The sequence below is a fragment of the Cupriavidus pauculus genome (assembly GCF_002858765.1).
GTDB lineage: Bacteria > Pseudomonadota > Gammaproteobacteria > Burkholderiales > Burkholderiaceae > Cupriavidus > Cupriavidus pauculus_B.
Genome location: NZ_PJRP01000011.1, coordinates 1 through 57,671, shown reverse-complemented (window position 1 = coordinate 57,671; position 57,671 = coordinate 1). Strand labels below are relative to the sequence as shown.

At 62.3% G+C, this 57,671-nt stretch carries 49 protein-coding genes and 2 pseudogenes (1 of these 51 running past the window's edge); 30 read left to right on the top strand and 21 right to left on the bottom strand.

Going from position 1 to position 57,671, the window contains the following annotated elements; genetic code table 11:
• On the top strand, positions 1 to 575 hold the 3' portion of the coding sequence (locus tag CYJ10_RS21405; RefSeq protein WP_101683469.1) for a LysR family transcriptional regulator. The gene continues 364 nt to the left of window position 1, outside the view; 575 of the gene's 939 nt are visible here — the last part of the coding sequence; its start codon lies beyond the left edge, outside the window; it ends in the stop codon at positions 573 to 575.
• A gap of 6 nt (positions 576 to 581) precedes the next feature.
• Here CYJ10_RS21405 and CYJ10_RS21400 read toward each other — a convergent pair whose 3' ends face one another.
• From CYJ10_RS21400 to CYJ10_RS21340, 13 genes are all read right to left on the bottom strand, one after another.
• On the bottom strand, positions 582 to 1,358 hold the full coding sequence (locus CYJ10_RS21400; protein ID WP_101683468.1) for an enoyl-CoA hydratase: 777 nt from the start codon (positions 1,356 to 1,358) through the stop codon (positions 582 to 584).
• 10 nt (positions 1,359 to 1,368) lie between these two features.
• Positions 1,369 to 2,346 carry a Bug family tripartite tricarboxylate transporter substrate binding protein gene (locus tag CYJ10_RS21395; protein ID WP_374703290.1) on the bottom strand — a complete coding sequence of 326 codons (978 nt, stop codon included), beginning with the start codon at positions 2,344 to 2,346 and terminating at the stop codon, positions 1,369 to 1,371.
• Between the two features lie 42 nt (positions 2,347 to 2,388).
• Positions 2,389 to 3,546, bottom strand: coding sequence for a CaiB/BaiF CoA transferase family protein (locus tag CYJ10_RS21390; protein WP_101683467.1), 1,158 nt, complete (start codon positions 3,544 to 3,546; stop codon positions 2,389 to 2,391).
• Positions 3,547 to 3,650: 104 nt separating this feature from the next.
• Positions 3,651 to 5,792, bottom strand: coding sequence for a 3-hydroxyacyl-CoA dehydrogenase NAD-binding domain-containing protein (locus tag CYJ10_RS21385; RefSeq protein ID WP_101683466.1), 2,142 nt, complete (start codon positions 5,790 to 5,792; stop codon positions 3,651 to 3,653).
• Between the two features lie 89 nt (positions 5,793 to 5,881).
• Positions 5,882 to 6,535 carry a 3-oxoacid CoA-transferase subunit B gene (locus CYJ10_RS21380; protein WP_101683465.1) on the bottom strand — a complete coding sequence of 218 codons (654 nt, stop codon included), beginning with the start codon at positions 6,533 to 6,535 and terminating at the stop codon, positions 5,882 to 5,884.
• Positions 6,528 to 7,217, bottom strand: a complete 690-nt coding sequence (locus tag CYJ10_RS21375) for a 3-oxoacid CoA-transferase subunit A (protein ID WP_101683464.1) — start codon at positions 7,215 to 7,217, stop codon at positions 6,528 to 6,530. The genes CYJ10_RS21380 and CYJ10_RS21375 overlap by 8 nt, the downstream gene beginning before the upstream one ends.
• 11 nt (positions 7,218 to 7,228) lie before the next feature.
• A complete protein-coding gene (locus tag CYJ10_RS21370; RefSeq protein WP_101683463.1) occupies positions 7,229 to 8,392 on the bottom strand; it encodes a thiolase in 1,164 nt (387 codons plus the stop codon).
• Positions 8,389 to 8,769 (bottom strand): Zn-ribbon domain-containing OB-fold protein, encoded by a 381-nt coding sequence (locus CYJ10_RS21365; protein WP_101683462.1) that lies wholly within the window; start codon positions 8,767 to 8,769, stop codon positions 8,389 to 8,391. Before CYJ10_RS21365 ends, CYJ10_RS21370 begins: the two co-directional genes overlap by 4 nt.
• A gap of 7 nt (positions 8,770 to 8,776) precedes the next feature.
• A complete protein-coding gene (locus CYJ10_RS21360) occupies positions 8,777 to 9,769 on the bottom strand; it encodes a tripartite tricarboxylate transporter substrate binding protein (protein ID WP_101683461.1) in 993 nt (330 codons plus the stop codon).
• Between the two features lie 773 nt (positions 9,770 to 10,542).
• The gene (locus CYJ10_RS21355; RefSeq protein ID WP_101683460.1) at positions 10,543 to 11,511 is read right to left on the bottom strand and encodes a quinone oxidoreductase family protein; all 969 of its coding nucleotides are present in this window, start codon (positions 11,509 to 11,511) and stop codon (positions 10,543 to 10,545) included.
• A gap of 48 nt (positions 11,512 to 11,559) precedes the next feature.
• Positions 11,560 to 13,149 carry an AMP-binding protein gene (locus CYJ10_RS21350; protein ID WP_180863010.1) on the bottom strand — a complete coding sequence of 530 codons (1,590 nt, stop codon included), beginning with the start codon at positions 13,147 to 13,149 and terminating at the stop codon, positions 11,560 to 11,562.
• A gap of 17 nt (positions 13,150 to 13,166) precedes the next feature.
• Positions 13,167 to 14,138, bottom strand: a complete 972-nt coding sequence (locus CYJ10_RS21345; protein WP_101683458.1) for a Bug family tripartite tricarboxylate transporter substrate binding protein — start codon at positions 14,136 to 14,138, stop codon at positions 13,167 to 13,169.
• Positions 14,139 to 14,173: 35 nt separating this feature from the next.
• Positions 14,174 to 14,965 carry a citryl-CoA lyase gene (locus tag CYJ10_RS21340; protein WP_101683457.1) on the bottom strand — a complete coding sequence of 264 codons (792 nt, stop codon included), beginning with the start codon at positions 14,963 to 14,965 and terminating at the stop codon, positions 14,174 to 14,176.
• Between the two features lie 109 nt (positions 14,966 to 15,074).
• Here CYJ10_RS21340 and CYJ10_RS21335 point away from each other — a divergent pair, with 109 nt between their 5' ends.
• The 5 genes from CYJ10_RS21335 (at position 15,075) to CYJ10_RS21315 (ending at position 22,569) form a co-directional block, all read left to right on the top strand.
• Complete coding sequence (locus CYJ10_RS21335) at positions 15,075 to 15,965, top strand: LysR family transcriptional regulator (protein WP_101683456.1); 891 nt, start codon at positions 15,075 to 15,077, stop codon at positions 15,963 to 15,965.
• A gap of 329 nt (positions 15,966 to 16,294) precedes the next feature.
• A complete protein-coding gene (locus CYJ10_RS21330; RefSeq protein ID WP_101683455.1) occupies positions 16,295 to 17,887 on the top strand; it encodes a sensor histidine kinase in 1,593 nt (530 codons plus the stop codon).
• Positions 17,888 to 18,317: 430 nt separating this feature from the next.
• Positions 18,318 to 18,818 carry a sigma-70 family RNA polymerase sigma factor gene (locus CYJ10_RS21325; RefSeq protein ID WP_101683454.1) on the top strand — a complete coding sequence of 167 codons (501 nt, stop codon included), beginning with the start codon at positions 18,318 to 18,320 and terminating at the stop codon, positions 18,816 to 18,818.
• Between the two features lie 83 nt (positions 18,819 to 18,901).
• Complete coding sequence (locus tag CYJ10_RS21320) at positions 18,902 to 19,948, top strand: FecR family protein (RefSeq protein WP_101683453.1); 1,047 nt, start codon at positions 18,902 to 18,904, stop codon at positions 19,946 to 19,948.
• A gap of 176 nt (positions 19,949 to 20,124) precedes the next feature.
• Positions 20,125 to 22,569, top strand: a complete 2,445-nt coding sequence (locus CYJ10_RS21315) for a TonB-dependent receptor (protein WP_101683580.1) — start codon at positions 20,125 to 20,127, stop codon at positions 22,567 to 22,569.
• 59 nt (positions 22,570 to 22,628) lie between these two features.
• On the opposite strand, the gene CYJ10_RS21310 is transcribed toward CYJ10_RS21315, so the two are convergent.
• The gene (locus CYJ10_RS21310) at positions 22,629 to 23,246 is read right to left on the bottom strand and encodes a helix-turn-helix domain-containing protein (protein WP_257993446.1); all 618 of its coding nucleotides are present in this window, start codon (positions 23,244 to 23,246) and stop codon (positions 22,629 to 22,631) included.
• 183 nt (positions 23,247 to 23,429) lie between these two features.
• Between CYJ10_RS21310 and CYJ10_RS21305 the strand changes: the two genes are divergently transcribed.
• The 3 genes from CYJ10_RS21305 (at position 23,430) to CYJ10_RS34880 (ending at position 25,562) form a co-directional block, all read left to right on the top strand.
• Entirely contained in the window at positions 23,430 to 24,383 is a 954-nt protein-coding gene (locus CYJ10_RS21305; protein WP_257993445.1) for a Bug family tripartite tricarboxylate transporter substrate binding protein, read from the top strand.
• A gap of 50 nt (positions 24,384 to 24,433) precedes the next feature.
• Positions 24,434 to 25,210 (top strand): aldolase, encoded by a 777-nt coding sequence (locus tag CYJ10_RS21300; RefSeq protein WP_101683450.1) that lies wholly within the window; start codon positions 24,434 to 24,436, stop codon positions 25,208 to 25,210.
• A gap of 217 nt (positions 25,211 to 25,427) precedes the next feature.
• A complete protein-coding gene (locus tag CYJ10_RS34880) occupies positions 25,428 to 25,562 on the top strand; it encodes a hypothetical protein (RefSeq protein ID WP_257993444.1) in 135 nt (44 codons plus the stop codon).
• Positions 25,563 to 25,893: 331 nt separating this feature from the next.
• Here the strand turns inward: CYJ10_RS34880 and CYJ10_RS21295 are convergent, their stop codons facing one another.
• Positions 25,894 to 27,885, bottom strand: coding sequence for a beta-propeller fold lactonase family protein (locus CYJ10_RS21295; protein WP_101683449.1), 1,992 nt, complete (start codon positions 27,883 to 27,885; stop codon positions 25,894 to 25,896).
• Between the two features lie 882 nt (positions 27,886 to 28,767).
• Between CYJ10_RS21295 and CYJ10_RS21290 the strand changes: the two genes are divergently transcribed.
• The 12 genes from CYJ10_RS21290 (at position 28,768) to CYJ10_RS21235 (ending at position 42,327) form a co-directional block, all read left to right on the top strand.
• A complete protein-coding gene (locus CYJ10_RS21290; RefSeq protein WP_257993443.1) occupies positions 28,768 to 29,562 on the top strand; it encodes a class II aldolase/adducin family protein in 795 nt (264 codons plus the stop codon).
• Positions 29,563 to 29,680: 118 nt separating this feature from the next.
• Positions 29,681 to 31,246, top strand: a complete 1,566-nt coding sequence (locus CYJ10_RS21285) for an ABC transporter substrate-binding protein (protein ID WP_101683447.1) — start codon at positions 29,681 to 29,683, stop codon at positions 31,244 to 31,246.
• Between the two features lie 36 nt (positions 31,247 to 31,282).
• On the top strand, positions 31,283 to 32,257 hold the full coding sequence (locus CYJ10_RS21280) for an ABC transporter permease (protein WP_066733179.1): 975 nt from the start codon (positions 31,283 to 31,285) through the stop codon (positions 32,255 to 32,257).
• Between the two features lie 5 nt (positions 32,258 to 32,262).
• On the top strand, positions 32,263 to 33,111 hold the full coding sequence (locus CYJ10_RS21275) for an ABC transporter permease (RefSeq protein WP_374703289.1): 849 nt from the start codon (positions 32,263 to 32,265) through the stop codon (positions 33,109 to 33,111).
• A 5-nt stretch (positions 33,112 to 33,116) separates the two neighbouring features.
• The gene (locus CYJ10_RS21270; protein ID WP_101683445.1) at positions 33,117 to 34,880 is read left to right on the top strand and encodes an ABC transporter ATP-binding protein; all 1,764 of its coding nucleotides are present in this window, start codon (positions 33,117 to 33,119) and stop codon (positions 34,878 to 34,880) included.
• Positions 34,877 to 35,851, top strand: coding sequence for a 2-hydroxyacid dehydrogenase (locus CYJ10_RS21265; protein ID WP_101683444.1), 975 nt, complete (start codon positions 34,877 to 34,879; stop codon positions 35,849 to 35,851). The genes CYJ10_RS21270 and CYJ10_RS21265 overlap by 4 nt, the downstream gene beginning before the upstream one ends.
• 14 nt (positions 35,852 to 35,865) lie before the next feature.
• Entirely contained in the window at positions 35,866 to 37,266 is a 1,401-nt protein-coding gene (locus CYJ10_RS21260) for an aspartate aminotransferase family protein (RefSeq protein ID WP_101683443.1), read from the top strand.
• Complete coding sequence (locus tag CYJ10_RS21255; RefSeq protein WP_101683442.1) at positions 37,263 to 38,186, top strand: DMT family transporter; 924 nt, start codon at positions 37,263 to 37,265, stop codon at positions 38,184 to 38,186. Before CYJ10_RS21260 ends, CYJ10_RS21255 begins: the two co-directional genes overlap by 4 nt.
• Positions 38,179 to 38,910: a GntR family transcriptional regulator gene (locus CYJ10_RS21250; RefSeq protein ID WP_101683441.1), complete on the top strand. Its 732-nt coding sequence runs from the start codon at positions 38,179 to 38,181 to the stop codon at positions 38,908 to 38,910. The genes CYJ10_RS21255 and CYJ10_RS21250 overlap by 8 nt, the downstream gene beginning before the upstream one ends.
• Complete coding sequence (locus CYJ10_RS21245) at positions 38,907 to 39,935, top strand: histone deacetylase family protein (protein ID WP_101683440.1); 1,029 nt, start codon at positions 38,907 to 38,909, stop codon at positions 39,933 to 39,935. Before CYJ10_RS21250 ends, CYJ10_RS21245 begins: the two co-directional genes overlap by 4 nt.
• Entirely contained in the window at positions 39,932 to 41,023 is a 1,092-nt protein-coding gene (locus tag CYJ10_RS21240; RefSeq protein WP_257993442.1) for a phosphotransferase, read from the top strand. The genes CYJ10_RS21245 and CYJ10_RS21240 overlap by 4 nt, the downstream gene beginning before the upstream one ends.
• A 14-nt stretch (positions 41,024 to 41,037) precedes the next feature.
• Positions 41,038 to 42,327, top strand: a complete 1,290-nt coding sequence (locus CYJ10_RS21235) for an aspartate aminotransferase family protein (RefSeq protein ID WP_101683439.1) — start codon at positions 41,038 to 41,040, stop codon at positions 42,325 to 42,327.
• Between the two features lie 486 nt (positions 42,328 to 42,813).
• On the opposite strand, the gene CYJ10_RS21230 is transcribed toward CYJ10_RS21235, so the two are convergent.
• A complete protein-coding gene (locus CYJ10_RS21230; RefSeq protein ID WP_180863008.1) occupies positions 42,814 to 43,089 on the bottom strand; it encodes an IclR family transcriptional regulator domain-containing protein in 276 nt (91 codons plus the stop codon).
• A 392-nt stretch (positions 43,090 to 43,481) separates the two neighbouring features.
• On the opposite strand from CYJ10_RS21230, the gene atzF reads away from it, so the two are divergent.
• The 6 genes and pseudogenes from atzF to CYJ10_RS34875 all read left to right on the top strand — a co-directional run.
• Positions 43,482 to 45,209, top strand: a complete 1,728-nt coding sequence (gene atzF / locus CYJ10_RS21225; protein WP_257993441.1) for an allophanate hydrolase — start codon at positions 43,482 to 43,484, stop codon at positions 45,207 to 45,209.
• Between the two features lie 78 nt (positions 45,210 to 45,287).
• Positions 45,288 to 46,325, top strand: coding sequence for an ABC transporter substrate-binding protein (locus CYJ10_RS21220; RefSeq protein ID WP_101683437.1), 1,038 nt, complete (start codon positions 45,288 to 45,290; stop codon positions 46,323 to 46,325).
• 5 nt (positions 46,326 to 46,330) lie between these two features.
• Positions 46,331 to 47,161 carry an ABC transporter permease gene (locus tag CYJ10_RS21215; protein WP_101683436.1) on the top strand — a complete coding sequence of 277 codons (831 nt, stop codon included), beginning with the start codon at positions 46,331 to 46,333 and terminating at the stop codon, positions 47,159 to 47,161.
• A gap of 2 nt (positions 47,162 to 47,163) precedes the next feature.
• Entirely contained in the window at positions 47,164 to 47,985 is an 822-nt protein-coding gene (locus tag CYJ10_RS21210; RefSeq protein ID WP_101683435.1) for an ABC transporter ATP-binding protein, read from the top strand.
• Between the two features lie 115 nt (positions 47,986 to 48,100).
• Positions 48,101 to 48,874 carry a GntR family transcriptional regulator gene (locus tag CYJ10_RS21205; RefSeq protein WP_101683434.1) on the top strand — a complete coding sequence of 258 codons (774 nt, stop codon included), beginning with the start codon at positions 48,101 to 48,103 and terminating at the stop codon, positions 48,872 to 48,874.
• A 186-nt stretch (positions 48,875 to 49,060) separates the two neighbouring features.
• Positions 49,061 to 49,225: pseudogene (locus CYJ10_RS34875) on the top strand (LysR substrate-binding domain-containing protein); the annotation flags it as partial.
• Here CYJ10_RS34875 and CYJ10_RS21195 read toward each other — a convergent pair.
• Positions 49,214 to 50,182: a DMT family transporter gene (locus CYJ10_RS21195; RefSeq protein WP_101683432.1), complete on the bottom strand. Its 969-nt coding sequence runs from the start codon at positions 50,180 to 50,182 to the stop codon at positions 49,214 to 49,216. The pseudogene CYJ10_RS34875 and the gene CYJ10_RS21195 overlap by 12 nt on opposite strands.
• Positions 50,183 to 50,282: 100 nt before the next feature.
• Here CYJ10_RS21195 and CYJ10_RS21190 point away from each other — a divergent pair, with 100 nt between their 5' ends.
• Complete coding sequence (locus CYJ10_RS21190; RefSeq protein ID WP_101683431.1) at positions 50,283 to 51,203, top strand: LysR family transcriptional regulator; 921 nt, start codon at positions 50,283 to 50,285, stop codon at positions 51,201 to 51,203.
• A gap of 427 nt (positions 51,204 to 51,630) precedes the next feature.
• Here the strand turns inward: CYJ10_RS21190 and CYJ10_RS21185 are convergent, their stop codons facing one another.
• The 3 genes and pseudogenes from CYJ10_RS21185 to pdxR form a co-directional block, all read right to left on the bottom strand.
• A complete protein-coding gene (locus CYJ10_RS21185) occupies positions 51,631 to 52,401 on the bottom strand; it encodes a hypothetical protein (protein WP_101683430.1) in 771 nt (256 codons plus the stop codon).
• Between the two features lie 206 nt (positions 52,402 to 52,607).
• Positions 52,608 to 52,856: pseudogene (locus CYJ10_RS21180) on the bottom strand (IS30 family transposase); the annotation flags it as partial.
• Positions 52,857 to 53,418: 562 nt separating this feature from the next.
• Positions 53,419 to 54,894 (bottom strand): MocR-like pyridoxine biosynthesis transcription factor PdxR, encoded by a 1,476-nt coding sequence (gene pdxR, locus CYJ10_RS21175; RefSeq protein WP_101683429.1) that lies wholly within the window; start codon positions 54,892 to 54,894, stop codon positions 53,419 to 53,421.
• 154 nt (positions 54,895 to 55,048) lie between these two features.
• Between pdxR and CYJ10_RS21170 the strand changes: the two genes are divergently transcribed.
• Together CYJ10_RS21170 and CYJ10_RS33845 are read left to right on the top strand one after the other, a co-directional pair.
• The gene (locus CYJ10_RS21170; RefSeq protein ID WP_092295395.1) at positions 55,049 to 55,495 is read left to right on the top strand and encodes a carboxymuconolactone decarboxylase family protein; all 447 of its coding nucleotides are present in this window, start codon (positions 55,049 to 55,051) and stop codon (positions 55,493 to 55,495) included.
• A gap of 513 nt (positions 55,496 to 56,008) precedes the next feature.
• The gene (locus tag CYJ10_RS33845; protein WP_146002085.1) at positions 56,009 to 56,389 is read left to right on the top strand and encodes a hypothetical protein; all 381 of its coding nucleotides are present in this window, start codon (positions 56,009 to 56,011) and stop codon (positions 56,387 to 56,389) included.
• A gap of 503 nt (positions 56,390 to 56,892) precedes the next feature.
• Here the strand turns inward: CYJ10_RS33845 and CYJ10_RS21165 are convergent.
• Entirely contained in the window at positions 56,893 to 57,531 is a 639-nt protein-coding gene (locus CYJ10_RS21165; protein WP_101683428.1) for a hypothetical protein, read from the bottom strand.
• Positions 57,532 to 57,671: the final 140 nt, after the last annotated feature.

Below are 57,671 nucleotides of genomic sequence, written 5' to 3'. Positions count from 1 at the left end.
TAAATATCGACTTGGAGGAGAGGACGAGCCAGGCAATCGTCGCTGCGGTAGCCGCCCACGAAGCGGACATCGGCATACTGGCAAATGAGCTGGCTAGCGAAGCGAACGCCGCAGGGACACGCTCGGTCCGCTACGCCGTTGACGAGCTGGTGCTGGCAGTGCAGCGCGGCCATCCGCTTGCGCGAGAATCAGCGGTGCGCTTTGGTGCTGCGCTGGGTTTCGATTTTGTATGCATGAGCCGAAACAGCAGCAACTTCCTGTTCCTCAAGGACATGGCCCAAAGAGCCGGCAAGCAGCCTAACGTCCGACTGCACGCGCATAGCTTCGAGGCAGTCTTGTCGTTGGTCGAGGCGGATGTCGGGATAGCACTGGTACCCCGAAGCGTCGCCTCGGAGGCCATCACCGCGGGCCAGATTGTCGCTGTGGGCCTAGACGAGCCTTGGGCCGTGCGGGAGCTCAGTCTCGTGACGCGCGGCGACGGCAAGCTTCCAGGTTTCGCGGCCGCATTTGTCCAGTTTCTGCTGAGCGATCCCCGCGTGGCCATCACGCGGGAACCGCAAATGCCGTCTGCCTGAAGAGGCTCAGCGCTTCCGGTTGATAAAGCTCGCCATGTGTTCCTGAGGCTCACCGGTTTCGAAGGCCAGACCGAATTCGGTGACGCTGTTCTGGATAGAGTCGTCGAGCGGCGCCTCCTCCCACTCACGTAGCAGCCGCTTCTGTTGCCGCACGACTTGCGGGCCAAAGCTTGCCAGCAGTTCCGCCACCCGAGCCACTTCAGCGTCCAGACTCGCGAGCGGCACGACTTTGCTGACCAGGCCGGCCGAGAGCGACTGCTCGGCATCTGCAATTTCACCGGTCAGGAGAAACCACGCTGTCCTTGCGTTGCCAATAAGGCGAGGCATCAACGCAGCATGAATGACCGAGGGGATACCGACCTTGACCTCAGGCATGCCAAGCTGCGCGTCTTCCGATGCGATGCGGATATCGCAAGCAAGGGCCAATTCGAGACCGCCACCAAGGCACCACCCAGGCATACGCGCGATGACAGGGACCGGGAAATGCCGGAGTGCATTGCAAAGGTCGCGCAGGCCGCTGATGAATACCTCGGCGCTCTCACGCTTGAGTGCAGCCATCTCGTTGATGTCTGCGCCACCGATAAAGCCCTTGTCACCGGTACCGCGGATAACCAGGACTCGAACGCCCTTTCGCTCAGCCAGCGCTCGCACTGCGTTGGTCAAATCGGCAATGACGGGGGTGCTGAGGATGTTCAGCGACTTTGCCTCACGGATGGTGACTGTAGCGATGCCACGCTCGTCGACTTCTACCGCCGCGTGGCGATTGGATAGGTTCTCGCTCATACGAATCTCCTTATTGCAACTTCTCGAAGCGGATGTCCTCGACCACCTTCTTCCAGTGCTGATTCTGCGTCCGGATAAGGTCCGCGAAGGCCTTGCGGGTCGTCCACGCCGGGATGGCGCCCTGCTTCTCGATGGCCGCCACGACCTCAGGCTCCGCCAGTACCTGTTTTACTGCCGCGTTGATCTTGTCGAGAATGGGTGCAGGCGTGCCGGCAGGTGCGCCGAGCCCAAACCAAGAGGGATTGTTCATGGCAGGCAGACCGGCTTCTGCATACGTCGGCACGTTGGGCAACATCTTCAGGCGTTGCTTGGCCGCGACTGCGAGAGGACGCAGCTTACCGCCTTGAATCAAACCGGACGACGATGGGATGTTGTCAAAAACGACCTGAATCTGGCCAGCCATCGCGTCGTTCAATGCCGGCCCGAGCCCCTTGTACGGGACGTGCAACATTTTCGTACCCGTGACGTTCATGAACAGTTCGCCGTTCATGTGGCTCAGGCCGCCGTTGCCTGACGAGCCAAACGAATACTTGCCCGGCTCTGCCTTCAGCAGCTTGATAAATGCCGTCAGGTCTTGCGCGGGAAAGGACGGGTTGACAACCAGCACATTGGGTACATCAGCCAAGTTGCTGATGGGGTCGAAGTCCTTCACCGGGTCATACGCCGTCTTCTGGTAGACGTTCGGATTCACAGCATGGGAGCTCTCGACCTCCATCACCAGCGTGTACCCATCGGCGGGCTGCTTAGCTGCGAAAGCGCTACCTACCGCGCCGCCCGCACCGGGGCGATTCTCAACGACCACGGGTTGCTTGAGCACGGCGCCAAGCCGCGTACCGACCACGCGCGCGATGATGTCTGTGGTGCCACCCGCCGCATAAGGCACGATCAGCTTGATGGGCTTGTCTGGCCAGGTCGACGCATGTGCGACACCGAACTGGCTGGCGCAAGCCGTGGCGACCATGGCGAGGATGGTTTGTTGCAACTTCATTATTGTCTCCGAACGAATCTGATTTCGGTTAGGGCTTCGCCATTACGCTTGCGGCGTATGCTCGCCAAGCAGCGGCGGCGGTTTCAAGGGATTAGGATTGCTCGGCAGCATGGGGTTGCGCACCATTGGGATCGCTCCCATGACCGGGTGCATCGCGGTTTGTCGCATCTGCCGATGCTGGACCTGCGGATGGGCAAAGACCTCTTCCATCGTGTTAATCGGCCCCCACGGCACACCAGCCGCATCAAACGCCGTCGTCCACGCATCCCGCGTGCGCGTCGGGAACAGGTCTGTGAGCACTGCTCTCAGCGCTGGAAGGTTCTCAATACGTCCCGAGTTGGTGATGTAGCGTGCGTCTTGCGCAAGATCGCTACGGCCCGCCACCTCGCAAAATCGTGCGAACTGCGTGTCGTTGCCAATAGCAAGAATGATGTAGCCATCCGCGCAGCGAAAAACTTCATAGGGCGCGCAATTGGGGTGGGCGTTGCCGCTGCGCTGGGGATTCTCATTCGAGACGAGGTAGTTGGCGCCTTGGTTCGCATTCAAGGCCACCGCCACATCGAGTAGCGCGATATCGAGGTGCTGACCTTCACCGGTTTGCTGGCGCTGGAACAGTGCTGCCAAAACGGCCGAGGTGGCATACATCCCGGTGCTCACGTCAACGACTGCCACGCCTGTTCTCAGCGGGCCAGCGCCGGGGCTGCCATCGGGTTGCCCGGTGTAGCTCATCAAGCCGCCCATTCCCTGAAACACATAGTCGTAGCCGGGCTTGTCCGCCATCGGGCCGTCCTGCCCAAATCCGGTGATAGACAGGTAAATCAGACGAGGATTGATGGCTTTGAGCGACGCATAGTCGAGGCCATACCGCTTGAGCGTTCCGACCTTATAGTTTTCCACCAGCACATCTGCGTGGCGAGCCAGTTCAATCAACTGTGCGGCACCTTCCGGATTGCTGTAATCGATGCTCACCGACTCCTTGCCTCGATTGCAGCTGATGAAGTACGCCGACATCCGTTGCTCACTGCCGTCGCCTGCCGTCATGTAGGGCGGGCCCCACCCGCGCGTATCGTCGCCGCGCTGCGGATGCTCGACCTTCACCACATCCGCGCCAAGGTCGGCTAGGTTCTGCGTGCACCATGGCCCAGCCAGGATGCGAGATAAGTCCAGGACCCGAACGCCCTCTAGTGCCCGATGTAACATTCCTGCTCCGTGTTCTCATACTTAACGTGGGGCCCAGTGTATGGACCCCACGTCAGAAAATCGATTTGAATGTTCTCAAGGCTGCCTTCAAGACGGCTCAACGGTCAGTGCCGGCGATCGAAAGTCTGCGCACCGGCGGCCACAAGACGCTCCAGAAGTGGAGACGGCTCCCAATGTGCGCCGTGTTCGTCCCGTAGGGCCCGAATTCGGGCGAGAACCTTGTCCAGGCCAAGGGTCTCCGCGTAGAACATCGGTCCGCCGCGCCAGGCCGGGAAGCCATAGCCGTGTACGTATACGACATCAATGTCCGACGCCCGTTGTGCGATCCCTTCGTCAAGGATGTGAGCGCCCTCATTGATTAAGGCGAGCATGCTGCGCTCGACGATTTCTTCGTCAGTGATGACTCGCCTCTCAATACCCGCCTCGCGGGCACAGTCTGCGATGAGTTCGTCGATGAGCGGGTCGGGGATCGGCGCTCGGCTGCGTGGCTCGTAGCGATAGTAGCCACCGCTGGTCTTCTGTCCAAAACGGCCTAACTCGCAGATGCGGTCGGCCACCTTGGAGTACCGCAGGTGCGCAGGACGCGTGGGCGCCAGACGCTTTCGTGTTGCCCAATTGATGTCCATACCGGCAAGGTCCGCCATGGTCAGTGGCCCCATTGCCATGCCGAAATCGGTGAGCGCACGGTCGACTTGTTGAGGCGAGGCCCCCTCCTCCAGCAAGAATCCGGCTTCGCGCCAATACGGGGTCAGCATCCGGTTACCGACAAACCCTTCACACACACCGACAAGAACGGGAACCTTCTGGATGCGTTGTGCCATGGCAAGGCAGGTCGAGATCACATCCGGGCGGGCCGCCTTCCCTCGCACCACCTCCAGTAGCTTCATCACGTTCGCCGGACTGAAGAAATGCAAACCAATCACGTCGCCCGGACGCTTCGTCGCTGCGGCAATCACATCAATATTGAGTCGCGACGTGTTCGTAGCGAGGATCGCGCCAGGCTTACATACCTGGTCCAGCCGTTCGAAGATTGCCTGTTTGACGCCCATATCCTCGAACACTGCTTCGACAACCAAGTCTGCCTGTGCCAGGGCATCAAATTCCAGCGTCGAGGTAATGCGCCCAACGCGTTCATCGATCTGCTCAGATGTGAGCTTGCCTTTGGCTGCGGTAACCTCATAGTTGCGCCGAATCATCACCATGCCTCGGTCGAGGGCTGCCTGCTCACGCTCAACCAGCGTGACGGGGATCCCCGCGTTGACGAAGGACATCGTGATGCCAACGCCCATCGTTCCCGCACCGAGCACCGCGACGCGCTCCAGAGGGCGTAGCGCCAGCCCTCTGCCTTCGGCAAACTTGGGCGCCTCACGCTCTGCAAAGAATACGTGGCGAAGCGATTTCGACTCGGTACCCGCGACCAATTCGTCGAAACGAGCGCGCTCGAACACCATCCCATCGATGAACGGCAACTGCGTTGCAGCCTTCACGCAAAGAACAGATGCCTTCTGTGCCGACGCGTTACGGTCCTTCCGGCTCACTGATGCCAGCCTGGCGTCAAAATCAACGTTGGATGCATTGAGGTCGCGAGCTGCGACAACGGGATGAGCGTCTGACTTTTTCACCACCTCGCGGCAGAATTTCACCGCTGCCGCAACGACATCCTCTCCTGACAGGGCCCGCTCGTTGCCGGGGGTGATGGCATCTGCGAGTCCAATCTGCAAGGCAACCTTGCCTGTCACCGGCACGCCCGTCTGGATCATGTCCAGCGCTCGCTCCACACCGATCAAACGAGGCAATCGTTGGGTACCACCGCCGCCCGGAACCAGTCCGATGTTGACCTCCGGCAACCCAAGGCGCGCGTCCTGCGCGACGACCCGATAGTGGCAGCCGAGCGCCAATTCCAGCCCGCCGCCCAGCGCCACCCCGTGGATAGCCGCAATCACGGGCTTTCGCGAAGCCTCCATGAGCTGCTGGATATCCCTTGAGAGCGGCCACGCACTTGCTGCGGGGGTGTTGAATTGGCGGATATCCGCGCCACCGCAGAACGCCTTACCTGACCCAGCCACTACGACACCAACAATGTTGCTGTCCTCAAATGCACGTTTCAGACCGGCATGAATGCCTGCCCGCGTGGTGTCCCCAAGCCCGTTGACAGGGGGATTGTCCAGCCACAGCACGGCGACATCGGCGCGCGCTTCATAGCCAACAGTGGGGGAAAGACGAAGAACTTCAGAAACTTGTGACATCCTGATACCCGGAAGTGACGCGGCGAGCCGGCAACGGCGGTCGGCGCGAGAGCAAAGTCAGTTGTGAATGACAAGGTGAGCAAGAACGCTCAGGTGCACGCGGTGGAGAAAGACAGCCTGGCCCCTGTCAGTTCCTGCAGGCGACCGCGCGACATCCCGGGCACCATTTCGACGGCATGGAAGCCCTTCGGGGTGACGTCGATCGTCGCCAGATCCGTGTAGATGCGTTTCACACAGCCAGCGCCCGTAATAGGAAGGGAGCATGACTCCACGAGTCGTGGAAGCCCCTCGCGGGTGACGTGCTCCATGATGACGTAGACGCAGCGCGCGCCGACGGCAAGGTCCATGGCCCCCCCCACGGCTGCAGCCACACCTTCCTGCCCCAGGGACCAGTTAGCCAGGTCACCGTTCTGGCCAACCTGATAGGCGCCCAGCACGCAATAGTCGAGATGGCCGCCCCGCATCATTGCGAACGAGTCCGCGTGGTGGAAATACGCGCCACCCTCGACCAGTCCCACAGGCAGCTTTGCGGCATTCGTCACGTCCGGATCCGCCGCCTCTCCGTCTTGGAGCGCTCGCATCCCGAGAATGCCGTTCTCACTATGAACGATGACCTCATCTTCCGGTCGCCAATAGTTGAGCGCCAGTACGGGCAAGCCAATGCCAAGGTTCACGTACGAGCCCGGCGGGATATCCCGGGCGACACGTTCGGCCATCTGTCCACGCGTACGCTTTTCAACCATGGTGGTTCTCCCCGGAAACGCTATCAATCTGGACCAGCCGCTTCACGAAAATGCCAGGCGTCACGATGTGCTCAGGGTCAATGCCGCCAAGTGATGCGCGCTGCGAAACCTGAACAATCGCCGTCCTGGCAGCCATGCACATGGGCGGACCAAAGTTTCGTCCTGCCTTCCGATAGGTCAGATTGCCCCAGCGATCGGCGCGCTCGCCTTTGACCAGCGCGAAGTCACCATGCAATGGGCGCTCGAAGACGTACCCGACTCCATCTATCACCCGGGTCTCTTTGCCCTCGGCGAGCCTGGTGCCATAGCCGGTCGGCGTGAGGAATCCGCCAAGACCAGCCCCGGCAGCGCGCAGGCGCTCGGCCAGCGTTCCCTGCGGCACACACTCGAACTCGATTTTTCCAGCGGCATACGCCTCTTCGAAGGCCATCGCTTCGGCGCCCCGCGGATACGACGCCAACAAGCGGCGGACACGCCCGAGGCGGATGAGCCTTGCCAGTCCTGTTTCGCCTGTACCGCCGTTGTTGCAGACAATGGTCAAGTCGCGCGCACCCTGCTCGGCAAGGGCCTCGAGCAGCTCAATCGGTTGACCGGACGTCCCGAATCCGCTGACCAGGACCGTGGCGCCATCGTGAACGTCCGCGACTGCTGCCAGCGCGGACTCGAAAAATTTGTCGATCATCGCGAGGCCCCCTATTGAATCGCCGAAAGAATGGCAGTGGCCTGGCTCGACAGGACACCGCCGTTTCCGTGCACCAGCGCCGTCTCTGCGCCAGCGACCTGGCGCTCCCCGGCTTCCCTGCGCAATTGCGTGACAGCTTCAATGACCAGGAAGATGCTGTACATCCCAGGGTGCACGCATGACAGTCCACCCCCGTTTGTATTCATTGGGAAATCACCGCCCGGGGCGACGCGACCGCCGGAAACGAAGGCACCGCCTTCTCCCTTCGCACAGAATCCAAGGTCTTCGAGAAAGAGAATGGGGTTGATTGTGAACGCGTCGTACAACTCGACCACGTCGATATCCTTGGGCGCCAGGCCGGCTTGCGCAAAGGCCTTGGCGCCGGAATCGATGGCGGGCGTCCGGGTCAAGTCCTCCATGCACGAAATCTGGCGGTGCCAATGGGCATGGCCGACGCCCAATATATAGATTGGCTTGGCATGGAGTGCCTTCGCCCTGTCAGCACGCGTGACGACGAATGCGCCCGCGCCATCCGTGACAAGGCAACAATCGCGCACCGTCAGCGGATCCGAAATCATCTTTGCATGGATGACGTCGTCAACGCTGAGGGGTTCGCGGGCAAACGCATCGGGATTGAGTTGCGCCCATTTGCGCGCAGCCACTGCCACTTCGGCCAGCTGCGTACGCGTGGTGCCGTACTCATGCATGTGGCGGGCTGCCGCCAGTGCATAGCTGGTGACCGGGTTAAACGGCTTGTATGGATGCTCGTAGGGCTGAGGATCCAGCTCCGCGCGCATCGCATTCACACGCGAACTACTCGGTATGCTACGAGGATTACTGCCATAGCAAATCAGCACGTTCTCGCATTCTCCCGCTTCGATTGCCATCGCGGCAATGCGGATGTCCGCAATGAAGGACGAGCCACCGAACATTGTGCTGTCGGAGAATTTCGGCCGGATACCCAGATACTCGGACATCCGCATGACCCACCAGGGAGACGTCAGGCTGGAGGTGATGACGCCGTCGATGTCGGCCATGCGCAGCCCGCTCGCTGCAACGGCTGCCTTCGCCGCCTGGGCGATGATCTCCTGCTCTGTACGCCCCCCGGCGTGCCCAAGGCCAGCCAGCCCTGTGCCGAGAATCGCCACGCCACCGCGGTCAGTTGCTTTCGTCATTGCGGCCCTCCCGTCGGGCTGAACACAAGGAGAACGCCTTCACCCTCCTGCGCAATCATTGCCTTCACCCTGGCACCAATCTTCACATCGCCGGGTTCGATTCCGACGACGCGGCTCATCAAGCGCGGCCCCTCGTCAAGATCCACGAGACAAACGTTGTGACTCGTCTCCTTGCCTCGAACCACGGTGGTGGAATAGACGCGACCCAGTCCCGTTGGCGCCGTCCATTGCAGCGCAAGCGAACCGCAATACGGACAAATGACGCGGGGAAAGAAGTGATACCGGTCACACTCAAGGCATTTAGGGATTTCGAATACCCCTTGCGCCAGTCGGCCGAAGTAATGTTCATCGGCACTCTGCACGTTGCTGTCAGCCATACCGCCCTCACTGCTCGATGTGTACGCCGGTGATCTTCACGGTGTTTTGCCACTTGATCACTTCGGCCTCGACATACTTCCTGAACTCCGCCGGATTCAGCCCGCCCGCTGCTTCTGCTTGTTGCCGCTTGAGCTTCGCAACCATGTCAGGCGACGCCATGATGCGGTTGACCTCCGCGTTGAGGCGCGTGACGATTGCCTGCGGCGTGCCGGCGGGGGCGTACAGGCCAAGCCAGGTGTAGGCATCGAAGTTCTTGTAACCGGCCTCCGCGATGGTCGGTACGTCCGGGAACAGCTTGCTGCGCTCCGCGCCAGTCACAGCAATTGGGCGTAGCTTTCCTGCTGCGACAAACGCGGACACGCTCATCGAATCCTGGAAGACAACGGGAATCTGCCCTGCCACAACGGCTTGCGTCGAGGGGGATGCCCCTTTGTATGGAACATGGACGAGCGGCGCCCCTGTCATATGGCGGAACAACTCGCCCGCCAAGTGGGTTGAGCCACCCGCCCCGGCCGACCCATAGGGAACACTGCCCTGTTCTTTGGCCCACTTCACGAACTCCGGCACGGTGTGGACAGGGACCGAAGGATTCACCACCAGCATGTTGGGGGCTTTCGCGATCAGCGCGATGGGCTCGAAGTCCAGCACCGGCCGATACCGAACTGACTTCTGGACGGCCGGACCAATGACATGACCCGTTGCGCTGAGCAGAAGCGTGTACCCATCGGCCGGCTTGCGAGCGACGTACTCCGTCGCAATCTGCCCCGCTGCGCCAGGCCGGTTCTCCACGACGAAGCTCTGCTTGAGCGATTCGCTGAGCTCCGCGGCGACCAGCCGACCGACGATATCCGTCATGCCGCCAGGTGCGAACGCCACCACGATGGTGACTGGCTTACTCGGATAAGTGTCGGCGTGAGCTGTCGATAGGGTAGCGCCGCCAAGTGCCAGGGAAGCACCGATCGTCGCGAGAAGGCGTCGGCGGGCAAAGCTTTGAATCATCGTTGTCTCCTGCGTCGTTGTGCACATAGTCACGAGCGTGACCCGCGTTTTTGTTGTCGACGCAGTATATTTTTGGCCGGCTACGGCACCTATCCGAAAGATTCGAAGCTTGCCTTCGTGGTTTTTCAACGCCCCGCAAGGCATTGAGCAGTAATAGGTTTATGGCGCCAAGCCAGCACTGGACACGGGTATTCCCTAATCCAGCGACCTCGGACGCCAGTCCTCTGCTGGGCTGTGTTCGGCTGCTCCGTCCGTGGCGTCGTCGGATGCTCGGCAATCCAACGCTCCATATCGGCCATATCACCGGCTGCGCCGGCATCTGATTCCAACAGTGTCAAAGGTACCTCACCGCCGAAGTGCTCGTTGGGCGCGCTCAACAATTCTCTCCCCAGCACGTCTGGGCTCAGATGCACGCCACGAGAGCCAGCGGATTCGGAATCGTTCTTGACCGCAGTGACAGGTGGACGGCATTGGGAAAAGCGATGGCGTTACGAATCAAGAATCAACTCGGCGTAACTATCCTAAGCCGCAAAGGAGCACCGCAAGCGGAGGCTCTTGAATGGCTGAAGTCCGCACTTTCCGAAGCAGTTGAGCAGCTTGACGCGACTCCCAGCGCCTAGACAAGTATGTCTGATTGTGGCCTTCCCGCAGTGCCATGCCCCATCGCGGATCGAGGCGTTCCGTGGAGAAGCGCCCGCCTCACGACATCACAGGAGAGCACGTCTCTTTACGTATTCTTCCAGGCGGATCCCACGGAGGATATTGCCACGGCGTCACGGGATGAGTATCAATTTCCCCGAAGTCTTGCGGCTCCCCAAATCGGCATGTGCATGGGCCGCGTCGGAAAGTGCATACTCGCCGCCGCTGAAAGCCTTCAGCTTGCCTTGGCGTACCCAATCGAACAGCGAGGCAGAGCGTTGACGCAACAATGCCGGCGTCCGGATATGGTCTGCGAATACAGCGAAACCGATCTTGATGCTATTGGGCAAGCTGAACAGCTCAATCGCCCTCGAAGGCTCTAGCAGCGGACCGGGCCAGCAATAGGTTCCCGCGCGGCGGAGTGCTCTCAACGACGCCTTGAACGACGCCGGCCCCGCTCCGCCATACACAACGTGCACCCCTTCCCCATTGGTCAGGCGCATGACGGCGCTCACGAAAGTGCCGCCACTGTCCACCAACAGGTTGTCCACGCCAGCCTCCATCGCCACGCGTCGCTTGGCTTCAGAGGAGACGCGGCCTATAACCCGTCCCCCGCGCAGTTTGATGATTTGCGTCAGCAGCGAGCCGACACCGCCTGCCGCCGAGTGCACCAAGGCGATGTCTCCTTCCTGGACCGGATAGAACTCCGTGGCAAAGTGGCTGGCAGTCAGACCGTTCATCATCACTGAGGCCGCCGTGCGGAAATCGATGTCGTCAGGAAGTGGCACCAGCGATTCGGCCGGCATCGTGATTTGCTCCGCGTAGCTGCCAGGCGCGTAAGCCCAGGCCACGCGATCTCCAACGGCAAAGTCGCTCACACCCTCTCCAACGGCAAGCACCCGCCCCGCCCCTTCGACGCCAAGTGGCTTTGGATTCGACACCCCGGTCCAGGCCACGCCCTGACGCACAACGATATCCATGAAGTTCACACCGGCCGCAGCAACGCCCACCAATACTTCGCCCGGCCATGGGGTCGGGTCCCGACGGTCGACGTATTCGAGGACATCGACATCGCCAATATTCCTCATGACAACCGTTTTCATTGCTCTGCCCTTACCCATTTTCTGGAAGAAGCCTTGCGGCGGATCAAGCTACGCTACCGCCTTTGCGTGACCCTGCCAATACTGGGCGCGGAGGGCTTTCTTGTCGATCTTGCCAAGCGCAGTCAGAGGAAGCGAATCCACGAACTCCACCGTTTTCGGCGCCATCGTGGGGCCCTTGCGCTCTCGTACGTGGGCAATCAATGCCTGCTCAGTTGCTGACGATCCTGCCCGCAACACCACGATAGCCTTGACTGCCTCGCCCCACTTCTCATGCGGAACACCGATCACAGCGGCGTTTGCAATCGCAGGGTGACTGGCCAGCGAGTTCTCGACCTCCTGCGGATAGACATTGAACCCTCCCGAGATGATCATGTCTTTCTTGCGATCGACGATATGGAAGTAGCCGTCATTGTCCTGAAACGCCATATCCCCTGTATGGAGCCAGCCATCCCGTAGCAATTCGTTCGTCGCTTCGGGCTTGTTCCAATAGCCTCGCGTGACGTGCGGCGCTCGCACACATAACTCACCGATGCTGCCGCCGCGAGGCAGAACGTTATCGTTCTCGTCGACAAGTCGCACCGCCACACATGGATAGGGCTTGCCAGCCGAGGTGAGCTTGTCGCCGTGAGGATGAAGATGATCTTCAGCGGTCAATGCCAGGATGGTTCCTGGCACTTCTGTTTGACCGTAGTTTTGATGGAGAATCGGGCCGAACAACGACAAGGCATGCGCGAGCCGACTTTCCGAGATCGGTGCGGCAGTGTAGATAATGCGTCGCAGACCACGGAGATCCACGCTGCCAATACGCGGGTGATCCATTAGCATGTACAACATGGTGGGGACGACAAAGAGCACAGTCGCCTGTCGTTGAGCAATAGCCTCAAGCGTCTTGTCGACATCAAATCCGTCGTGGATGACCACGGTCCCGCCCTTCACCAGCACCGGAATAACCAGTGCGCCCGCACCATGCGACAGTGGAGAAGAAACAAGGAGGCGAACCGCGGTATCGAAGCCTTGCTCGGCAATGTGCAACAGGGACGCGAACGCAAGCGCGCGGCTTTCAGTCATGACGCCTTTTGGAACACCGGTGGTGCCGCCCGTATAGATCAGCCGGATGTTGTCAGCCGGCTGATCTAGTGCCTCCAGTGGTCGGGGCGTGTACCTTTCTACGGCGCCCCAGAAATCCGTGGTGTCCGGCACGGGATCATGAGCGGCAAGACGAAGCGGTCGTTGTGCCGCGGCCAGTAGCTGCTCACCGCGCGAAGCACGCGCGGCATCCACGACAAGTAGCACGGCACCGCTATCCTCCAACATATAGCGATGATCTTCGAAACTAGCCGAATAGTTCGGAATCACGGAAACGTAGCCACCAATGAATGCGGCGGCCATCACCACAAACATTTCGTGGCGGTTTCCCGTGAGTTGCATGATTGCGTCGCCACGCTTCAGGCCTAACGCTTCAAAATACTGCAACGTGCGGCTGATCTGCTGAGCGATATGTGCGTACGTTATGGGTTCACCCTGGCAAACAAATGCCGTCCTCTCCGCATGGCGCTCCAGTGCGTTGACGATCATGTCGCCGACACCGGCAACAGAGAATAGTGCCGACGCTGCATCGCCTTCATTGGGGCGCTTCATTACCATCTTCTCCGCCATCATTGCTCACCCAATTTCTTGTCCTTGATGAGCGCACCAAGACGTTCTGACTCATTGCGTACCCGAGCAACGAACGCGTCGGACGACGACACTTCGATGTCGTAGCCTTCCGCCAGCAATTGCTCTTTCAGCGCCGGCGTGCCGAGCGCATGCCGGAGCGCGTTTCGCAGGCGGTCAGCGGTCTCTTTTGGCAGCCCGGCTGGCGCGATAAGCCCGACCCACGACGACGCTTCGAAGCCCGGGTAGGTTTCCGCAACAGTCGGCACATTGGGCAGGAGCGGCGAACGTTTGACCCCGCCCGTAGCTATCGCCCGCAGCCGCCCGTCCTTGATGTACGGCAGGAAGTATCCGAGCGTCCCAGAGGCCATGTCATAGCGGCCCGACAACAGATCTGGGAGGAATGAGCCGCCGCCGCCCTGATAAGGCACCGGCAAGAGCTCAACGCTCGCGAGATTTCCCAACAGCAAAGGATAGAGATGGTTCGACGTGCCCTGTCCTGTCGAACCGAACGACACCGTACCTGGCTTGGCTTTGGCGGCCTGCAGCAGCGCTGGCAGCGACGGATAGGATTTGCCGGTAACAAGCACATGAGGCGCCGAGACCACTAGCGTCACGTAGCTAAAGGATTTGAACGTGTCATACGACAGCGACTTGAACATGTACTGATTGACGGCCTGGGAATCAAACACCACGCCCAACGTATAGCCGTCAGGCTTGGCCCTGGCCACTTCAGCGGTGCCTAGCGTGCCTCCCGCGCCCGGCTTGTTGACCACGACATATGTCTCGCCAAGCTCCTGCGTAAGGCCATTCGCCACGATGCGAGCGATTCGATCGGTAGTACCACCGGCCGAATAGGGCACGATGATCTGCACCGTCTTGCTCGAATCGGCAGCTTGTGCTCCCCCTGGCATTGCCTGTGCAAGCGCGGCAATGCTCGTGGCCAACACCGCGTTTAAGAATGCTTTCGTCATGACTGTCTCTCCAATATTATTTTGTGCGGCGATTCCTAGTTCGCGACGGGACCGTCGTAGAGGATCGACTGGTCAGCATGGTCGGCCATCATGAAGCCAATGGGCCGGGACGCCTCTTCGAACAGGTGCGCGAGCAGCCCGGCCGTACGCGCAAGGATCGGAATGCCCTTCAGCGCGCCCACCGGGAAGCCGGCCTGAAGGAGCACGGCCGGAATAGAGCCAGAGACATTGATCGGTAGGGTGCGGGCGTAGATCTCAGGGATCGTTCGCTCCACGGCGAAGAGGGCGTCTAGGTAGGGACCGGCGACGCCCAATTCCTTTGCGAGCGTCAGCATGCGCGCTGTGCGCGGGTCCCCGGCGCCATGTAGCGGATGACCGTATCCCGGAACAGTTTGCCCAGCGGCTTTGCGTGCTTTGAGCTTACGTGCAACGACGTCTTCGAGGGCTTCACCCGACTCCGCTTGCGTCGTCACGATATCGTGCAAGAAACGGCCGCACAGCTCGGACGTGCCCATGACCACCGTCCCTGCTCCCAGGATCCCGGCTGCCACCGCGCCCTGGAGCGCGGCGGGGTCCGCGTCGTATGTCATTCGGGCAGCTTGAACAGTCGGCGTCAATCCGTGCTCGGCAAGGGCGACGAGTGCAGCATTGACCAGCCGACTCTGTGCGGGTGTCGCTTCCGTTCCGGTCAACAGGAAGTAATAGAAGTCGGGAAAATCGACTTTGCCTATCAAGTCACGGCACAGATCTTTGCCACGAATGGTGATGCTGTGGGCATTGGCCGTCGAAATGGCCGTGTAGGGGTCCTTCTGTTTGCCGATCCTCATTGTCTCCTCCTCTAGTTATGCGACCGATTCTAAGGAGAAGCTAGAAATTGACAAAGTAGATAATTTGCATCTTAATGATCGATGGTGTCTATAGCTCAAAGGGGCAGTCGTGGAACTCCGGCATCTTCGGTACTTCGTCGCACTTGCGGAACGTCTCAACTTCACGGCCGCTGCCGAACAGGTACACGTCACGCAGCCAACGCTTTCCCACCAGATCAAGCAACTGGAAAACGAACTGGATCTCGTCTTGTTCGAGCGCACCGAAAGGCGTGTCAGCCTCACAGCGGCCGGCATGCTATTTCTGCCAAAGGTCATCGAGGCGCTGAAGGTGCTCGACAGCGGCACGGCGCTGCTGAAGGCCTCTGGGGCGACGCTCTCAGGGCACCTACGCATCGCCACTTCGCAGACCTTCAACATCGCAATCGTGCCGCGTACCGCCCTGCTATTTCGGCAGCAGCACGAGGATGTGCGCATTACCATCGAAGAGCTGACGCTCGCGGACATGACGCGCGCATTGCGGGCAAACGAGATTGATCTCGCGATTGCCTACCAGCCACACGAGTCCGATGACATGGTGTTCGAACCGCTATGTGACGAAGAACTGGTCCTCATTACTACCCCGGATCATGCGCTGGCGCGTCGGAAGCGAGTACGCATGATCGAGCTGCACGGCCGCGACATGGTCATGCTGCCACCACGCTTCAAGACCCGCCAGTTGCTGGACGAAGCATTCCTCTCGGCCGGCACCGCGCCGAACGTCATCATCGAGTCAGGCACGATTCCGTCACTGCTCCATCTCGTGCGCGAGACGGAAGCGCCCACCATCTTGTCGCGCTATTCCTTGCCGTCCGACTCGATGCTTAAATCCGTTCCGCTCGAAAGCCCGCGCCCCACCCGCACTACTGGCCTGTTCTATAGCAACCGCCAGGCACGCACTCCACTCCAGATCGCCTTTGGCGCCCTCCTGCGTAAAGTTGCGGCAACCCACGTGGGAAGTTAATCGAGCAGCCGTCGCCGCGCCGGCCACCCGGGCTCCGGGACGCTCGGCCGTGATAATGCTAACCATCCATATGTAAAGCAGGGAGTTCTGGTGAATTCGGAAAAAAAACGGCGCAATGACTGCGCCGATTTTTCTTCCGAGCCCCGGTGGCGCCGCAGGCGGGCCTTCCCCGCCCTTGGCCGCGTGGCGGCGAAGACGCAAACGACCGGAAATTAACACTTAGGTCGGATAGACGCGAGCCCACGAGTTCTGGCAAAAGGACAGCTTTTGCGTCGGCGATTTGCTTCTGGCCAGCGCCTCTTCAAGATTCGACCTTGGCCAGCCCGAGTATGGACAATATAGACCTGCAAACAGCCATCGCTTGGACAGAAGCGCTAGCTGCCGGGCCAGAAGCCGAGAGGATTTCCCAGTGTGCGCCGTCTCTGGCGCTAAACCGCCTCCGTGCGAAGGTCGCAGGCATACTGGTCTGCGCCCCGGGCCAAGACGAATTTCTGCCGGAAGCACACAATATTACGGCAGAAGGCTACGAGAGACTCCCCATCCAGTCGCCTTGTGTTCCGCTCGCAGAAGCACTGGAACTTCTCCAAAACAAAGAAGGCCCGGACGTTTTGGCGTTTGAGGCTGAAAGCGACGCGACCCATAACTCCGGCTACACGATAGAGCATTTGCTCTGCGCGCGGATGCGCGCTGGCGGCAAGACCGTAGGAGTAATGTTCGTCAGACGAGGCAAGTGCTTCGAAATGGCCGAGCACTCAGAGTTGCGCTTCCTCTGCACGCTCAGTGCGTCCGCGCTGCAGAATGCTCGTCGCCATACAACAACGGACATCCCTTACCAGGTTCGCGAGATCCTCAACACGAACATTCTGGGTATTCTGATTTGGGAACGTGGCGGCAAGATCATCGAGGCAAATGAGGCTTTTCTTCGCTTTCTCGACTATGTCGGCCATGAGGGCTCATTCCCGATGTCCCTGGACGCGCTAACGCCCGATGAATGGAAGCCGGCAATCGATCGCCGGGAAGCCTTGTTCCGATCCGGTGGCGTTCTCCCGCCGTTCGAGCGCGAATTCTTCCGCCGCGACGGTAGTAAGGCCCCCGCCTTGGTCACTGCAACTCGTCTTGGCGAAGGCGCCGACCGGCGGGTCACGTTTGTCCTCGATCTCACCCACCGAAAGCAGACCGAAGAAGCGCTCGCCAAAACGAAGGCTGAGCTCGCACACGTCGCCAAGATTTCCGCCCTCAGCGCCCTCACCGGCTCCATCGCTCACGAGATCAATCAACCGCTTACCGCCATCGTCGCAAATGGGTCGGCTGCCATACGTTGGCTGAACCGGCCGACGCCTCGGGTTGAAGAAGCCCTGGAATCTGTGGAACGCATGGTTCTCGATGGCCATCGCGCTGGTGCCGTCATCTCAGGCATTCGGTCTCTACTGAAAAAGCATCCCGGCAAGACAGAGCCCATCAACCTGAACGAGCTGATCGAAACAACGGTACGACTGTTCCGGCACGATGCCGCGCGATCGAAAGTACAAATCACATTGGAGCTGGCGCCCAACCTACGGTCTGTTAATGGTGATGCCGTCCAGCTTCAGCAATTGCTCGGTAACTTGTTTGTAAACGGTATCGAGGCAATGTTGGATTTGCCGCCGGAGGCGCGGTCGATGACCATGCGCTCGACCGCCGAAGGCAATTGGGTCCAGGTCTCTGTCCATGATGCAGGCAAGGGACCAGACCTTCAGACCATAGACCGCATCTTCGACCCCTTCTTCACAACAAAGCAAGAAGGGCTCGGCATGGGCTTGAGCATCTGCAAACTGATTGTCGACGCCCATCAAGGACGGCTATGGGTCAATCGCGCCGACAATGGACACACAGTTTTTCGGTTTGCCCTACCCATCGGGGCAGCCGAAGGTCTTCGTTCTTGAACGCTTGGCGATGGCCCGGGCCGTCATGGCCCTGCTGCGAACGTCTACCACCGTGCCACACGCCGGCCGACCACGATGACGACCCGGCGGGAGTGCCCGGCCTTTCCAGATGAAGGGCCCGAGGAGCTGTCACTGAAAGCAGGTGCACTGTCTTCGTCGACCTCATACTTTTGGGGCCTCTATGTCGACGTCACCGAATTCGCCCCCCTTGTCCGCAGTTCCCGCATCCCGGGGGTCATAGTGATCCCTACTCGAACATTTGACCTCTGCTGCCCGCCTAGATGATAATACTTCCCATTTACGATGGGAAGCTGGGGCGGCATCAAGTGAAGATGGAAGCTATGCGTGCTTGGACTTTTCGGAACGTCCCGGTTGCCCTATCGTCGTCCCACTTTAGGCGGGCGCAAACCGTCTACTTGGCGTCATAGACATGGCTTCGTCGCGCCTGCGTGCGCTAGGGTTGTATGCACATTATCAGGAGCTTGTTAGCACCTGGACGCGCAAGCTAAGCAATCGGCATGCGGCTGAAGACCTGTCGCAGGAAGCTGTATTACGCGTCCTGGAAGCAGCCGTCGCGCCCGACCAGCCCCGAGCCTACTTGCACCAGACGGCGCGCAACATCGCTGTCGACTCCCTGCGAAAACAAGGTTCCTGGGAACAGGTGCCGCTCGACGATGTCGCGTCTTTCCATGCGCAAGCTGGCAACCCCGAGGCTGATCTGCATGCTGTACAGCTCGCCGGCAGAATTGAGGTAGCCTTGGCCGAATTGCCCCTGAAATGCCGTCAAGTATTTATCTGGCAGCGACTGGATGGCTGCTCCCAGCAGGAAATCGCAGACCGTCTTGGTATCTCGAAGAATATGGTCGAGAAGTATATGATTCGCGCGATGCGTCACTTGCGCGACCAATTGGGTCCGCTCGCCCCTCACTGATCGCCCACGATGTCCGCCTGCCCTCTTCCGTGCAACAGCTGTCCTGACGGATGTCACGGTTCCAACCCCACGCTGCTGACTGCATGAACTTGCCAGACGATCTTCGTTCGACTGCCGCACGCTGGTTCTCGCAGGCCAAGGATCCAAATTTTGGTCCGGAACAGCAAGAGGCACTGTCGATGTGGCTCGACGAAAAACCCGAGCACCGTGCCGAGTATGCCGCCTTGGAGCGTATCTGGGCGGCTGCCAGCACCATCGATCCCGCTAGCCTGCGTCGCCTCGCTGCAACAACGGGAGTCATGGACGTTGGTACGGGCCCGGCGTTGGCAGCGCGTTCGTCCGGCCACACGCAAGCAAGATCGCCCACCTTTCGCGTTGCCATCTGCATGGCCACGGCTGCAGTGGCCTTGGGCGTTGCTTGGCTCGGCTGGCATCAACATGGCTCGTCGCCCCAGATGGCGAACAATGCCGTTCCTACCCAACCCGACGGGATAACCGAATATCGCACAGAGCCTGGCGAACGCAAGACTGTACGGCTATCGGACGGCTCCAGCGTCGAGCTCAATACACGCACCCGCATGGTGGTCCGTATTGCCGCCACCGGCCAACGGTCCGTGGATCTGCTCGATGGCGAAGCCATGTTTGACGTCGCGCACGATGCCACGCGACCGTTCGTGATTCAATCGGGCAGCAGCAAGGTAACCGTCACGGGTACTCGCTTTGACGTTCGCCGTGGTCCCTCAAAGACTGAAGTCGTCGTCGAGTCCGGCTCCGTCATCGTCCAAGGCCTCGGCGATGGCCAGGCCTCGCGCTTGTCGGCCGGCCTGGGCACTACCGTCGACAGCCAAGGCACCGTCGCACCTACTGCCTCCGTAGATTTGGCGACAACGTTGGCATGGAGAACCGGCAAGCTGGTTTTCAATAATGCGCCGCTAGCAGCGGTCGTGGCTGAAGTTTCCCGTTATCGTCGGCAGCCCGTGCGCGTTGCCGACGATGCGACGGGAATGCTGCGCTTGAGCAGTGCTTTCAGCGCAAACGATACCGATGGCCTCCTGGCCGCTCTGCCACAGATGCTCCCAGTTAGCGTCCGCCAGCTACCGGACGGCAGTGCAGAAATATATTTGCGCTAACCATTCAGGTTTCTTCTTCGAATTACGTCTTCCTGATCGATAGCTTGGCCATTGGCCAGCTTTCCATCTACCAAAATTCCTAGAAGAAACCTAACGTGACACAGTACTTTGAAGTTTCGCGCGACCGGACGAACGGGTCGAGTCGTGCCGTTGGACGGTTTGGGTCGACGGCTACCCTGACGGTAGCCCTCCTGCTGAGCGCTGCCACATTGCCAGCCGCGGCACAGTCCACCGGCGCCCCGATCGTCATCCATATCGAAGCGCAGCCGCTATCCGACGCGCTGTTGCAGTTAGGCCGACAGACGTCTCTGCAACTGTTCTTCTCGCCCGCACTCGTCGCAGGCAAGCGCGCGCCAGCGGTCCACGGCAACATGGCGCCCGAGCAGGCATTGGATGCGCTGCTCAAGGGCAGCAACATCCGCTACCAACGCAACGGCAAGCAAGGCTTCGTGCTGCAGCTGGCGGGAGACGCGCATGCCGCAACGCAGCAAGGTGCCGCCGAAGCCATCGCGGCCGACGCTGGGCGCGATGCTGTGCAAATGCTGGCGCCTGTCGAAGTCACCGCGTCACGTACATCAAGCGACCTGGTACGCCCAACGCGCCAATCCACCGTCATTGAGCGCGCCGAACTGGAGGAGCTCAAAACCGGGTCGGACAGCCTCGCTACGGTGCTGGCCAAGGTGATTCCGGGCATGGCAGATTCGAGCCATACCGTGACCGATTTTGGCCAGACGCTGCGTGGCCGCGGAATGCTGGTCCTACTGGATGGCATTCCGCTCAATACGAATCGTGACTCCGCGCGCAACCTAGCCAATATCGATCCTGCACTGGTCGAGCGTGTCGAGGTCTTGCGCGGCAGTAGCGCCATCTACGGCAGCGGCGCAACCGGGGGTATCGTCTCCATTACGACTCGCCCTGCTGGCGGCGAATTCAAGGCCGACACGACTGTATCGATGAGCACCCCGTTGACGCGCCTGCGCGCCGACGGGCTGAGTGCCAACGTCCAACAGCACTTTTCCGGCAGCGCCGACATCGTCGACTATGCCTTTGACGTCGGAGGACGTCATATCGGCAACTCCTACGATGCCAAAGGCCAACGCCTTGCACCGGAACCCAGCCAGGGCGACCTCTTCGATTCGAATAACTACAACGTTGGGGGAAAATTAGGGCTGCGCTTTGCGCCGGATCAACGCATCCAGCTCGGGGTGAGTCACTTCAATGCCAGCCAAGACACGCGTTGGGCCTCGGACCCAAGCGTTGCGAAACTACCCGCCGGAAGCGTGCCAGCGCGTGCCATCGATGGCCTGCAACTGGCTGACCAGAACCAGATTCGCAACACGCTCGTCAACCTGGAGTACGAGCACCGCGACCTGCTTGGCAGCCTGGTTTCGGCGCAGTTCTATTACCGCGACTATTTCACACGCTTCACGCCTTTCGACGCACGTGCGGTAGCGACGCGCGGCGGTAACGTCGACCAAGCCACCCAAAATTCTGAGGTTTTCGGTAGTCGACTGACCATCAAGACGCCAATCGGGGCAGCCAAGGCCACACGCGTCATTTGGGGGATGGACTTCGAGCAGGAACGAAGCGACATGCCCATCGACATCTTCAACGCTGCCGCGTACGACGCCAGTGGCGGCCGTATCTTCAACAAGATTGGCACCTTGACTTATATGCCGCCAATCACGACACGGAGCCTCGGTGGCTTCGCACAGCTTCAACACAAGTTCAACGAGCAATGGTCCACCGAAGGCGGGCTTCGCTACCAGTACGCACGGGCGAGCTTTGACGACTTCGTACCGCTATCCCAGTCTCGCCTGGCAAATCCCGCAACGGTCAAGGGCGGCTCCGTGGATTACAGTGCCGTACTTGGCAATGTCGGCGTCGCCTACAAGCCGGTCAAGAACCACGAGTTCTACGCCTCGTTCAGCCAGGGCTTCAATTTGCCCGACATCGGTCTCCAGGTTCGCAACGCGCGGGCCGGTTTCGATATCGGGTCTTCGGACCTCAAGCCCGTCAAGACCAACAATTACGAGCTCGGCTGGCGCGGCGGTTTCGGCAACACGCTAGGTTCGTTGGCCATTTTCTACACGACGTCCGACCTCGGCGACGTGCAGAGCTTTAACAACGGGCTGATTCTCACGCGGACGGCGGAGAAGATCTTCGGGGTCGAGGCCGCGGCGGACTATCTGTCGAACGACGAGCGCTGGGGCGCAGGTGGCACGGTTACCTGGATGCGCGGTCGCGAAACGCCCCAGGGCATGAGCGACCAACAGATGACCGGCTACCGAATTCCGCCGCTCAAACTCACTGGATACGTGCAGTTCCGGCCGACTCCGCAATGGAACAACCGACTTCAGGCTACATTCTTCGCGGGGCACGACTATCGCCTTAACGGCGTAGACAGCTTTGGTCGGCGCGATGTCGCAAGCTACACGACGCTGGACCTCATCAGCAGCTACCAGGTCACGAAGAAGGACACCGTCACGGTGGGTATCCAGAACCTTCTGAATCGCTATTACTACCCGCTCTACAGCCAGCTACTGCGCAACAGCAATAACACGAGCCATCTGCCAGCCGCCGGCATTACCCTGACGGCCATGTACAAGCATCGGTGGTAGTAACTAGGCGGGAGGCATCTCCCGCCTTCGTTCTCCCCTGCGCTTCAACACCAACGGAATCAGATCTTCTTGCGATCGCTGACCACGACGAGCGCTTGCGCCTGGACCTTTCCTACCGAGCGCGATCTGTGCGGGATGGACGCATTGAAGTAGAGCGAGTCGCCGGCGCTCATCCGCACGGTGCGATCGTCAAATAGCACTTCCATTTGCCCGGATACCACGAAGATCAGCTCTTCGCCGGCGTGGCTGGCCATCGGCTGGTCTTCGGCCAATGTGAATGGCGGCAGCATGATGAATGGCTGCATGGCCTTGTCCGGCCGTTCTGTCGCAATCGCCTCATAGGTGTAGCCCTGCCGCTCGGCCGATGGACTGAACGGAATCCGGTCGCCCGCTTTCACGAGCAGGATCTCCTTGGCACGCGATGCCTTGGAGATCAGTTGATCGACCGTTACCGACAGCGCTTCAGCGAGCTTAAGCACGGTGCCGATCGTCGGCGACGACAACCCACGTTCGAGCTTGGATAGATAGCTCTTGGTCAGCAACGCGCGCTGCGCCAATTCCTCGAGCGTCAGGCCGTTCAACTTCCTCAGTTCTGCCAGCCGCTCGGCGATGCCGGTTGCCGCAGGCTCCGCGCTCACTTCTTGCTTTTTCGTCATCCCCAGAACCGCAATTTTCATGCGCCTGCACAGGCGCTTCCATGGCCCGCGATTGTACGGCCCCCACACGCCCCCGACAACTTAGTTGCACTCATGACACCTTGGTGTCATGCTAGACACACTTGTTTCCATCCCTGCTTCAAAAAAACGCCCCCTAGGAGAATGCAAGTGAGTCCCTGCCGCCCCCGTTGTCGTGACCTGCCCTTGGTCGCGCTATCTGCTGCACTGTTGTCGAGCCTTCCCCTTGTCGCGCACGCGGCAGAGTATCCAGACAAACCCATCACCCTGGTCGTCCCGTTTGGCGCGGGCGGCATCACAGACCTCGTGGCCCGCGCCACGGGCAAGGCGCTTGCCGAGCAACTCGGTCAATCAATCGTCGTGGAGAACCGTCCCGGTGCGGGCGGCAACATTGCGGCGGACTTTGTGCGGCGCGCCCGACCAGACGGCTACACGCTGATGTTTACGACAGTCGGCATACTGGCCGTCAACCCGCATACCGACGTCAAGGTCAACTTTGACAGCGCAAAGGACTTCACCTACATCTCGCTGGTGGGCTCGACACCGCATCTGGTGGTGGTGAATGCGGACGTTCCTGCAAAGACCCTCCCCGACATGATCAAGCTGGCCCAACGCAAGCCGGACGCCGTCAGCGTCGGCACCGCTGGCGTCGGCAGCTCGCCCTATCAAGGGATGCGTGTGCTGCAGGACGTGGCAAAGGTCGAGTTCCTCCATGTGCCATTCAAGAGCGGCGCGGAGTCGGTCACCAATGTGGTCGCGGGACAGGTAAACATGACCTTCGAGGCGACGCCTCAGGTCATGCCGTTCGTGACCTCAGGCAAACTTCGCGCCCTGGCCGTGGCAAACCCGCGACGACTGTCTACCGCGCCCCAGGTGCCGTCGACAGCCGAATTGGGTTTCCCGACCGTGGTGTCAGGCTCGGTCGCTGGCCTCATCGGCCCGGCAGGGCTCGACCTCGCCATTGTGAAAAAGCTCAACGCCGCTGTCGCCACGGCAATCGCGAATCCGAAGTTCAAAGCAACCTTGGTGGCACAAGGCACGGAGCCACTCGGCTCGACACCTGAACAATTCCGCACCCTGATTGCGGAAGAAAATCAACGATGGTCTGCGCTGCTCGGCGCAGGCGATCGAGCAAAATAAAACACACACCCATTCCCAACACGCTCCAGCACATCCCAGAAGGACACACCATGGCTGACACGATGCAACTGAGCAAGGGCGAGATCGTTACCGCCTCGCTCCAGAAGATGCAGACCGAACTCCGGGCTGACAAGATGCCGCTGCGCGAAGCGGTCGCGGAAACCTGCCGGATCCTGTTTGCTTTTGGCCACGACTCCGGGCTCTCGGGCCAAATCACGGCACGTGCCGAAGCGCCCGGCACGTACTACACCCAGCGCCTTGGCCTGGGTTTCGACGAAATCACGTCGGACAACCTGCTGCTCGTCAACGAAGACCTTGAAGTCCTGTCGGGCAGCGGCATGCCTAACCCTGCCAACCGCTTCCATTCGTGGCTCTACCGCGCCCGCCCGGACCTGAACTGCATCGTGCATTCCCACGCGCCTCATGCCTCCGCGCTGGCGATGCTGGAGGTGCCGCTGACCATCTCGCACATGGACACGTGCGTACTTTACGATCAGACGGCTTTCCTCGAAAAGTGGCCTGGCATTCCGGTGGGCAATGAAGAGGGAGAGATCATCTCCACCGCGCTCGGCGACAAGAAGGCGATTCTGCTCTCGCACCACGGCCTGCTGGTTGCCGGGGCTTCGGTGGAGGAAGCCTGTGTTCTGGGCGTGATGTTCGAGCGGGCGGCCCGCCTTCAGCTACTGGCAATGGCCGCCGGCGAGATTCAGCCGATTTCTCCGGAACTGGGCCGTGAGGCACAGCGCTGGGTGAGCACCCAAAAGCGGTTCGAGGCAACTTTTGCCTACTATTCGCGTCGCGCCCGTCGTGAACTCGGTGCGAATTGACCCCGCTTCACGGTAATCCACAGTAAGGACCGACTGCGTGGCTGCCCATCCTGCGGGCGGCCGCGCAACGGCGATGCAGAAGTCTGCAGCACACGTGAGACCCCACATCCCGTTGCCGGCGCGGCGAGACCAACCGTGGGAGTCAGCTCTCGACCCCGACTAGCGGTGGCATAACGTCTACCGAAATCGGGCAGACATAAGGCTTACCACCAAGGCGGTGGACCGGCACTTCATTGCCCTGGCCGCACTCAAGGCCCTGGCGGATGATGGCACGGTGCCGCAAAGTATCGTCGCCCAGGCCATCCAGCGCTACGGGGTGGCAGAAGTCAAAGTCGATCCGTCCTTCGGTTAAGCGTTGGTTGATGGGCTGCTGTCGAGGATGCAGGCGACTAGTATTGCCTGGTCCCCGGCGGCAGTTCTCGGCCAGCTAGCGTCATTTGCAGATGGTCGAATGACCGCTGAAGAGTGAGGCACCGCCAGCAAGCCCAGGCTTGCGCCATACATGACCTAACCGATAGAGATAGATACAGTGCGACGAATCGACATACGGATACGGCGATGGCCAGGCCCACGACCTGGCCATCGAGCGCCGCCATGCGGGACAAGCTCTGCCCCAAAAACTACGCCAATCCACCGACGACTCTCGGAGATCGGTCCTATGAGTGGGCGGACGGCGCTGGCTTTCAGTGCGTCACTGCGTAGGTGGTTGTTATGACACTGGGCTGAAGTTGTACCGAGTTGAGCGTCGCTATCAGAGAGAGCGCGCCATCGGCGCCAATCATGAACTGTGAGACGGTGGAGGCCTGATTGTTCACCACATAGGCATACTTGCCAGACGGGTCCACGGCGACCGAAGTTGGGAACAATCCAACATTGACACTGGCCCCGGCCATGGGCGAGAGCGCGCCGTCAGCACCAATTGTGTACTGCGAGACGGTGTTGCTCGAGTTGTTTGCCACGTAGGCATACTTGCCAGACGGATCCACGGTGACCGAAATCGGGTTGGAACCAGCACCGACACTGGCTATAGCCATCGGCGAGAGCGCACCGTTGGCGTCGATCGTGTACTGCAAGACGGTGTTGCTCACGATGTTTGCCACGTAGGCATACTTGCCAGATGGATCCACGGTGACCGAAGCTGCGCCGATAGCACTAACACTAGCGACGACCATTGGCGAGAGCGCGCCGTCGGCCCCAATCGTGTACTGTGAGACGGTGCCATCCGTGAGGTTTCCAACATAGGCATACTTGCCAGACGGATCCACGGTGACGGCATTCGGGGCGAGCCCAGTATTGACACTGGCTGTGGCCATCGGCGTGAGCGCACCGTCAGCACCAATTGTGTACTGCGAGACGGTGTTGCTCACGTTGTTTGTCACGTAGGCATACTTGCCAGACGGCGCCACAGTGATGGCCCACGGGAAACTGCCAGCATTGACGCTGGCCGTAGCCATCGGCGTGAGCGCACCGTCGGCGCCAATCGTGTACTGCGAGACGCTGTTACTCTGGCCGTTTGCGACATAGGCATACTTGCCAGACGGCGCCACAGTGATGGACCACGGGAAACTGCCAGCATTGACACTGGGCGTGGCCATAGGCGAGAGCGTACCGTCGGCCCCAATCGTGTACTGTGAGACAGTGTTGCTCCCGTTGTTTGCCACATAGGCATAGGCATTACGCGTGCACGTCACGCCGATGCTGGTCACGTTGCCTGCAGAAACTGCGCCGGATCCGTTGGCCACCGTACAGGTCTGACCGGCCGGCTGGGCCGCCACGGACAGCGCATAGGATGTCGCGCCCAGTCGCGGCGTCGGCATGGTGAATCCGCCGTTCGTGCTGATCACCTGCGTGTCGCCATTGGTGTCGGCCAACTGCAGGCTCGTGCCGGCGATCAGACCCGATACGATGCCGCCCACCGTATAGGTGGGGGGCAGCGACGCGTTGCGCGAGAGCGCCGCGTTGGCGCACAGCCGGCCGCCTGCCGGGGAGTCTGCGCAGGCGGTCAGCGTCGCCGCCCCGGCGGCAGTGGCAGAAGCGGGGCTGGCAACCTGGGCGCTGCGGCTGTCAGCGGCCGGCGTTGCCACGAAGCTCGCGTCATCGCTCGTCCACGACCAATTGGTGAGATCCCCGATGCCGTCCACGCCATCCGAGCGACGCACCGCCACCGACACGGTTTGCGCGGCGCCGCCGGCCGTCACGGCCAGGGTCGCGGGCGTCAGCGCGAGCGTGTATGACTTGGCCTGCGCGGCCTGCACCACCAGGTGGGTGATGCCCGACGCGCCGCCGCCACCAGGTAGCGTCGCCGTGACCGTGATATCGGCGACGCCGGCAGCGAGTGTCTGCACCGTCGCATAGATGCCAACGGGTGCGATGACCGAGGCAGCGGGCGCCTTGTCCGAAGCGGACACCACGGTCGCCACGCTCGGATCGGACGAAGTCCAGGCAAAGCTGGCCCCTTTGATCTCGGTGCCGTCGGCCGCGAGCAGCGTCGCCTTGAGCGTCAGTGTGCCGCCGGCCACCGGCGCAGCGCTGCCGGTGTCGAGCACCAGCCGCGATGCCGCCGGCGTCGCGGCTGGGGTGGATGGACTGTCGTCGGAACCGCAGGCGGCAAGCAGCGCCGCTGCGAGCAAGGCAAGGCCGACAGCGCGCGCGCCGGCCAGAGCGTGTGGAAACATGGACCTAACCCGTTTGATATGAAAGAGGGCCGTACCCTTGCGGGCCAGCGGCCAGTGGCACGCTCTAACGGCGTGCGCTGCGCGCGACTGTAGCAGTGCAACACATTCACCACACCCCCCATTGGGGGTGACTGGTCAACAATGCCCCTTTAATGCCAGCTATGTTCCTGGTGAGACATCTCCATGCCTTCTTGCCAAGAGTATGAAATCGGATCCCAGCCGCTCCTGACTACTTGTCGGCCGAAACCCTCGCGCGTTGGCATTGCGGCCGCTCTCCAGTGAGCCGGTAGCCGCCATGTGCCGGCCCCCCTTTCCCAAACAAACGATGGCAGAGGGCGGCAATAAAGCAGCCGCTCACCTCGAAGATATCGGCTGTCTCAAAAGGGTCGGCTACAGCCTGTCGCTGCGGGGTTCTCCGACCGCCTGGGCAATCGGGCTCTTCCCGGCCATGAGCGGACTGCTGCAACTCGCCCTCGAATGTCCCCCTCGGCTTGAACACCGAGTTCCTAAAAGCCATACGTATGGCAGCGCCCGACCCTTGGGAACGCTTCGCTGTCAGAGTGACGCATAGGACATATCTCGTCTGCACCCGTTTGACGTCGCCTGCAGGAAATAGGGCGTCGCATCGACGACGCGCACCAACTACGCGCGCGCCCCCAGCGCTCTGTTTGCTCCGGCTCTAAGCAGTCGGCTAGTCAAACCAAAAAATAATTTTCTTAAAAATCAAGCGCTTTCCGCCAGATTTGCTACTGCGGGGTTGTCCCTACCTTGCCTGTGGCCTGCTCCTTGCATATAACTTTGCAATGTCAACTGTCGACAGCCGACAGAAAGCCAGATGTCCCCGAGCGTCGTGCCTTCCAACCAGCAAGGATCATGAAACCCATGGGCAACACTGTCTCCGCAATCCCCCTCCATTCCATGTCTTCCGCAGAACAGCAAGTTCGTGAAGACCTGGCCGCAGCGTATCGGCTCGTCGCGCTGTACGGCATGGACGACAGCATCTACACCCATATTTCAGCGCGGGTGCCGGGCACGCACGACCGGTTCCTGATCAACCCCTTCGGCACGCTGTTCCGCGACATCACGGCATCTTCGCTGGTCTGTATCGACCTCGACGGGAACATCATCAGCGCACCGCCCGGATGCGACGTCAATCCCGCCGGTTTCACCATCCACAGCGCCGTGCACGCTGCCCGGCATGACGCGGCCTGCGTGCTCCACACGCATACCGTGGCCGGCGTTGCGGTGTCGTCGCTGGCGTGCGGGTTGCGGCCGGCCAACCAGTGGGCGCTGCAGTTTCACGACCGCGTGGCCTATCACGACTTCGAGGGCATTGCGCTCGATCTCGAAGAACGCGAACGGCTCGTGGCCGATCTGGGCCCGCAAAAGCGGGCGCTGATCCTGCGCAATCACGGCCTGCTCACGCTGGGCCGTAGCGTGGCCGAAGCCTTCATCCTGATGCACAACCTAGAGCGCGCCTGCCGCGTGCAGGTTGCCATCCAATCAACCGGCCAACCCGAGTACGTGGTGCCCGCCGAGATCCGCGAACGCACCGCACGCCAGTACGAAAGCGGCGATACCAATCGCCTGCCCGGTGCTCCCGACCCGTACGCGCGGGAATGGCGCGCCCTGCTGCAGCGCCTGGCGCCGCAGACAGAAGCCTCGTACCACGCATAGTCGCACGGCGCCCGAATTCATCGATCAAGTAAAACACCGCGCCCGTCGCGCGGTGCGGGCCCGTTCGCCCCTGCCAATTCACATCACCCGAAATTCTGCCCCCCAGGAGAGATTTGTCATGAATCGTCGCGAACTGATTAAGTTGGGTGCCGCCGCAGGTGGCCTGTCGCTGGCCGGTGTGCCATTCCACGTGCTTGCGCAGGGCAAGAAAGGTGGCGTGATCAACGCGCTGGTGCAGCCGGAGCCGTCCGGCCTGATGATCGGCATCACCCAAAACGGCCCCACGCAACTGATCTCAGGCAACATCTACGAGGGCCTGCTGCGCTATTCCGAGAACATCGATCCCCTCCCCTCGTTGGCCACGTCGTGGACCATCAGCCCCGACGGCACGCTCTACACGTTCAAGCTCAAGCGCAACGTGACATGGCATGACGGCAAGCCGTTCACATCCGCCGACGTGGTGTTCTCCGCCGATGTCTTCCTGCGTAAGACCCACGCCCGTCTGCGCGCTAACCTGGCCCCCGTGGAATCGATCCGCGCCGTGGACCCGTACACGGTGGAGTTCAAGCTCAAGTATCCGTTTGGCCCCTTCCTCAATATCTTCGAGGTGGGGTCCATGCCGATGGTGCCGAAGCACATTTACGACGGTACGGACTTCCTGACCAACCCGGCCAATGCCCGGCCCATCGGCACCGGTCCCCTCAAGTTCAAGGAATGGGTGCGGGGCTCGTACATCCAGCTCGTGCGCAACGAGAAGTACCACGAGCCGGACGTCCCGCTTGTCGATGCGGTCTATTTCCACGTGATTCCCGATGCCGCAGCGCGGGCCGCCGCATTTGAATCGGGCAAGGTAGACCTGGTGCCGGGCGGCACGGTCGAGTATTTCGATGTGCCCCGCCTGGCCAAGCTGCCAGGCGTGCAGACCTCGACAAAAGGCTGGGAATTCTTCGCACCGCACTCCTGGCTGTGGGTCAACCATCGCAAGGGCGTGATGGGCAATGTGAAGTTCCGTCAGGCGATGGCGTTTGCGATCGACCGCGATGCCATCGCCAAGGTAGCGTGGCAAGGCTATGCCAAGACCGCCACCGGCCCCTTCAATAGCCACATCAAGTTCTACAGCACCGACGTCGCCAAATATCCGCGCGATCTCGCCAAGGCCAAACAGCTGCTGTCCGAATCCGGCTACAAGGGGGAAACGCTGCGCCTGCTACCGCTGCCCTACGGCGAGACGTGGACGCGCTCGGCGGAAATCGTGCGGCAGAACCTGCAGCAGGCCGGCATCAAGATCGAGATGACACCGACCGACGTTGCCGGCTGGATCGAGCGGCTGAACAAGTGGGACTACGACCTGGCGTTCACGTACGTCTATCAGTATGGCGATCCGGCGCTGGGCGTCGCGCGCAACTATACGTCCGACAACATCGCCCAGGGCTCGCCGTTCAACAACGTCGAAGGCTATCGCAACCCGAAGGTGGACGAACTGTTCGCGGCGGGCTCGCGCGAACTCGATCCGGCCAAGCGCGCCGAGATCTACAAGGCCGTGCAAAAGATCCTGCTCGACGAAATGCCCGTAGTGTGGATGCACGAGCTGAACTTCCCGACGCTGTTCCGCACGCGGCTGAACAACCCGATCAGCTCCGGTATCGGCCTCAATGACAGCCTTGGCCGTGCCTGGATGGCCTGATGGCGCCAGCCCCCGTACCTCGTTTGGAGTTCCGTCATGAGTCGTACCCAGCGTATGTTCAGCCGGCTGGTCCAGGGTGTCTTTGCCATCCTGGTCATTGCCACCGTCAACTTCCTGCTGATCCGGGCCGCCCCTGGTGATCCGGTCTCGGTGATGGCCGGCGAAGCCGGCGCCTCCGATCCGCAGTTCGTGGCCCAGTTGCGCGCGCAGTTCGGTCTCGATGACCCACTGCCGGTGCAGCTTGGCAACTACCTGTCCCACGTAGCGAAACTGGACCTCGGGTTCTCGTACCGGCAGCAGCAGCCGGTGCTCGACCTGATCGTGCAGCGGTTGCCAGCCACGCTGCTCCTGACGGGCACAGCGTTCGTGCTGTCGGTGCTGTTCGGTGTGGCGCTGGGCGCGTGGGCCAGCCGCCGCGCCGGCAGCCTGACCGACAACGCCATCACCACGTTCGCGTTGCTGTTCTATGCTACCCCGTTGTACTGGCTGGCGATGATGGCGGTGTTGCTGTTCTCCGTCCAACTCGAATGGCTGCCCGGTTTCGGCTATTTCACCGTGGGTGCGGACCTGCACGGCATGGCGCGTGTGGCCGATATCGCGCAGCACTTGATCCTGCCGTCGCTCACGCTGGCGCTGTTCTACATGGCGGTCTACGCCCGCATGACGCGCGCTTCGATGCTGGAAGTGGCGCAGATGGATTTCGTGAAGACCGCACGCGCCAAAGGGTTGCGTCCGGGCCGCATCCAGCGCGCGCACATTCTTCGCAATGCCCTGCTGCCGGTGGTGACGCTGGCTGGCATCCAGGCCGGTGGGATGATCGGTGGTGCGGTGCTGACCGAAACGGTGTTTGCGTGGCCCGGCATTGGCCGCCTGATGTTCGACGCCCTGCTGCAGCGCGACTACAACCTGCTGCTCGGCTGCTTCCTGGTCACTGCCGCCATGGCCGTGGTGTTCAACCTGATCACGGACTTCGTCTACACCCTGGTCGATCCGCGTATCGAGATGCAATGACAACCATGAAAACCAACCAATCCTTTTGGCAGCGCTTCTGCCACAACAAGGCTGCGGTGGCGGGCCTGGCGGTCATGGCCGCGGTGGGTGTACTGGCGATCTTCGGGCCCCTGATGGCGGGCAACGACCCGTGGGACATGGTGCAGCAACCGTTCCTGCATCCGATGCAAGAGGTCGGCTTCGCGCTTGGCACCGACACCATGGGACGCGACATCCTGGCCGGTGTAATTCACGGCGCGCGGGTCTCGCTGCTGATCGGTCTGGTATCGACGCTCGTCTCGCTGCTGATTGGCGTGACGCTCGGCGCGGTGTCCGGCTACTTCGGCGGCTGGATCGATGCGGCGTTGATGCGCTTTACAGAAATCTTCCAGTCAGTGCCGAGCTTTGCTTTGGCGTTGGTGCTGGTGGCGATCTTCGAGCCGTCGATCCTGTCGATCGTCGTGGCGATTGCCATCGTGTCCTGGCCGCCAGTGGCCCGGTTGGTGCGCAGCGAGTTCCTGACCCTGCGCCAGCGCGATTTCGTGGCAGCAGCGCAACTGGCCGGACAGTCGACCCTGCGGATCATCGTGACGCAAATCCTGCCTAACGCCATGTCACCCATCGTCGTGATGGCATCGCTGATGGTGGCAACAGCGATCCTGCTGGAATCGAGCCTGAGCTTCCTTGGCCTGGGCGACCCCAATCACATGAGCTGGGGCTACATGGTGGGATCCGCGCGCACCGTGCTGCGCCAGGCGTGGTGGATGGCCGTGTTTCCCGGTGTCGCCATCCTGCTGACGGTGCTGGCGCTGAACATGGTCGGCGAAGGACTCAACGATGCGCTGAACACGCGCCTGCGCAGAAAGGGACGGTGAACCACATGACTGACAACGCCAAGCAAGACACCGCACCGGTGCTCGATATCCGCGGACTCAGCATCCGCCTGCCGGAGGGCGGCGACCGCGCCCTGGCCGTCACCGATGCCTCGCTGACGCTGCATGCTGGCCAAACCCTGTGCGTGGTGGGCGAATCCGGCTCGGGCAAGTCGATGATCGCCAATGCCGTGATGGGGCTGCTGCCGCGCCCGCACGTCGAACCCGTGGCCGGCGAAATCCTGCTCGATGGGCAGAATCTGCTCACGCTCGGCGAGCCGGAACTGCGTCGCCTGCGCGGCCAGCAAATCGCCATGATCTTTCAGGAGCCGATGACCGCGCTCAATCCGGTCATGCGCATCGGCGAGCAGCTGGCCGAAGTGTTCGACGCGCACCTGAACCTCGGCGCGACGGAAAAGCGCCAGCGTATTGTGGCCGCGCTGGCCGACGTGGGTCTGCCCGAACCGGCACTGATCTACGACAGCTTTCCGTTCCGCCTGTCTGGCGGACAGCGGCAGCGCGTGATGATCGCCTGCGCGATGATCCTGGAGCCCAAGCTGCTAATTGCCGACGAACCCACCACGGCATTGGACGTGACCACGCAGGCGCAGATCCTGGCGCTGATTCGCGACCTGCAGCGCAAGCGTGGCATGGCTGTGCTGTTTATCACGCATGACTTCGGCGTCGTCTCCGAGATCGCCGATCAGGTGGTGGTGATGCAGACCGGCCAGGTGGTGGAAGCCGGGCAGGCTGCCAGCGTGCTCGGTGCGCCGCAGCATCCCTACACGCGCAAGCTGCTGGCCGCCATTCCTGGCGGCGAGGTTCGTCAACCGCTGGCCGATGCCGACAATGCCGAATACCATCGCGTGCTCCAAGTGCAGGACCTTTGCAAGACCTATCGCACTGGCGGCAGCCTGTTCCGGCGCGGGCGCGAGGTACCGGCCGCGCGCAACATCAACCTCGAACTGATGCGTGGCCAGACGTTGGGGCTGGTCGGCGAATCGGGTTCGGGCAAGTCGACGCTGGGCCGCTGCATCACCGGCCTCGCCCCGTTCGATAGTGGGCGCATCGTGTTCAACGGGCGCAACCTTCCTCAGGGCGGCAGCCTGATGCAACGCTCCGGCTGCAAGATCCAGATGGTGTTCCAGGATCCGTATGCATCGCTGAATCCGCGTCATCGCATCGGCGCAGCCATTGCGTCCGGGCCGATTGCCCAGGGCGTGCCGCGGGCCGAGGCCATGGCGCGAACGCTCTCACTGCTGGCACTGGTTGGACTGGGACCCGAGGCCGCCGAACGGTATCCTCATGAGTTCTCGGGTGGCCAGCGCCAGCGCATCGGCATTGCCCGGGCGCTGGCCATGCAACCCGAGCTGCTGGTGGCAGATGAACCCGTCTCCGCCCTGGACGTCTCGGTGCAGGCGCAGGTGCTGGAACTGTTCGCCACGGTGCGCGAGGAGTTCAAACTGGCGATGGTCTTCATCACGCACGACCTGCGCGTGGCCGCACAGATGTGTGACCAGATCGCGGTCATGCAACGTGGCGAAGTGGTGGAATATGGCGACACGGCCCGCGTGCTCGGCGATCCGCAACACGCGTACACTCGCAAGCTGATCGACGCCATTCCAAAACTGTCGCGCGAAGCCCAGCCTGCGCAAGCCGCACCAGATTCGGCCCATCAAATCGAGCGTCATGGCGCCGTGTGGACGTCTGGCGCAGAAGCGTACGCACCGCCAGCGCCAGCGATGGCTGCCCGCGCAGGAGGCTACGCATGAGCGCACTCCCCGCCGTGATCGCATCGGAGAGGCGCCGGTGCGTAGCACTGTTGAGCAGTGTGCTGGACATGTCGTACCTGGCGTCCGCCTTCCGTCAGGTCATGCCCGATGTGGACCTACGCTTCGGTGCAGACCTTGGCTCCCTGGACGACGTGGACGCCGCCGTGTGCTGGTATCCCCCGCCACACGTACTGGCCAGCATGCCCCATCTCAAGCTCGTGCAGTCACTGGGGGCCGGCATCGACCATTTCCACACTGACCCGCATCTGCCGCAGACACCGGCGCTGTGCCGCATAGTGGACACCGACATGGCCGGCACCATGACCGCCTACGTGACATGGGCGGTCATCCACCGGCAGCGGTCCATGGGCCACTATCTGGAAAGCGGCGCCGGCGCACAGTGGCAAGAGCAGCCCATCGTGCCCCCAGGCCGCCATTGCGTTGGCATTGCGGGGCTCGGCACACTGGGCGTGGCGTGTGCCCAAGCATTGCGCACCATTGGCTATCGCGTGCGCGGCTGGAGCCGCTCCGCCAAGGCTGACCTGCCCGATGGCATTGAATCATTCCACGGCCCCGAAGGGCTCGACGCCTTCCTGCAGGGTTGCGACACACTCGTGTGCCTGCTGCCCCTGACGCCGCAGACGCAAGGCTTCCTGAATGCCGAGCTGTTTCGACGCTTGCCCAAAGGCGCACACCTCGTCAATGTCGGGCGCGGCAGCCATCTGGTGGAGCCCGATCTGCTGCAGGCGCTGGAGGACGGCACGCTCAGCGCCGCCACGCTCGACGCGTTTGCCCAGGAGCCGTTGCCATCCGGCCATCCTTTCTGGCGCCATCCACGCATTGTCGTCACGCCGCATATTGCGGCGCGTACCGAAGCCATTGCGATTGCGCGGCAAACGCGTGACAACCTTGACGCGCTGGAACGCGGCGAACGTCCCGCCGCCATCGTGAATCCCAAACTTGGATATTGAGCCCCCACCCCAACATGAACGCTGCCCTGCCTCCGCACATCGAACCCAGCAACCTGCCCACCGACTTGGCCCGCGAGGATATCGCCGCGCATCTGCATCCATTCACGAACCTGGCTGCGCACCCGGATGTGGGCCCGCTCGTCATCACGCGGGGCGACGGCATCCACGTGGAGGATGACCAGGGCCGCCGCTATGTCGAGGCCATGTCGGGCCTATGGTGCGCATCGCTCGGTTTCAGTCATGCGCGCGTGATCGAGGCCGGTGTGGCCGCGCTGCGCGAACTGCCTTACTACCACACGTTCAATCACCGCTCGAACCCCAATGTTATCCGCCTGGCGGAGAAACTGCTGTCGCTGGCACCGGTGCCAATGTCGAAGGTGTTCTTCGCCAACTCCGGCTCCGAAGCCAACGACACCGCCGTGAAGCTGGTCTGGTATTACCACAATGCCATCGGCCAGCCGCTCAAGAAAAAGATCATCGCCCGCGGCAATGCCTACCACGGTGTGACGGTGGCCGCCGCCAGCCTGAGCGGCCTGCCCAGCAACCATCGGGACTTCGATCTGCCGATCGACCGCATCCTGCGCACCGCGTGCCCGCATTACTATCGCGGTGCGCAGCCCGGGGAAAGCGAGCGCGATTATTCGCGCCGCCTGGCGCGCGAGCTCGAAGCGCAGATCGTGTCCGAGGGCCCCGAGACCGTCGCGGCGTTCATCGCGGAGCCGGTCATGGGCGCTGGCGGCGTCATCGTGCCGCCCGAAGGCTACTTCGAGGAGATTCAGGCGGTGCTGCGACGGCACGATGTGCTGCTGATCGCCGATGAAGTGATCTGTGGCTTCTGCCGTACGGGCGAGATGTTCGGCTCCACGACATTCGGCATGCAGCCGGACATCCTGACCACGGCGAAGGCGCTCTCGTCGGGTTACATGCCGATCTCCGCAGTGATGGTCTCGGAGAAGATCCACGCGGCCATCGCTATCAACAGCGGCAAGATCGGGACATTCGGCCATGGCTTCACGTACTCGGGGCATCCGGTGACCGCTGCCGTGGCGTTGGAAACACTGCGCGTGTATGACGACGAGCGGATACTGGCGCACGTGCAGGCCGTCGCGCCGCATTTCCAGCAACGGCTGCGCGCGTTTGCCGGTCATCGCTATGTAGGCGAAGTGCGTGGCGTAGGGCTGCTGGGTGCCGTGGAACTGGCGCGCGACCCGGCCGCGCGCCAGTCGTTCGACCCGACCCTCAAGGCGGGGCCGCGTGTGGCGCAGCTCGCGCAACAGCACGGCCTGATCGTGCGTGCGATGGGCGACACACTGGCGTTCTGCCCTCCCCTGATCATCACGCCATCCCAGATCGATGATCTGTTCGAACGGTTCGACCGCGCCATGGCCGACTTCACGCGTGAGATAAATGCATGAGCCAGTCGCCGGCTTCCGCCATCGGACTCACGCATGCCGTCAACACGCGCCGGCAGGGCGTGGCGCTATTCTTCTGCGCGCTGATGTGCTTTGCATGCTACGACGCGTTCTGCAAATGGATGCTGCAGGAGGTGCCCGCTCCGCTGATGAACCTGACACGCTATATCAGCGTCAGCGCCATCGCCATGCTATGGCTGCTGCAGGCCGGCAAGCTTCGCATATGGCGCACGCCATGCAAGGGGCGGCTGCTGGTTCGCGGACTGGCGCTCGGCATCGTGGCAACATGCTTCATGGCGGCGCTGGTGACCATGCCGCTGGCCGAGGCCACCGCGATCTACTTCACGGCGCCGCTGATGATGGTGGCATTATCACCAGCGCTGCTCGGTGAAGCCGTGGGGCGCACACAGTGGTGCGCGGTGCTGGCCGGCTTTGCCGGCATGCTGCTGATCGTGCGGCCTGGCGGCAACCTGCCGTTGGTGGGCACCGTGCTGATGGTGATCTCGGCGGTCTGCTACGCCTTGTTCCAGTTGCTGACGCGCCAGCTGGCGGGCAAGGTCTCAGGCGCGGTGATGTACGCCTGGACGGCACTGGTGTGTCTGTTGCTGACGGGCATTCCCGCGTTGCTGATGCTGCCGCAAACCCTGCCACCGTGGCCCACGCTCCTGCTGATATTGGCGGGCGGCGCTTGCAGCGGAGTGGCGCAACTGTTGCTGCTGGCCGCATTCCGGCGTGTCACCGCATCCACGCTGGCGCCACTAAACTATTTCCAGCTGCTGCTGGCGGTGCTGATCAGCACTTTTGTGTTCCACAGGCCGCCCGATGGCGTCGCCCTGGCCGGCATCGGCATGATCATGCTCTCCGGTGGCTACCTGGCCCTGCACAGGCAGCCGGCATCCCTTTCGAGGAAATCTCATGTCTAGCCTTTCCAACGCCACGTCTTCCGGTTCCCCGTTTGCGTCGATCGAAGCCGTCGACCTGGTTGCCGCCGTCGAAGCGCAGCTGACACAAGCGATTATCGAAGGCCGCCTGCCACCGGGCAGCCGTATCGTCGAGGCTGACATTGCGCGGCGTATGAACGTAAGCCGCGCACCCGTGCGTGAGGCCGCACGACGCCTGGAACGTCAGGGCGTGCTGGTGGCAAAGCCACGCCACGGCTTCGCCGTGCGCACCGTAACGGTCCGGGAAATCGACGATCTGTTCCAGGTGCGACTGAACATGGAGCTGATGGCCGCGTCGCTGGCCTGCAAGCAGGCCTCCGACGCGGGCCTGGACCAGCTGATCGCGATGGTCGACGACATGGTGCGCGATGCCGAATCGCTTCCGCAGATCGAGCGCGTGGCGCGCGATCTCGCGTTTCATACGGCCATCTGCGAGCTGTCCGGCAACGCGTACCTGCACCGGGTGTTCTCCCAGATGCTGACGGAGATCCGCATGGTCGTGGCGGTGATCGACAGCGTCTATCACGATCCGCGCGCGGTGGCCGAAACGCACCGGCCCATCGCCTTGGCGCTGCGCACCCGGGACGCCGATGCCGCCACCGCGGCCCTGCGCTTTCATATCGAGGACGGCTGGAAGCACGTCCGGAATGTTTTCATGACCAAGCATGGTGCCACTCAGGCGCCCACCATGGAGTCTGCCCTGTGAAAGTCGTCTACAGCAACGAGCACATCGATCACGACCCCCGCGCATTCATCGTCCGCGGCCGCATGAAGCGCAGCAACGAGCAGCCCGAACGCGCCGAGCGACTGCTAGCCGCCGTGCGAGCGGATGGCTACGACGTCATCGCCCCCGATGACCACGGCCCCGGGCCCCGCGCGGCCATACACACGCCCGAGTACCTGCGCTTCCTAGAAACCGTCTACGACCGCTGGCAGTTGCTACCCGATGCTTCCGAGGAGGTGCTGCCCAACATTCATCCCTTCCCGGGCCAGCCATGCACCTATCCCGATAGCGTGGTGGGCCAGGCCGGCTATCACATGGGCGACGCTGCGTGCTCGATTGGCCCGCACACGTGGCGGGCAGCGGTAGGCGCCGCGAACTCGGCCGTGCATGCTGCCGAACTGGTGTTGGGCGGCGAACGTGCCGCGTACGCATTGTGCCGCCCACCCGGCCATCATGCCTACGTGGATCGTGCCAATGGCTTCTGTTACCTGAACAACAGCGCCATTGCGGCACAGCACTTGCGACGCGCGCATGACCGCGTGGCGATTCTCGATATCGACATGCACCACGGCAACGGCACCCAAGGCATCTTCTACCGCCGTAGCGACGTGCTGACCATTTCGCTGCACGGGGATCCGCATCTGTTTACGCCTTTCTTCACCGGGCACGCGCACGAGCGCGGCGATGGCGAAGGGCTGGGCTACAACATCAATGTGCCGCTAGCCAAGGGCACGGGCGATGAAGCCTACCTGGCTGCGCTGGCGCGCGTGATGGAGACGTTGCGCGCCTACGCGCCCGGCGCACTGGTCGTCGCGCTCGGGCTGGACGCCCATGAACGCGACCCGTATCAGGCACTGGCGGTCACCACACCGGGCTTTGCGCGCATTACCGCCGCCATCGCCCGGCTGGGACTTCCCACCGTCCTCGTGCAGGAAGGCGGGTATCTGTCCGAGGATCTCGGTCCAAACTTGTCCAGCGCGCTGCGCGGCTTCGTGAGCGCGGCATGAGTGCGGCCATCATGGCGCCTGCGGAGCGCGGTCACGTAAAAGTCCCGGCGTCGGCGGTGCTGAACGCAACGTCGCCCGCCGCGCCGCTGGAATGGGCACACGCGTTGCTGGCGCGTCATTGGGGCATATCAGGCGATTTGCGCGCACTGACAGGCGAACGCGACCGCAACTTCCTGCTGGCGCTGACCGGCGGTGCGGCGCAACCGCGTTACATGCTCAAGATTTCCCACCCGGCCGAGGCCCCCCTCGTGGCGGACTTCCAGACGCAAGCGCTACTGCATATCGCGCGAAGCGACCCCAGCCTGCCGGTGCAGCGTATCCTGCCCACGACCGAGGGCGAGGCTTCGGTGCGGGTCCGGGCGCCCGATGGCAGCATGCGAGTGACGCGTCTGTTCAGCTATCTGGAAGGCGAGCCGCTGCCTAAGGCCCGACGCTCTCCCGCGCAGGCCACGGCGTTGGCGACCATGTTGGCCCGGCTGGATCTCGCTCTGCGCGATTTCCATCATCCGGCCGGCGCACTGGAATTGCCGTGGGACATCCAGCGTGCCGACAGTATCGCCCCGCTGCTGGACAGCATCGCCGATCCCGCGCGGCACGCGCTGGCGCAGCGAGCACTGGACCGATTCGTCAAACATGTGAAGCCCCGGCTGCATGCCTTGCGCACGCAGCCCGTTCACAACGACTTCAACATCTTCAACCTGCTGGTTGACGCGCACGACCACGATCGCATCGCAGGCATTCTCGATTTTGGCGACATGGTGCACGCGCCTCTGGTCAACGACCTTGCCGTGGCAGCAGCCTATCAGGTTGATGCCGAGGGCGACACGCTTGATGCACTATCGCGCTTTGTGGCCGCCTATCACGCGGTGTTGCCACTGGAGCGGCAGGAAGTGGAACTGCTGTTCGACCTGATACAGGCGCGTCTGCTGATGGTGGTGGCCATCAGCGGCTGGCGCGCGGCGCGCGAACCGGCCAATGCCGACTACCTGCTGCGCAACAACGCCATCTCGTGGGCACGGCTGGCCGCCTGCGATGCCATTGATCGCCAACGCGCCATTGCGGTGCTATTCGCGCGCCTGCGCGCCTGAACGAGGTCCCCGGCATGTCCAACGATTCCCGCAACGAGACCCTGCAAGCGCGTCGAGCGCGGCTGCTTGGCCCAGCCTATCGGCTTTTCTACGAAGAACCGCTGCATATCGTACGCGGTGAAGGGGCGTGGCTGCATGACGCCGACGGGCGCCGCTATCTGGACGCCTACAACAACGTGGCCGCCGTAGGTCATTGCCATCCCCACGTGGTGGAGGCCATTGCGCGCCAGGCTGCAGCCCTCAATACGCATACGCGCTACCTGCATGGGGCCGTGCTCGACTACGCCGAGCGACTGCTGACCACGATGCCCGCCGATCTCGGGCACGCCATGTTCACCTGCACCGGCAGCGAGGCCAATGACCTAGCCATGCGCATTGCACGCGCATGCACCGGGAATGACGGGCTCATCGTGACGCGCTTTGCCTATCATGGCGTGACAGAATCCATTGCCGTGGCATCGCCGTCGCTGGGTCAGTACATCACGCTCGGCCAGCATGTGCGTACCGTGCCGGCGCCCGACAGCTATCGCGTGCCGCCCGAGCAGCTCGGCGTGGTATTCGCAGACGGCGTGCGTGCGGCGATCGACGATTTGCGTGCACACGGCATGCGCCCGGCGGCCTTGCTAGTCGACACCGTGTTCTCCAGCGACGGCATCTACACCGATCCACCCGGGTTCCTGCGCGATGCCGTGGATGCCGTACGCGCGGCAGGCGGCCTGTTCATTGCCGACGAGGTCCAGCCCGGGCTGGGTCGTACCGGCGAAGCGTTCTGGGGGTTCCAGCGGCACGGCTTAGTGCCCGACATCGTGACCATGGGCAAGCCCATGGGTAACGGACATCCACTGGCCGGGCTTGCCGTACGCCCCGATGTGCTGGCGCCGTTTGCACGCCAATGCCGCTACTTCAACACGTTCGGAGGCAACCCGGTATCTGTAGCGGCTGGCATGGCCGTGCTCGACGTCATCGAACGGGAGCAGCTCGGCGCCAACGTTCGTAAGGTGGGCGAGCATCTACGCACGCGTCTGCGGCATCTTGCCGCGCGTGACGCGCGCATTGGCGACGTGCGTGGTGCGGGCCTGTTCGTGGGTGTCGAGCTGGTGGACGATACGCGGAAGACGCCGGCCACGGCGCTTGCGCAGCGCGTTGTCAACACCATGCGGCGCCAAGGCGTGCTGCTGAACGCCACCGGCCCACATGCCAACATTCTCAAGATCCGCCCGCCGATGGTCTTCAGCGAGGCGCAGGCGGATCTGTTGGCCGATACGCTTCGCACAGCGCTGCAGGCCACCCCGATCACCGCTTGATATACGGGTGGCAGTCTCGCTGGCAGTCGGTTCGAGTCACTGCAGCCCTGGCATCGGGCCGACATCGCTGTCGCGTGGACAGGTGAGCAGAAGATGACCTCACGCAGAACCTCAGTTTCTTCGGGGACATTTGTTCAATAGCTAACGTCGAGATTGTCCCTCGCCCTCGAAGAGCACTTTCAAGTCAAGATCGGTGACATCGAGACAGAAAGGACACGCACTGTGTCCGAGTTAGGGCAGTTGGTTTCGGGAAAATTCGGGTATTCCTAACCGTCCGCTTTTCAAGGCTGGCGACTTCCGCTTTGGGTCGGCTACAGCCCGTCGCCGCCCGGGTCTTCGGCTGCCAAGACAATCGGGCTCTTCCCGGCCACAAAGGGCCATCGGAAGAACAAGATGTCAATGGCCACTTCTTGGCCCGAAAGCGCTACTGGATCAGCTCGTCGCCATAGAACGAGATGCGAGAACCACGTCACGACAACCCCTGGATCACCCCTCCTGGCGTAACGCCACCAGCGACGTCTGCTGTCCCGATATTGCTGCGGCAGCGGCAATGACCAGGTCAGCAAAGCGCCGCTCATCGTTCGCACCTTGCCAGCGCGGCTTGGTCACAGCAATGTTTATAGCTGCATGCGCGACGCCACTGCGATCGACCACAGCAGCCGCAACAGAATAGTCACCGAGCAGGTATTCCTCCTCTGTAAACGCGTATCCGCGCTCGCGAATGGCGACCAGGCGAGCCTGAATTTGCTCAGGCTGCGTCACGGGCGGGGATCCCAACCAGCAGCAACGAGGATTGCGGCTTCTCGACAAAGGGATATCAAATTCGAGTCGGCGCGTCGTTACGCAACGTTGGTCGCAATCGTCGTAGCTCCGCTTTGGATCGGGCGTCGCCGCGCCCCCACTGTTCCCGGATCTGAGGCGTCCCGCGCCGCCAGTCCTGCACCGTTATCGCGCTCACCGCCCCGGGATTGGGCCGCCGCTCGCCCGTGTCACTTGCCCGAGGCATTCTCTCGCCATAACCCCTCCACCGGCCGCCAACGCAGGCCCCACAACGGATTCCAGCAGTTTTCGGGCTTACCGCCATCTGCTGGCACAGCGCTTGCTCATCTTGGATCCAAGAAGGGATTTTCTTCAGGACCCAAAGCCAAAACCCCATGATGACCAAGCCTCATGCTGCCTCCGCGACGGACGCGCACACTGCCGATCCCGCCAATGCTTGGATCACCCGTTTCGCCGCGCCGCTGCGGGCGCCAGCCACGCAGGCGCCGGGCCCGCTCGCCGGCCTGACGTTTGCGGCCAAGGACAACATCGATGTGGCCGACGTGCCGACCACAGCAGCCTGTGCCGAATTCGCCTACACGCCAACGCGCCACGCCACCGTCATCACGCGTCTGCTCCAGGCCGGCGCCGCGCTGCAGGGCAAGACCAATCTTGACCAGTTCGCCTGCGGGCTGAACGGCAGCCGGTCGCCGTACGGCGCCGTGCCAAATGCCTTCGACGCGCGCTACGTGAGCGGTGGGTCAAGCTCCGGTTCGGCCTATGCCGTCGCCACCGGCGAAGTCGATTTCGCCCTCGGCACCGATACCGCCGGCTCGGGACGGGTGCCGGCCGGCCTGAACAACATCGTGGGGCTCAAGCCGAGCAAGGGACTGATCTCGGCGTTCGGCGTGCTGCCCGCCGCGCAGAGCGTGGACTGCGTGTCCATTCTCGCGCGCACGGTCGCCACCGCGGTCAAGGTGCTGGAAAACGCTGCTGGCTTCGACCCGCAGGACCCGTACTCGCGCCGGCTGCGCATGGTGACCGAGCCGTTGCCCGCCACGTTCCGCTTCGGCGTGCCAGCCCAACCCGAATTCTTCGGCGACACGCTCGCCGCGCAGGCGTTCGCCGACGCCGTGGCCGATCTCGAAGCCCAGGGTGGCCGCGCGGTGCCGATCGACTATGCCCCTCTCGCTGAAGCCGCCTCGCTGCTGTATGAGAGCGCGCTGGTAGCCGAACGCTACGAAGCGGTGCGCGCGTTCTTCGACAAACAGGCAGACGCCGTGATCGAACCCGTGCGTTCCATCCTGCGTGCCGGTACGGGCTACGCCGCCGCCGACCTCTACACGGCCCAACACCGGTTGCAGGCGCTTGCGCAGCAGGCCGGCGCCATGTGGGAACAGATCGACGTGCTCTGCGTGCCGACCGCCCCCACACATTGCACGATTGACGACATGCTCGCCGAACCCGTGGCGCGGAACCGCGAACTCGGCCAGTACACCAATTTCGTCAACCTGCTCGACTACGCGGCCTTGTCCGTGCCGGCCAGCATCCGCCCCGACGGCCTGCCTTTCGGCATCACGCTGATCGGCCGCGCGGGCAGCGACTGGCAATTGGCCGACCTGGGCCAGCGCTTCCACCACGCCACCGGCCTCGCCCAGGGCGTCACCGGCGAGCCGCTGCCGGCGCCGGTACCGGTAGCCGCGCTGGAGCCGTCGGCGGCCACGCACCTGCCGCTGGTCGTAGTAGGCGCGCATCTGTCCGGGATGCCGCTCAACACGCAACTCGCCGAACGCGGGGCACGCCTGGCGCTCACCACCACGACCGCGCCGCGCTATCGCCTCCACGCACTGCCTGGCACCACGCCGCCCAAGCCAGGCCTGGAACGTGTGGCCGCCGGCGGCGACGGCGCCGCCATCGCCGTGGAGGTGTGGCAGGTGCCGCTGCACGCCGTCGGCAGCTTCCTTGCGCTGGTGCCGCAGCCGCTCGCGCTGGGCAGCGTGGAACTGGCCGATGGTAGCTGGGAGCACGGCTTCGTCTGCGAAGGCCACGCGCTGGCCGGCGCCACCGACGTGACTGCGCACGGTGGCTGGCGTGCCTACGTGCAGTCGCTTGCCGCCGCCTAGTCGCACGAACCCCCGCGCCGCCGCGCATTGCCGACAACTCTTTCGCCCCTCACACACTCTCTCAAACCAGGTACCGTCATGCCCAAGCACCCGCAATCCGCCGCCCCTGTCCACCACGCCACCGCTGCACCTGCCTCCGCCACGCGCCGCCAGATCCTCAAGGCCGGCGCCGCCGGCCTGTCCGTGCTTGCCGCGCCCGCCATCGTCCGCGCCCAGGGCAGCGGCCCCAAGATCCGTGTCGGCTTCTGGCCGGTGGCCTCGGGCCTGCCGTTCTACGCGGCCGTCGAGAAAGGCTATTTCAAGGAAGCTGGGCTGGACGTGGAAGTGCAGAAGTTCGCGAGCGCACAACAGGTGATGGAAGCCATGCTGGCAGGCCGCTCCGACGGTAGCGCCAACGGCACGGCATCGGGCGTGCTCGGCATCGGCGAAATCGCACAGCCGGGCCTGTTCAAGATCTTTTGCACCAATCCGACCAACGCCAAATTCGTGCTCGACGAGTTCCTGGTGGCCAAGGACAGCCCCATCAAGACCATCGCCGACCTCAAGGGCAAACGCGTGGCCAGCGGCCCGGGCGTGCAGAACGTGCTGCTGGCCAAGACCGTGCTGGAACGCGCGGGCGCCGGCAAGATGACCGTGACCGAACTGCCGATTGGCCAGCACGTGGCTGCGCTCGCCGCCGGCCAGATCGACGGCGTCTACACGCTGGAACCGACCGGCACCGTGGGTCGCATCAACGGCACCACGCGCGCGCTGGAAGTCGGCGTCATCGCCAAGTACGTGCTGGGCGATCCCATGGCCCCGTGGCACGGCGGCGCCGCCAGCCTCACCAGCGAATTCATCAAGAAGAACCCGGACGTGGCCAAGCGCTACATGGCGGCGTACCGGCGCGGCGTGGAACTGGTGCAAAAGAACCCAACCGAGGCGCGCAAGTACCTGACCGGCTACACCGCCATCGAAGGCGCGCTGACCGCCGAGGTGCCGATGGCCGATTACATGTTCTACGACCAGTTCAAGTCGACCGATATCGCCTACTTTCAGAAGTTCTACGACCTGTTCACCGAGAAAGGCATCTACTCGAAGAAGGTCGACGTCGCATCGCTGATCTACAAGGGCTGAGCATCATGAGCGAAATCGCCACCAAGACCTCGGCCGCGGCGCCCTGGGCGCCGCCTGCCTCCGCCGACGCCGCGCCCGTCAAGCCCCGCGCCGAACGCTTCCTGCCCGTGATCGGCCCGCTAGTCCTGTTCGTCATCTGGGACCTGGTGGTGCGTTTCGGGCTAATCAAAGCCATCCTGCTGCCCAGTCCGGCCGATACCCTGGCGGCGCTGGTCGCGGGGCTGGCCGGCGGCGCGCTGCTGACCGACTTCCTGGTCACCGTGGGCCGCACGCTGCAGGCATTCGCGTTCGCCGCCGTAGTCGGCGTGCCGCTGGGCGTGCTGCTCGGCAGCAACGAGCGCGCATACCGCAGCGTGGAATTCCTGATCGACTTCTTCCGCTCCACTCCATCGTCGGCGCTGATCCCGTTGTTCCTTCTGATCTTCGGCGTATCCGACTTCAACAAGGTCGCCATTGCGGCATTCGGCGCGCTGCTGATCGTGGTGTTCAACAGCGCCTACGGCGTCATCAACGCGCGCAAGCAGCGTGTGATGGCGGCCAAGGTGATGGGCGCCTCGCGCTGGCGCATCTTCAAGGACGTGCTGATTTGGGAAAGCCTGCAGCCGACCTTCGTCGGCCTGCGTTCGGCGGTGTCGATGGCGCTGGTCATCGTGATCGTGGCCGAGATGTTCATCGGTTCCGAGAACGGCCTGGGCCACGCCATCATCGACGCGCAGCAGGTGCTGAACGTGCGCACCATGTATGCGGCCATCCTGTCCGCTGGCGCGCTCGGCTATGTCCTCAACATCGTGTTCCTGATGCTGGAACGCCGCATTGTTCACTGGAGTGGAAGGTAATCATGAGCACCGTCATCAACGCCCCCGTCCACGTCGAAGTGCCGGTGCCGCCGTTCCGCCCGGGCCCGGCGGGCACCCACATCACCATTCGCGGCCTGACCAAGTACTTCGCGGGCTGGCCGCTGTACGAGAACTTTGACCTCGACATCCCGAAGAACAAGATCGTGTCGGTCTTCGGCCCCAACGGTTGCGGAAAAAGCACGCTGATCAACATGATCGCCGGACTGATTCCCGTCGACCGTGGCGAGATTCTGTTCGACGGCAAGGCGCTCAAGGACACCAAGATTGGCTATGTGTTCCAGAACTACCGCGAGGCACTGTTCCCGTGGATGCGTACGATCGACAACATCGCCTATCCGCTGCTGCTCGAAGGCCGTAGCAAGGCCGAGGTGGACCGGCGCATGGCCGAGCTGGTGGCGTCGTTCGACGTCAAGTTCGACCTGAACCGCTATCCGTACGAACTGTCGGGCGGACAGCAGCAGACCGCGTCGATCATGCGCGCGCTGGCCCCGGGACCCGAGGTGCTGTTCCTCGACGAGCCGTTCTCGGCGCTCGATTTCGAGATGACGCTGTTCATCCGCGAAAAGCTGCAGGAAGTATTCATGCAGACGCACACCACCATGCTGCTGGTGTCGCACGATCTCGAGGAGGCCGTCTACCTGGCCGACGAGATCCTGCTGCTGACCAAGCGGCCTACGCGCGTGGCTGAGATCCTCAAATACGACGACGCGCGGCCACGCACCGTGGACACGCTGTCGCAAGCCAGCTTCGTGGCTGCCAAGAAGCAGAGCCTTGAAATCTTCCAGCGTGAAGTCCGTCGCTAAGTCCGTCGCTAAGTCCGTCGCTAAGCCCGTGACCGGCGTCCGGCCGGCACCCCATAGCCGCCGGACGCCGTCTGTGCCACCATTGGCACAGCAGCATGCCTCAGCGAACCCGCACATGACGCCCCCCTCTGCCAACCTCCACCCCGACGCACCGGCCGCGCCCAATACCACCGAATTCGGCGGGCCGCCCCGCTCTCGCGCGGAGAGCGTCTATACCATGCTCAAGGCCGACATCGCCGAATTCCGGCTGGTGCCCGGCGACCGCTTCACCGAAAACGAAGTCTGCGAACGGCTCGGCGTGTCGCGCACGCCGGTGCGACAGGCACTGTTCCGGATGAAGCAGGAAGGCATCGTCGAGGTGCTGTTCCGCAGCGGCTGGCGCGTGCTGCCGTTCGACTTCCGCAAGTTCGAGGAGCTCTACGATCTGCGTATGGTGCTGGAGACCGAGGCTGTGGCGCGCATCTGCGCAGGCAGCGCTGATACCGACCGCGCCAGCCTAGACGCGCTGGCCGCGATCTGGCTGGTGGCGCCGGAAGACCGGCTGCAGGACATGGCGCAGGTGGGCGCGCTGGACGAAGCATTTCACTGCACACTGGTCAGCGCGGCCGGCAATGCGGAGATGGCGCACGTGCACCGCGAGGTCAGCGAGCGCATCCGCATCATCCGCCGGCTCGATTTCACCAAGCCCGCACGCATTGCCGCCACTTACGATGAGCACGGCAAGATCCTCCAAGCCATTCTCGCCAAGCGCGGCGACGAGGCCTGCCGCATGCTGCGCGCGCATATCGGCGCCAGCCAGCTCGAGGTGCGCAAAATCACCCTCCACGAGGTCTACCTGGCGCGCAACCAGGCCCGCCAGGCGCAGGAGGCCGTAGGCGGCCAGGACTGAGCCCGGATCGCGCCGGATCGCCTGGCGGGCAGCGTCGCTGCGGAACTTCCGGGCCTTTACACATTGACGCGCGCATCCGACGATACTCCCGATCACCGACAAGGAAGGCGCCGGCAGCACGGCACGGCCAACGCACTGTGGCAGCGTACGCATGAAGGCGCTCGAGCATTTCATCCGCGCGCTGTTGTGCCTCGCGTGGTGGTGCGCGCAGCCGACGTCAAAGTGATCAAGGCCTACGTGGCGACGGGCCTCGGCGTGGCCATCGTCCAGCGTGTGACCGTGGATCCCGCGCGCGATACCGATCTCGCGATCATCGACACGGGCGACGTGTTTCCGCCGTCAAAGGCGCACTTCAGCCTGCGCGGAGACCATTTCATTCGGGGCGACGTGCGGGTGTGCATCGAGATGGTCGGGCCGGGCGCGAATGCGCGGCTGGAACCCGGGCACCGTGGCGAGCAATGAGGCCAATACCATCAGGCCGCCACCGAGCCATGCCCACGCCGATAGCTGCTCGCCGAGCCACGCGTAAGCGAACAGCGCACCGAAAGCGGGCTCGCCGCCCATCAGCAACGCTACGCGCGTCGGGCTGCTGCACTTGACCGCAAAGTTCTGCGCGAAGAAGGCAAATAGAGTGCAGGCCAGCACGAGGTAGCCGATGCTGGTCCAGAATGCGCCATGCCCGGCGAGCGCGGGCAGCGGCTGCCACTGGGCGGGCATGAACACCACCGCGACGACGATGCTGCCGAGGGCCACCATGCCAGACTGGATCGCCGTGGCGGTGAGCGGTGCCAGCGTGGCATCGCGCATCACACGTTTGGTCACGCACATCATCAACGCGCGGAGCAGGGCAGCCAGCAGCATCAGCGCATCGCCCAGGGTGGGCGTCGACACGCCACCGCTGACCAGCGCGGCACCGGCCAGCGACAGCGCCACGGCCAGCCATTCCACGGGCAGGGGCCGCCGGCGCAGCAGCGCCCATTCCACCAACGGCGTCAGCGCGACGCACAGGCTGATGAGGAACGCGGCATTCGAGGCGTGCGTCATCGATACCCCGAACGTTTCGGCCATCAGGATGCCGAGCAGCAGCACGCTGGAGCCCAGCGCGCCCACCAGCGTGGACGCCTTCATCCCGCGCAAGGTGAACAACGACGGCGACAGCACGAGAAACGTGATGCCGAATCGCAGCGCGAGCAGGCCGAGCACCGGGTAGAACGCGAGCGCGATTTTGGCGACGCCGTAACTCGTCCCCCATACGACGGCCACGGCCAGCAGCATCAGGTCGGAAATCCACAGCAGACGGTTGGACATGGCTGGAGCGTATTGGCGTTGAACACGCCAGATTGTCGGGTATTGCGCTGAAAACTATAATCGGGTCCATCTGCACAGCTTTTATGTCGTAAATGCACAGATGAACCAGACCGAGCTGTTCGCCTTGTTGCCAGACATGGCCACGTTTTCCCGCGTCGTCGACGCCGGCAATTTCTCCGCGGCCGCTCGCCAGCTCGGCAGCACGCCATCGACGATCAGCCGGCAAATCAAGCGGCTGGAAGAAGCACTGGGCACGCGCCTGCTGGAACGTTCGACCCGCAGCGTGCGGCTGACCGATGCAGGCGCGCAGGTCTATCGCCATTGCCGCGACATGGTGGGCGCGGCGTCCGGCGCGGTGGATGTCGCCGGCCAATTGATGAGCGCGCCGCAGGGAAGAGTGAGCATCAGCGCGCCGATCGGCTATGCGCAGGCGGTCATCCACCCTCTGATCGCCGGATTCCTGCGCGAATGGCCGGAAATCGACGTGCAACTGATCTTTACCGACCGCGAGGTCGATCCGTTACGCGACGACGTCGATATCGTGATCCGCCTGACCCGTTCACCACCGTTAGGTCTGGCGGCGCGCTCGCTGGGCAACGCGCGCTGGCTGCTATGCGCCTCACCGGCCTATCTGGCCGCCCACGGCACACCCGCCACGCCGCACGACCTGACACGCCACGAGTGCCTGTACCTCGGTGAAACCGTCGACGACAACCGCTGGACCTTCCGCCGCAGCAGCGCGAGCCAGACGGTGCAAGTCCGAGGCCGTTACCTCGCCAATGACGTCGGCGCCCGCCTGGACGCCGCCGCACAGGCGATCGGCATCGCCGCCTTGCCCGAATTCGCCGTCGCGGATGGCTTGCAGCACGGCCACCTGGTCCAGGTGCTGGCAGACTGGGAATTCGAAGCACGGGCGTACATGGGGCCGGTCTGGCTGCTGTATCCGCCCAACCGCTTCCTGCCAGCGCGGGTGCGCGTCATGATCGATCACCTAATTGCCTCTCTTGCCGCACATGTCTAGGGCCGACATCAAATGTCGGGCGGGCTATTTTGAAATGTCGGCGCGAGCGTGCGTTTTGTGCGGGAGCGGGGACTTCTTGACGGGAATGCCGTCGGGCGGTGGCGGCGGCCGCGGCTGGCGGGCGCCTCCCGTCTTCAAGGGTATCTGTTAGCTACTAGCTAGTGAAGAGAAATGAGGAGGCCGGAGCTGCCCGGCAGCCGCGACTGTCTCTGACCGACCCATTGGAGCCCTTCACGTTTCTCCGAAGCGGACGTTGCCACGTAGAGTGTCCTCGCAGCCTACCCGAGTAAGAGCTTGTCGTTGCCAGACCCGAGGCGAGTCCCAAAGCCACGCGATCCTTCGCAAGTGCCAGAGGCGGAGATTTTCCAAATGTCCGATCGGATGATGCGAGAGGTTAGACAATGCGTGCCAAACCTTCACGGCACGACTAGGCTTTCTCCTGCGTGAAGATCTCAGGCTCGTCGAGATGGAATCGTGGAACGGGGTCCTCGCCGATTCTGGTCAATCGTGTCACTGAAGCCCGCGGCTTTCCGTGCTCTTCAACGTCCACACACAGCAGGTCTGGTCCAATCAAGCTTGCCGTCGCGTAGCCCTGCAAATGCTTAGCGCCGTCCCTGACAGTCTGAAGAATCGCCTTTCTCGAGCGTCCCTTTATGACGTGAACCGCACCGTCGGCATCCGCCACCCACGTTTGAGTGATGCTAACCTCGTCGGTCTGTATCGCATCCATCTGTGCAGTCGCGTGGAGCCAGAGCTTGCGTTGGATCTCGCCAAGATCCGTCTCGCTGCCTTCATACGGGTAGGGCGAGACAACAACGTCTTTGAATAGAACAACTTCGCCGAACGCTCGTCGCTCGGCCTCGACAACGTGCTTCAATCGCGACGCGCGACTTCGCCAAACCAGCCCTTCGGCTTCCTGCAATAAGTGCGCTCCCCGTTTGCCATCGCCGTTAAGATAGGCCTCATGCGACATCTTCAGCAGCTCACGAAAGACGCCGATAAGTCGGGGCGTTTTGATCTTCTTCTCCGCGAAATGTGCTCCTGCTTGCAAATCTGCGAACGCTTCTTCTAAGCGCTGTGCTTGACTACGTGCAGGAGTGTCCCAGTCGTATTCGGGGAACCTATCTGGCGCGCAGAGAATAATAGTCGCCCAGCTATCGTGGTATCGGCCCAAGGATTCGAATGTGCGGGTTTTCATGGTTGCCTGTGTAAGGGGCGACGTCGGAAGGCTATCAACGACGACAGCCGACGTACAAGATACTGCATCCCCGATTCATCTTTCTCAATGGTAGAGCCTGGGGGCGGCCAATAAGCTAAGCAAGCGGTCTAAGTCTGGTGTCTCAGATTCGACAAAGAACAGGTCCTCAGACGCGCCGGTCATTTTATCGGCAATGCCAATGACGAAGTCGCGACCGAACTGCGATCGCAGACTGGCCGAGATATCTCCTCTCGTTCGGCGAGCGTCAAGGCTAGCCTGGAGCGGTGCCGGGATGCTGGCTGGATGCCGCCGGAATCCGCCAGAATCCGTTGCACAGATGAATGGTACCGATCAAACAGCCGGGCGATCTGGTGAAGCGTGTCACCTTTCCGCCACCGCTCCCACATTAGTGCCTTCTGAGTCTCGGTGTAGTAGATCCGGCGCCTCTGTTTCATTTGCAACACCTCCACTGCTCATGCAGCGTCTAGTGTGTTGCATCGACCGGTTGAATCCACAGTCTAACTTCGGACTCTCGATGCCGTACGAGTTACGGGTCCTTCTTCACGTGTCCAGAGAGATGGCCTCCCAATCGTCCTTCGAGAGCATCCCGATCGATTGCGATTTTTTGCAGCTACGGCCTCAACATGAGGTAGAAAAGAGAGCTCTCGCACTGAGCGTAGTCGTTGCTATCTCTTATGGACTTGATCGCGCATCCGGCCGATCTTGGCTGGAAAGCGAGGGAAGCGGCGGTGTACGAGAGTAGCCCAGTCGCTTAGCTTGGAAGAGCCAGTGATCACGGATGACGCTAGCTTGCATATGAAAGTCGCCGGTTGGGTCCATTTGCAAATAAAGCACGCGCCAATTCGCGGGCGATTTGGCGAGCGGCCGACAACGTCGGTAGCGGTCCGGATCGAATCACCCTATGTCGCTTCATGGCCGAACGCGGAAGTTCCGCGGTCGCCAGGCCCGCCGCAGCTACGGATCCTCGGTTCCGACCCTTAGCCGTCGTCGATATCTCTAGAAAGTGGACGCTCCGACGCCGCCTTCGCGACCATTGGACTCATGTGGGCTACGACTCGATGAAGCAACGATACCCGCAAGCGTCGCGCACACGGCCTCGATGTTGTCAGGGCGCAGGTTTGTCGCACTGAGTAGTAAGCCGCCTTGCGCGTGATTGCGGCGAAGGTACCATGCGGAGAGTGCCGAAGGTGCGAGGCCGCGTGCGCGGGCAATGCCGACAACCACGCGGTCGTCGGCGGTTTGTGGCAGCGGTGCGATCACACCCAGACCCGCCATCAGCGTGCCCGGCAGAAACTCGCTGACATGCGCCAGCGTCAGGCGGCGCCGTTCGCCATAGAGTGCCTTCATCTGGCGTAAATGCCGCAGGTAGTGCCCATCCCGCAGAAACTCCGTCACCGCCAATTGGGTGGTCCGGTTCGGCGCCGGGGCCAACACGGCGCAGACCTCCACCAGACGCTCCGCCACTGCGCGCGGGGCAACGACGAAACCGAGGCCCAGCGCCGGGCTGATCGTTTTGCTGAACGCGCCGATATGAACGACACGCTCGGCGCCCTCGCCGGCGGCAAGCGCCGGTGCGGCCCGGCCGTCGAGCTGTAGTTCTCCGAGATAGTCGTCTTCGATGATCCAGGCCCCCCTTGTCGCCGCCCATTCGAGCAGCGCGCGCCTGCGTGCCGGCGACATCGTGACGCCCAGCGGTGCATGCTGGCCGGGCGTGACCAGCGCCAGCAAAGCGTCTGGCGCGCTGGCGACGCCGGCTTCGACGCGCAGCCCCTCGGCATCAATGGGTACGGGTACGACCTCGGCTCCGGTCACTTCCAGTGCTCGCCTTCCGAGCGGATACCCGGGCTCCTCGAGCCACGCCTTGCGGCCGTGCGCGCGCAGGGCGGTCAGTGCCAGCATCAGACCCTGCCGGTATCCACTGGTAACGATGATTTGATCCGGATGACATTGCATCTGCCTGCTTACGGCCAGGTGGCTCGCGATCTGGGCTCGCAGGGCAGGCTCGCCGCGCGGATCAGCATAGGCCGTGTAAGCGAAGGCATCGGCGCGTACGGCACGCGTCCGCATGCGGGCCCAGAGCTTGGCGGGAAACGCGTCGTGGGCAGGTACGCCCATTTGGAACGGAAGCGGGACGCTCGAGAACGGGCGGGTGAAATCCGCCAGAGGCCCATCGAGTGCGGCTTCGCCGCCGGCTCGCCCGACAGGTAGCCGCGCGCATACGTGTGTGCCCGCGGAGCCCGCGCCGAACACCAGATTCTCGGCGATCAGACGGTCGTAGGCGACACGGATGGTGCCGCGGGCGACGCCAAGCTGCGCAGCGAGGTCCCGGCCTGAAGGAAGACGCTGTCCAGGTAGGAGCCGACCCTCGACGATCGCCTGTCGCAGGCTCGCATGGATCTGGTCGCCGATCGGCACGGCGGTGGCGCGGTCCACCAGAACGGACAGCACGGCGGGCGAATTCGGGTGATTCATTTTGGGCCAGTCGTTTCTCCACTTTTTGGGCCTGTATCTTCAATGCCTGGCGGAGTAACTTTGCGTTATGACATGAATCGCGGCCCAAGTCGATAGGCGGCTCGGGCGCGCGGACCGCGACGCTAGACCCCATCACCAACAGAAAAGGACCGAGATGACCCGCTTGAATTGGCAAGAGATAGCGCCTGACGGCGCGAAGGCGCTTTTTGGTATCCACCACTATGTCACGAAGAAGACGGATCTCCCCGAGGAGCTTGTCCACCTCGTGTTCCTCCGCGTCTCCCAGATCAACGGATGCGCGCATTGCATTGACATGCATAGCCGCGATCTCAGAAAGACCATGTCGGTCGACAAGATCACGCTGGTTCCGGTGTGGGATGAAGTACCGCACCTATTCGCCGAGCAAGAGCGGGCCGCGTTGGCCTGGGCGGAGGAAGTGACGCGCGTCAGTGAGACGCATGCCTCAGACGAAGCCTATGCGGCCGCCTCGGCAGCATTTTCGCCCAAGGACCTCGTTGATCTCACTATTACGATTGCCGCCATGAACGCATTCAATCGTCTCGGCGCCCCGTTTCGGCTTCCAGTTGCGGCAGCGGCGTAATGCGGGAACGCAGACCGCCCTCATGCATTCAGTCGGGTAGCCCACACAGTTGAACACTGATCCTTCAACACTCCTTTATCGACCGAGGGGTGCTCGAAGGGCATTCAGCCATTTTCCGTTTCCGGTATCAGCCGATGCTCCGAATGAGAGCCAGATCTTCGGAGAAAAATCGGGCTAATTGAGCGGGAATCTGGTGCAAGTAAGTGGTTTGGAAGCTGCAGAGTCGCGCTAATGGAAATCAAGCCAGCAAGGAATCAAGTCTCGACTGCTGCCTGTGCCAAAGCAGCCATTCGTTCAGCGATGGGCAATGACGGTTACTGGCCGGACTCGGCCGCCGGGCTAGCTGGGACGGGGCTCGCCGGCGCCAGCGGCGACTTCCGACCCAACGCGGTCCTTTGCGGCTCCAAGAAGCGGACGTTCCCATGTAGTTCCGTACCTGGCAGGGCTTCCGGCGGGTTGAAATCATTCGAACAAGCCGTACAATGGCCATACAAAACAATAAACGGGCCTGACATGAATCGCACTTTGTCGATTGCAAATGCTATTTTGTGTGTGATCGGAGGATGGCTGATCTTCTCCTTTGCACGGCAAACTCATAGCGTTCCCACCACGCATCTCTTACTGTTTATACCGTCGGGCGCCGCTTGGCTGGCGTTGAAGAAGCAGAGTCGAACTTTTGGCGGAATCGCCGCAGCAGCCAATGCCATCTTGGGCCTTACAGGCATTCTAGTAGTACTCGTGTCTGTGCTGGGAGGAGGTAATCCACAAGGGACGTTTGAGCCCGTCTTAGCGCTAGCTGGCATTTTCGTTCTCGCAGTGGCAATTCTCAATTTTCGTGCGGCTTGGGGCGCGTTCCCACCGGTGCAGAAGCAGCCAAACGAATCTGGGAAGTAACCACTGCAGACAAACTCCATCCTGATAGTCTGGCTCCGCGGCCGCAGTTTTCCGCATGAGTGACGGGCCCATCCGCACCGGGCCGGACTTCGCCCTGTCCAAGCGCGTATGTTTTTCCCGCACCTGGAACAAATGCTTTCCTTGGGCGCCGTCGGCCTCGTCGCAACGTCAAGGGGTGTTTGCCTGGTCATCACCCTTGGTGCCCAATGATCAAAGCCTTTTCCGGGGACGACCGCTAAGCATGCCATCCCGGTGGCATATTCGCCAGTAAGAGGATTGTGTGATCGACGGGAGCGATCTCTCCTAAACCGCTAACGCAAGCCCTAGCTCGGGGACGGTGGATGAGCCGGAGTCGTGAAATTGCCATACTCCGTCGTCAATGTTGTGCGACGGACGCCGGTTGGCCTATAACTGCCGGATCTCTCGTTATGGCCGGTCTCTGTCTTCGCACTATCTGCACATGAGCTTGCGCGACAGGTGTCTCGCTCGGGTTGTCAGCTACGTCATCGAGCCTTGAGTGAAACACCCTCGGGGAGGGCGCCAGTGGACAGAATTGCGCTCATAAGCTGGGCACTTTGTCCTGCTGGGGTAGAAAAAGCGATGTCACGCCGCAGCGGCGCCGATGAGATACGCAGCCGTCCGATGACTCGGCCGTCCCATTGCACGATCACCGCGTCTCCTACCGCGTTGGCCGTAAGCGTCGCCACACGTTGCGCCGCGGAATCAGTCAGGCGAATTGCCACCTCTGAAGTCGCCAAGGGTTGTGACTGCTCAATATCCCGTTCGGTGATCAGCGGCTTATCAGGCGTCGAGGCAAGGGCGACGTAAAGCTTGCCCTTTGTCTGTGTGAGTGTCTCCACTTGATTGGAGGTAGGGTGCCATCCGGAGAACTTAATCGAAACTAAATTTCCCTTTACCTGTGCACTCACTGAATCAAAAAAGCTTGGCTTAATCTTCTTGAACCGGTTCTCGACAATGCTCGCTACCCGAGATGCTCCATCGGCGTCCGTTCCGCCGACTTCCCACGTGCGCAAGGCTTCTTGTGCGAACGTCGCCCCAGAAAAAGCGACAAGAAGTGCGAGAATTATGGTCGTTTTCACCGAATGAGTTATTGGTTTCATCCTGTCTTTCATTTCGATCATTGCACGATTAATCGTAACCGTCCGCTGATGGCCGTGTGGACACGAGAGGCGAACCTATCCAGAGTAGTTCCCATCAAAATCTAGCGGGGACTACTTTGGAGACTGTGGCAAAGCGCGGTGGCCGCACACGCGGCAGCCGG

What these genes read in the sequence shown, in the direction of transcription:
- CYJ10_RS21325 (WP_101683454.1), top strand. Translation starts at nt 18,318, where the DNA reads ATGGCTTCGTCGCGCCTGCGTGCGCTAGGGTTGTATGCACATTATCAG.
- CYJ10_RS33845 (WP_146002085.1), top strand. Translation starts at nt 56,009, where the DNA reads ATGAATCGCACTTTGTCGATTGCAAATGCTATTTTGTGTGTGATCGGA.
- CYJ10_RS21210 (WP_101683435.1), top strand. Translation starts at nt 47,164, where the DNA reads ATGAGCACCGTCATCAACGCCCCCGTCCACGTCGAAGTGCCGGTGCCG.
- CYJ10_RS21260 (WP_101683443.1), top strand. Translation starts at nt 35,866, where the DNA reads ATGAACGCTGCCCTGCCTCCGCACATCGAACCCAGCAACCTGCCCACC.
- CYJ10_RS21395 (WP_374703290.1), bottom strand. Translation starts at nt 2,346, where the DNA reads ATGAAGTTGCAACAAACCATCCTCGCCATGGTCGCCACGGCTTGCGCC.
- CYJ10_RS21370 (WP_101683463.1), bottom strand. Translation starts at nt 8,392, where the DNA reads ATGACGAAAGCAACTGACCGCGGTGGCGTGGCGATTCTCGGCACAGGG.
- CYJ10_RS21170 (WP_092295395.1), top strand. Translation starts at nt 55,049, where the DNA reads ATGACCCGCTTGAATTGGCAAGAGATAGCGCCTGACGGCGCGAAGGCG.
- CYJ10_RS21360 (WP_101683461.1), bottom strand. Translation starts at nt 9,769, where the DNA reads ATGATTCAAAGCTTTGCCCGCCGACGCCTTCTCGCGACGATCGGTGCT.
- CYJ10_RS21190 (WP_101683431.1), top strand. Translation starts at nt 50,283, where the DNA reads ATGAACCAGACCGAGCTGTTCGCCTTGTTGCCAGACATGGCCACGTTT.
- CYJ10_RS21310 (WP_257993446.1), bottom strand. Translation starts at nt 23,246, where the DNA reads ATGAAAATTGCGGTTCTGGGGATGACGAAAAAGCAAGAAGTGAGCGCG.
- CYJ10_RS21280 (WP_066733179.1), top strand. Translation starts at nt 31,283, where the DNA reads ATGAGTCGTACCCAGCGTATGTTCAGCCGGCTGGTCCAGGGTGTCTTT.
- CYJ10_RS21355 (WP_101683460.1), bottom strand. Translation starts at nt 11,511, where the DNA reads ATGAAAACGGTTGTCATGAGGAATATTGGCGATGTCGATGTCCTCGAA.
- CYJ10_RS21320 (WP_101683453.1), top strand. Translation starts at nt 18,902, where the DNA reads ATGAACTTGCCAGACGATCTTCGTTCGACTGCCGCACGCTGGTTCTCG.
- CYJ10_RS21240 (WP_257993442.1), top strand. Translation starts at nt 39,932, where the DNA reads ATGAGTGCGGCCATCATGGCGCCTGCGGAGCGCGGTCACGTAAAAGTC.
- CYJ10_RS21380 (WP_101683465.1), bottom strand. Translation starts at nt 6,535, where the DNA reads ATGGTTGAAAAGCGTACGCGTGGACAGATGGCCGAACGTGTCGCCCGG.
- CYJ10_RS21295 (WP_101683449.1), bottom strand. Translation starts at nt 27,885, where the DNA reads ATGTTTCCACACGCTCTGGCCGGCGCGCGCGCTGTCGGCCTTGCCTTG.
- CYJ10_RS21165 (WP_101683428.1), bottom strand. Translation starts at nt 57,531, where the DNA reads ATGATCGAAATGAAAGACAGGATGAAACCAATAACTCATTCGGTGAAA.
- CYJ10_RS21400 (WP_101683468.1), bottom strand. Translation starts at nt 1,358, where the DNA reads ATGAGCGAGAACCTATCCAATCGCCACGCGGCGGTAGAAGTCGACGAG.
- CYJ10_RS21275 (WP_374703289.1), top strand. Translation starts at nt 32,263, where the DNA reads ATGAAAACCAACCAATCCTTTTGGCAGCGCTTCTGCCACAACAAGGCT.
- CYJ10_RS21385 (WP_101683466.1), bottom strand. Translation starts at nt 5,792, where the DNA reads ATGTCACAAGTTTCTGAAGTTCTTCGTCTTTCCCCCACTGTTGGCTAT.
- pdxR (WP_101683429.1), bottom strand. Translation starts at nt 54,894, where the DNA reads ATGAATCACCCGAATTCGCCCGCCGTGCTGTCCGTTCTGGTGGACCGC.
- CYJ10_RS21185 (WP_101683430.1), bottom strand. Translation starts at nt 52,401, where the DNA reads ATGAAAACCCGCACATTCGAATCCTTGGGCCGATACCACGATAGCTGG.
- CYJ10_RS21235 (WP_101683439.1), top strand. Translation starts at nt 41,038, where the DNA reads ATGTCCAACGATTCCCGCAACGAGACCCTGCAAGCGCGTCGAGCGCGG.
- CYJ10_RS21330 (WP_101683455.1), top strand. Translation starts at nt 16,295, where the DNA reads ATGGACAATATAGACCTGCAAACAGCCATCGCTTGGACAGAAGCGCTA.
- CYJ10_RS21365 (WP_101683462.1), bottom strand. Translation starts at nt 8,769, where the DNA reads ATGGCTGACAGCAACGTGCAGAGTGCCGATGAACATTACTTCGGCCGA.
- CYJ10_RS21195 (WP_101683432.1), bottom strand. Translation starts at nt 50,182, where the DNA reads ATGTCCAACCGTCTGCTGTGGATTTCCGACCTGATGCTGCTGGCCGTG.
- CYJ10_RS21220 (WP_101683437.1), top strand. Translation starts at nt 45,288, where the DNA reads ATGCCCAAGCACCCGCAATCCGCCGCCCCTGTCCACCACGCCACCGCT.
- CYJ10_RS21255 (WP_101683442.1), top strand. Translation starts at nt 37,263, where the DNA reads ATGAGCCAGTCGCCGGCTTCCGCCATCGGACTCACGCATGCCGTCAAC.
- CYJ10_RS21250 (WP_101683441.1), top strand. Translation starts at nt 38,179, where the DNA reads ATGTCTAGCCTTTCCAACGCCACGTCTTCCGGTTCCCCGTTTGCGTCG.
- CYJ10_RS21215 (WP_101683436.1), top strand. Translation starts at nt 46,331, where the DNA reads ATGAGCGAAATCGCCACCAAGACCTCGGCCGCGGCGCCCTGGGCGCCG.
- CYJ10_RS21285 (WP_101683447.1), top strand. Translation starts at nt 29,681, where the DNA reads ATGAATCGTCGCGAACTGATTAAGTTGGGTGCCGCCGCAGGTGGCCTG.
- CYJ10_RS21340 (WP_101683457.1), bottom strand. Translation starts at nt 14,965, where the DNA reads ATGAGGATCGGCAAACAGAAGGACCCCTACACGGCCATTTCGACGGCC.
- CYJ10_RS21290 (WP_257993443.1), top strand. Translation starts at nt 28,768, where the DNA reads ATGGGCAACACTGTCTCCGCAATCCCCCTCCATTCCATGTCTTCCGCA.
- CYJ10_RS21350 (WP_180863010.1), bottom strand. Translation starts at nt 13,149, where the DNA reads ATGAAGCGCCCCAATGAAGGCGATGCAGCGTCGGCACTATTCTCTGTT.
- CYJ10_RS21270 (WP_101683445.1), top strand. Translation starts at nt 33,117, where the DNA reads ATGACTGACAACGCCAAGCAAGACACCGCACCGGTGCTCGATATCCGC.
- CYJ10_RS21265 (WP_101683444.1), top strand. Translation starts at nt 34,877, where the DNA reads ATGAGCGCACTCCCCGCCGTGATCGCATCGGAGAGGCGCCGGTGCGTA.
- CYJ10_RS21390 (WP_101683467.1), bottom strand. Translation starts at nt 3,546, where the DNA reads ATGTTACATCGGGCACTAGAGGGCGTTCGGGTCCTGGACTTATCTCGC.
- atzF (WP_257993441.1), top strand. Translation starts at nt 43,482, where the DNA reads ATGATGACCAAGCCTCATGCTGCCTCCGCGACGGACGCGCACACTGCC.
- CYJ10_RS21345 (WP_101683458.1), bottom strand. Translation starts at nt 14,138, where the DNA reads ATGACGAAAGCATTCTTAAACGCGGTGTTGGCCACGAGCATTGCCGCG.
- CYJ10_RS21205 (WP_101683434.1), top strand. Translation starts at nt 48,101, where the DNA reads ATGACGCCCCCCTCTGCCAACCTCCACCCCGACGCACCGGCCGCGCCC.
- CYJ10_RS21300 (WP_101683450.1), top strand. Translation starts at nt 24,434, where the DNA reads ATGGCTGACACGATGCAACTGAGCAAGGGCGAGATCGTTACCGCCTCG.
- CYJ10_RS21375 (WP_101683464.1), bottom strand. Translation starts at nt 7,217, where the DNA reads ATGATCGACAAATTTTTCGAGTCCGCGCTGGCAGCAGTCGCGGACGTT.